Source organism: Roseibium sp. AWQ4_290, from assembly GCF_056160985.1.
The window spans coordinates 1-56,947 of record NZ_JBSWYG010000019.1; the positions used below are offsets into that span (position 1 = coordinate 1).

At 60.4% G+C, this 56,947-nt stretch carries 51 protein-coding genes and 1 tRNA gene (1 of these 52 cut by a window edge); 25 read left to right on the top strand and 27 right to left on the bottom strand.

Features of this window, described 5'->3' with window-relative positions; translation table 11 throughout:
* From ACXAH0_RS18480 to ACXAH0_RS18495, 4 genes are all read left to right on the top strand, one after another.
* Window positions 1–245: integrase core domain-containing protein (locus tag ACXAH0_RS18480; protein ID WP_475193968.1), on the top strand; the 245-nt coding region annotated here is incomplete at its 5' end.
* 95 nt (window positions 246–340) lie between these two features.
* On the top strand, window positions 341–1,354 hold the full coding sequence (locus ACXAH0_RS18485; protein WP_475193972.1) for an RHS repeat-associated core domain-containing protein: 1,014 nt from the start codon (window positions 341–343) through the stop codon (window positions 1,352–1,354).
* Window positions 1,355–1,364: 10 nt separating this feature from the next.
* Entirely contained in the window at window positions 1,365–1,763 is a 399-nt protein-coding gene (locus ACXAH0_RS18490) for a DUF4279 domain-containing protein (protein WP_475193976.1), read from the top strand.
* Between the two features lie 757 nt (window positions 1,764–2,520).
* Window positions 2,521–2,772 carry a hypothetical protein gene (locus ACXAH0_RS18495; RefSeq protein ID WP_475193980.1) on the top strand — a complete coding sequence of 84 codons (252 nt, stop codon included), beginning with the start codon at window positions 2,521–2,523 and terminating at the stop codon, window positions 2,770–2,772.
* Between the two features lie 112 nt (window positions 2,773–2,884).
* Here the strand turns inward: ACXAH0_RS18495 and ACXAH0_RS18500 are convergent.
* Window positions 2,885–2,961, bottom strand: a tRNA-Arg gene (locus ACXAH0_RS18500).
* Between the two features lie 561 nt (window positions 2,962–3,522).
* Between ACXAH0_RS18500 and ACXAH0_RS18505 the strand changes: the two genes are divergently transcribed.
* Both ACXAH0_RS18505 and ACXAH0_RS18510 read left to right on the top strand, forming a co-directional pair.
* A complete protein-coding gene (locus tag ACXAH0_RS18505; RefSeq protein WP_475193983.1) occupies window positions 3,523–4,317 on the top strand; it encodes a hypothetical protein in 795 nt (264 codons plus the stop codon).
* A gap of 82 nt (window positions 4,318–4,399) precedes the next feature.
* Window positions 4,400–5,815 (top strand): M48 family metalloprotease, encoded by a 1,416-nt coding sequence (locus tag ACXAH0_RS18510; RefSeq protein ID WP_475193985.1) that lies wholly within the window; start codon window positions 4,400–4,402, stop codon window positions 5,813–5,815.
* 297 nt (window positions 5,816–6,112) lie between these two features.
* Here the strand turns inward: ACXAH0_RS18510 and ACXAH0_RS18515 are convergent, their stop codons facing one another.
* The 6 genes from ACXAH0_RS18515 to ACXAH0_RS18540 all read right to left on the bottom strand — a co-directional run bounded on the left by ACXAH0_RS18515 (window position 6,113) and on the right by ACXAH0_RS18540 (window position 13,186).
* Window positions 6,113–6,976 (bottom strand): RNA polymerase factor sigma-32, encoded by an 864-nt coding sequence (locus ACXAH0_RS18515; protein ID WP_475175759.1) that lies wholly within the window; start codon window positions 6,974–6,976, stop codon window positions 6,113–6,115.
* Between the two features lie 271 nt (window positions 6,977–7,247).
* Window positions 7,248–7,838 (bottom strand): CarD family transcriptional regulator, encoded by a 591-nt coding sequence (locus tag ACXAH0_RS18520; RefSeq protein ID WP_475193988.1) that lies wholly within the window; start codon window positions 7,836–7,838, stop codon window positions 7,248–7,250.
* A gap of 455 nt (window positions 7,839–8,293) precedes the next feature.
* Window positions 8,294–8,626 carry a ferredoxin FdxA gene (gene fdxA, locus ACXAH0_RS18525; protein ID WP_475175767.1) on the bottom strand — a complete coding sequence of 111 codons (333 nt, stop codon included), beginning with the start codon at window positions 8,624–8,626 and terminating at the stop codon, window positions 8,294–8,296.
* A gap of 224 nt (window positions 8,627–8,850) precedes the next feature.
* Window positions 8,851–9,216 carry an RNA-binding S4 domain-containing protein gene (locus ACXAH0_RS18530; RefSeq protein WP_475194205.1) on the bottom strand — a complete coding sequence of 122 codons (366 nt, stop codon included), beginning with the start codon at window positions 9,214–9,216 and terminating at the stop codon, window positions 8,851–8,853.
* Window positions 9,217–9,251: 35 nt separating this feature from the next.
* Window positions 9,252–12,434, bottom strand: coding sequence for a helicase-related protein (locus ACXAH0_RS18535; protein ID WP_475193992.1), 3,183 nt, complete (start codon window positions 12,432–12,434; stop codon window positions 9,252–9,254).
* A 542-nt stretch (window positions 12,435–12,976) separates the two neighbouring features.
* On the bottom strand, window positions 12,977–13,186 hold the full coding sequence (locus tag ACXAH0_RS18540) for a hypothetical protein (protein WP_475175775.1): 210 nt from the start codon (window positions 13,184–13,186) through the stop codon (window positions 12,977–12,979).
* A gap of 143 nt (window positions 13,187–13,329) precedes the next feature.
* Between ACXAH0_RS18540 and pyc the strand changes: the two genes are divergently transcribed.
* Both pyc and ACXAH0_RS18550 read left to right on the top strand, forming a co-directional pair.
* The gene (gene pyc, locus ACXAH0_RS18545) at window positions 13,330–16,770 is read left to right on the top strand and encodes a pyruvate carboxylase (RefSeq protein ID WP_475193997.1); all 3,441 of its coding nucleotides are present in this window, start codon (window positions 13,330–13,332) and stop codon (window positions 16,768–16,770) included.
* 18 nt (window positions 16,771–16,788) lie between these two features.
* Entirely contained in the window at window positions 16,789–18,237 is a 1,449-nt protein-coding gene (locus ACXAH0_RS18550) for a DUF6880 family protein (RefSeq protein WP_475194002.1), read from the top strand.
* Window positions 18,238–18,262: 25 nt separating this feature from the next.
* Here ACXAH0_RS18550 and ACXAH0_RS18555 read toward each other — a convergent pair whose 3' ends face one another.
* Window positions 18,263–19,018 carry a glutamine amidotransferase gene (locus ACXAH0_RS18555; protein WP_475194005.1) on the bottom strand — a complete coding sequence of 252 codons (756 nt, stop codon included), beginning with the start codon at window positions 19,016–19,018 and terminating at the stop codon, window positions 18,263–18,265.
* Window positions 19,019–19,146: 128 nt separating this feature from the next.
* Window positions 19,147–19,623, bottom strand: a complete 477-nt coding sequence (locus ACXAH0_RS18560) for a tellurite resistance TerB family protein (protein WP_475194008.1) — start codon at window positions 19,621–19,623, stop codon at window positions 19,147–19,149.
* A gap of 359 nt (window positions 19,624–19,982) precedes the next feature.
* Between ACXAH0_RS18560 and ACXAH0_RS18565 the strand changes: the two genes are divergently transcribed.
* From ACXAH0_RS18565 to ACXAH0_RS18585, 5 genes are all read left to right on the top strand, one after another.
* Entirely contained in the window at window positions 19,983–21,245 is a 1,263-nt protein-coding gene (locus tag ACXAH0_RS18565) for an imelysin family protein (protein WP_475175797.1), read from the top strand.
* Window positions 21,246–21,331: 86 nt separating this feature from the next.
* Window positions 21,332–22,861, top strand: a complete 1,530-nt coding sequence (locus tag ACXAH0_RS18570) for a di-heme oxidoreductase family protein (protein ID WP_475194013.1) — start codon at window positions 21,332–21,334, stop codon at window positions 22,859–22,861.
* On the top strand, window positions 22,861–23,934 hold the full coding sequence (locus tag ACXAH0_RS18575) for an imelysin family protein (protein WP_475194019.1): 1,074 nt from the start codon (window positions 22,861–22,863) through the stop codon (window positions 23,932–23,934). Before ACXAH0_RS18570 ends, ACXAH0_RS18575 begins: the two co-directional genes overlap by 1 nt.
* A complete protein-coding gene (locus ACXAH0_RS18580; protein ID WP_475194024.1) occupies window positions 23,915–25,072 on the top strand; it encodes a DUF1513 domain-containing protein in 1,158 nt (385 codons plus the stop codon). The genes ACXAH0_RS18575 and ACXAH0_RS18580 overlap by 20 nt, the downstream gene beginning before the upstream one ends.
* 138 nt (window positions 25,073–25,210) lie before the next feature.
* On the top strand, window positions 25,211–28,111 hold the full coding sequence (locus ACXAH0_RS18585) for an AsmA family protein (RefSeq protein WP_475194029.1): 2,901 nt from the start codon (window positions 25,211–25,213) through the stop codon (window positions 28,109–28,111).
* 75 nt (window positions 28,112–28,186) lie between these two features.
* On the opposite strand, the gene ACXAH0_RS18590 is transcribed toward ACXAH0_RS18585, so the two are convergent.
* On the bottom strand, window positions 28,187–29,029 hold the full coding sequence (locus ACXAH0_RS18590; RefSeq protein WP_475194033.1) for a hypothetical protein: 843 nt from the start codon (window positions 29,027–29,029) through the stop codon (window positions 28,187–28,189).
* A gap of 158 nt (window positions 29,030–29,187) precedes the next feature.
* Here ACXAH0_RS18590 and ACXAH0_RS18595 point away from each other — a divergent pair, with 158 nt between their 5' ends.
* Window positions 29,188–29,991: a ChbG/HpnK family deacetylase gene (locus ACXAH0_RS18595; protein ID WP_475194036.1), complete on the top strand. Its 804-nt coding sequence runs from the start codon at window positions 29,188–29,190 to the stop codon at window positions 29,989–29,991.
* Window positions 29,992–30,031: 40 nt separating this feature from the next.
* Here the strand turns inward: ACXAH0_RS18595 and phnN are convergent, their stop codons facing one another.
* The 9 genes from phnN to phnG form a co-directional block, all read right to left on the bottom strand.
* Window positions 30,032–30,670 carry a phosphonate metabolism protein/1,5-bisphosphokinase (PRPP-forming) PhnN gene (phnN, locus tag ACXAH0_RS18600; RefSeq protein ID WP_475194041.1) on the bottom strand — a complete coding sequence of 213 codons (639 nt, stop codon included), beginning with the start codon at window positions 30,668–30,670 and terminating at the stop codon, window positions 30,032–30,034.
* Window positions 30,663–31,808 (bottom strand): alpha-D-ribose 1-methylphosphonate 5-triphosphate diphosphatase, encoded by a 1,146-nt coding sequence (locus ACXAH0_RS18605; RefSeq protein ID WP_475175826.1) that lies wholly within the window; start codon window positions 31,806–31,808, stop codon window positions 30,663–30,665. The genes phnN and ACXAH0_RS18605 overlap by 8 nt, the downstream gene beginning before the upstream one ends.
* Window positions 31,805–32,584 carry a DUF1045 domain-containing protein gene (locus tag ACXAH0_RS18610; RefSeq protein ID WP_475194047.1) on the bottom strand — a complete coding sequence of 260 codons (780 nt, stop codon included), beginning with the start codon at window positions 32,582–32,584 and terminating at the stop codon, window positions 31,805–31,807. Before ACXAH0_RS18610 ends, ACXAH0_RS18605 begins: the two co-directional genes overlap by 4 nt.
* A gap of 90 nt (window positions 32,585–32,674) precedes the next feature.
* Entirely contained in the window at window positions 32,675–33,379 is a 705-nt protein-coding gene (gene phnL / locus ACXAH0_RS18615; RefSeq protein ID WP_475194051.1) for a phosphonate C-P lyase system protein PhnL, read from the bottom strand.
* Window positions 33,380–33,392: 13 nt separating this feature from the next.
* Complete coding sequence (phnK, locus tag ACXAH0_RS18620) at window positions 33,393–34,181, bottom strand: phosphonate C-P lyase system protein PhnK (protein ID WP_475175836.1); 789 nt, start codon at window positions 34,179–34,181, stop codon at window positions 33,393–33,395.
* Window positions 34,178–35,107, bottom strand: coding sequence for an alpha-D-ribose 1-methylphosphonate 5-phosphate C-P-lyase PhnJ (locus ACXAH0_RS18625; RefSeq protein WP_475175841.1), 930 nt, complete (start codon window positions 35,105–35,107; stop codon window positions 34,178–34,180). The genes phnK and ACXAH0_RS18625 overlap by 4 nt, the downstream gene beginning before the upstream one ends.
* Window positions 35,104–36,225: a carbon-phosphorus lyase complex subunit gene (locus tag ACXAH0_RS18630; protein WP_475175845.1), complete on the bottom strand. Its 1,122-nt coding sequence runs from the start codon at window positions 36,223–36,225 to the stop codon at window positions 35,104–35,106. The genes ACXAH0_RS18625 and ACXAH0_RS18630 overlap by 4 nt, the downstream gene beginning before the upstream one ends.
* Window positions 36,226–36,229: 4 nt before the next feature.
* Window positions 36,230–36,871 carry a phosphonate C-P lyase system protein PhnH gene (gene phnH / locus ACXAH0_RS18635; RefSeq protein WP_475194057.1) on the bottom strand — a complete coding sequence of 214 codons (642 nt, stop codon included), beginning with the start codon at window positions 36,869–36,871 and terminating at the stop codon, window positions 36,230–36,232.
* A complete protein-coding gene (gene phnG / locus ACXAH0_RS18640) occupies window positions 36,871–37,284 on the bottom strand; it encodes a phosphonate C-P lyase system protein PhnG (protein ID WP_475176408.1) in 414 nt (137 codons plus the stop codon). The genes phnH and phnG overlap by 1 nt, the downstream gene beginning before the upstream one ends.
* A 242-nt stretch (window positions 37,285–37,526) precedes the next feature.
* Here phnG and phnF point away from each other — a divergent pair, with 242 nt between their 5' ends.
* The 10 genes from phnF (at window position 37,527) to ACXAH0_RS18690 (ending at window position 47,676) form a co-directional block, all read left to right on the top strand.
* Complete coding sequence (gene phnF, locus ACXAH0_RS18645) at window positions 37,527–38,267, top strand: phosphonate metabolism transcriptional regulator PhnF (protein ID WP_475175851.1); 741 nt, start codon at window positions 37,527–37,529, stop codon at window positions 38,265–38,267.
* Window positions 38,268–38,329: 62 nt separating this feature from the next.
* Window positions 38,330–38,923, top strand: a complete 594-nt coding sequence (locus ACXAH0_RS18650; protein WP_475194060.1) for a hypothetical protein — start codon at window positions 38,330–38,332, stop codon at window positions 38,921–38,923.
* A gap of 191 nt (window positions 38,924–39,114) precedes the next feature.
* Entirely contained in the window at window positions 39,115–40,143 is a 1,029-nt protein-coding gene (locus ACXAH0_RS18655) for a LacI family DNA-binding transcriptional regulator (RefSeq protein ID WP_475194065.1), read from the top strand.
* A 255-nt stretch (window positions 40,144–40,398) separates the two neighbouring features.
* Entirely contained in the window at window positions 40,399–41,718 is a 1,320-nt protein-coding gene (locus tag ACXAH0_RS18660; RefSeq protein ID WP_475194069.1) for an ABC transporter substrate-binding protein, read from the top strand.
* Between the two features lie 140 nt (window positions 41,719–41,858).
* Entirely contained in the window at window positions 41,859–42,806 is a 948-nt protein-coding gene (locus ACXAH0_RS18665; protein ID WP_475175864.1) for a carbohydrate ABC transporter permease, read from the top strand.
* Window positions 42,803–43,744: a carbohydrate ABC transporter permease gene (locus ACXAH0_RS18670; RefSeq protein ID WP_475194072.1), complete on the top strand. Its 942-nt coding sequence runs from the start codon at window positions 42,803–42,805 to the stop codon at window positions 43,742–43,744. The genes ACXAH0_RS18665 and ACXAH0_RS18670 overlap by 4 nt, the downstream gene beginning before the upstream one ends.
* Complete coding sequence (locus ACXAH0_RS18675; RefSeq protein ID WP_475194078.1) at window positions 43,741–43,929, top strand: hypothetical protein; 189 nt, start codon at window positions 43,741–43,743, stop codon at window positions 43,927–43,929. The genes ACXAH0_RS18670 and ACXAH0_RS18675 overlap by 4 nt, the downstream gene beginning before the upstream one ends.
* A gap of 12 nt (window positions 43,930–43,941) precedes the next feature.
* Window positions 43,942–45,039 (top strand): ABC transporter ATP-binding protein, encoded by a 1,098-nt coding sequence (locus ACXAH0_RS18680; RefSeq protein WP_475175874.1) that lies wholly within the window; start codon window positions 43,942–43,944, stop codon window positions 45,037–45,039.
* Window positions 45,032–46,027: an ABC transporter ATP-binding protein gene (locus ACXAH0_RS18685; protein WP_475175877.1), complete on the top strand. Its 996-nt coding sequence runs from the start codon at window positions 45,032–45,034 to the stop codon at window positions 46,025–46,027. The genes ACXAH0_RS18680 and ACXAH0_RS18685 overlap by 8 nt, the downstream gene beginning before the upstream one ends.
* Window positions 46,028–46,038: 11 nt before the next feature.
* Window positions 46,039–47,676 carry a dihydroxyacetone kinase subunit DhaK gene (locus tag ACXAH0_RS18690; protein ID WP_475175881.1) on the top strand — a complete coding sequence of 546 codons (1,638 nt, stop codon included), beginning with the start codon at window positions 46,039–46,041 and terminating at the stop codon, window positions 47,674–47,676.
* A gap of 57 nt (window positions 47,677–47,733) precedes the next feature.
* On the opposite strand, the gene ACXAH0_RS18695 is transcribed toward ACXAH0_RS18690, so the two are convergent.
* The 8 genes from ACXAH0_RS18695 to ACXAH0_RS18730 form a co-directional block, all read right to left on the bottom strand.
* Complete coding sequence (locus tag ACXAH0_RS18695) at window positions 47,734–48,210, bottom strand: Lrp/AsnC family transcriptional regulator (protein ID WP_475175884.1); 477 nt, start codon at window positions 48,208–48,210, stop codon at window positions 47,734–47,736.
* A gap of 76 nt (window positions 48,211–48,286) precedes the next feature.
* A complete protein-coding gene (locus tag ACXAH0_RS18700) occupies window positions 48,287–48,970 on the bottom strand; it encodes a cysteine hydrolase family protein (protein WP_475194084.1) in 684 nt (227 codons plus the stop codon).
* An 88-nt stretch (window positions 48,971–49,058) separates the two neighbouring features.
* Window positions 49,059–49,448 carry a VOC family protein gene (locus tag ACXAH0_RS18705; protein WP_475175889.1) on the bottom strand — a complete coding sequence of 130 codons (390 nt, stop codon included), beginning with the start codon at window positions 49,446–49,448 and terminating at the stop codon, window positions 49,059–49,061.
* 9 nt (window positions 49,449–49,457) lie between these two features.
* Window positions 49,458–50,441: an isopenicillin N synthase family dioxygenase gene (locus ACXAH0_RS18710; RefSeq protein ID WP_475194087.1), complete on the bottom strand. Its 984-nt coding sequence runs from the start codon at window positions 50,439–50,441 to the stop codon at window positions 49,458–49,460.
* Between the two features lie 37 nt (window positions 50,442–50,478).
* Window positions 50,479–51,369 (bottom strand): ABC transporter permease, encoded by an 891-nt coding sequence (locus ACXAH0_RS18715; RefSeq protein ID WP_475194090.1) that lies wholly within the window; start codon window positions 51,367–51,369, stop codon window positions 50,479–50,481.
* Complete coding sequence (locus tag ACXAH0_RS18720) at window positions 51,366–52,505, bottom strand: ABC transporter permease (RefSeq protein ID WP_475194095.1); 1,140 nt, start codon at window positions 52,503–52,505, stop codon at window positions 51,366–51,368. Before ACXAH0_RS18720 ends, ACXAH0_RS18715 begins: the two co-directional genes overlap by 4 nt.
* A complete protein-coding gene (locus tag ACXAH0_RS18725; protein WP_475194099.1) occupies window positions 52,498–54,003 on the bottom strand; it encodes an ABC transporter ATP-binding protein in 1,506 nt (501 codons plus the stop codon). The genes ACXAH0_RS18720 and ACXAH0_RS18725 overlap by 8 nt, the downstream gene beginning before the upstream one ends.
* A 15-nt stretch (window positions 54,004–54,018) precedes the next feature.
* Window positions 54,019–55,104, bottom strand: a complete 1,086-nt coding sequence (locus ACXAH0_RS18730) for a BMP family ABC transporter substrate-binding protein (protein ID WP_475194104.1) — start codon at window positions 55,102–55,104, stop codon at window positions 54,019–54,021.
* Window positions 55,105–56,101: 997 nt separating this feature from the next.
* Between ACXAH0_RS18730 and ACXAH0_RS18735 the strand changes: the two genes are divergently transcribed.
* A protein-coding gene (locus ACXAH0_RS18735) for an NAD(P)-binding domain-containing protein (protein ID WP_475194109.1) crosses the window boundary here: on the top strand, window positions 56,102–56,947 show its 5' portion. The gene runs 642 nt beyond the window's last position; 846 of the gene's 1,488 nt are visible here — the first part of the coding sequence; it begins with the start codon at window positions 56,102–56,104; its stop codon lies beyond the right edge, outside the window.

Consider the following 56,947-nt stretch of genomic DNA (forward strand, 5'->3'; position numbering starts at 1 on the left):
GGTGGCATCAGACCTTGAAGAACCGGATCCTGCTGGAAAACTACTTTCTACCAGGTGATCTCGAAGCGCAGATCGATGCGTTCATCGGCTACTACAACCATCACCGCTATCACGAGAGCCTGAAAAACCTCACCCCGGCCGATGTCTACACAGGTCGCGGACAGACCATCCTGCTCGAACGGGAAAAGACAAAAAGGAGGACCATGAGACAACGGCGCTTGCAGCACGATAAATCCGCTGCTTAACTGAAATCCAGGTGCGCCAGACCCTCCTTAAGTCAGGCAGCCATCTGTCTCAAAATACATGACGACGGACAGTTTATGGCCCGGATGGCAAGCGGTTGAAAAAGATCACGGGCGGCCAGACGACGCTGTATTTGGGCGATGATGAAGAGATCACGCCGGACGGTAAACACATCAAGCATCCGCTATCGGATGTGCGCAAGGCAGGCAACGAGATCAACTGGCTGCACCGGGATCACCTGAGCTCGGTGAAGCTGATGTCGAATGCGGCCGGAACTGTCATCTCTGAAAACTTCTACCGGCCTTACGGAGAGCGCTCCGACGTTCAGGTGGCCATTGGCACACCCCGGGAAAGCAAGGGCTGGATCGGGGAGCGGGACGATCCGGAGACCGGACTGACTTATCTCAACGCCCGCTACTATGATCCCGTCCTGGCGCGCTTCATCTCGCCGGACTGGTGCCACCCGAAGTCAAGTGGTGTTGGCACCAACCGGTATGCCTATGCCCTCAACAACCCGATCCTTCACAAGGACCCGAGCGGGAACAACGTAAACGATCAGATGAACGACAGGGCTGACAGGTACTCAATTGCCAGCAGCGGATCTGGTGCCATCGGTGCAATCGGGGGCGGAGGACGATATAGTGCAGGTGGGAGTAATAGTGGCGCTAGCGGCCCAGAAGTTGCTTGCGCAGATGGGTGTGTTGTAGAGGGGGCGGTAGTATTTGGCGCACTTGCCATTTTCACGTTCGTAATGGGAAAAAAAGCTCATGACGATGCGGAAAGACAAAATAGTAGTAATACTTACGATGGCGGGTTTGTTCTCAATAATAACGAAGAAGGTGATGATAGCTCTGCTGACAATGGAACTGGTAACGCCGAGCAGGATGAAACCACCCAAGCAGCGAAAGATGCTAAAAGAGTCGGCTCCAATAGGCGTGCTGACGAAATTGCGCAACAAGCTGGTTACAACGACGCCCACGATTTGAAAGATGCCTACGGCTTAGATTCAACATCTGATCTATTTGTAGATAAGGATGGAAATGTGTATGCCGGTCCCACAAAAGGCAGGACAGGACCGATGGAAGACTTGGAAATTAACATTGAGGAGTGAGTTCTGAGAAATGTGTTACGATGTTCGAATTCACTTGAGTATTGGATCTGTTGCGGCCATTTCAGCAGATAAAATGCAAGATTTGCTTGGTATCAAGGCAGATTCGATACTGCGTATCGGTTCGAGGCGGCTTGTTCCAAGCCCAATTCCAGTAAAGAATGCTTTCATACTAAAATCGTCCCCACCAAAGAAAGATGCAGCTTTGGAGGAGCATTGGGAATATATATCAATCAAAATTCTACCTAAGGAGGACTTACTTATGTCTTTGAAAGAAAAATTGAATTGCAAGATAACTGTGACTGTAGATCTTAAATCTGGAGTGCCTGCATTGAAATTTCCTCTGGAGATGATTGAATTCTGTACGAGAATTGGATCAATTATTGATGTGGATATTTATGATGGAGAATAGTTCTGTTTATTTTATTTTACTTTTAACCGAGTCGGCAGAATTGATCGCGCATTTTACGCTTTCTGGTAGTCGATGCGATTGCAGACAATTGTATTTACTGAAACAGCATTGAGTTTACAGTTGCAGCAGGTTGATGTGGTGTTGGGCGTTGCAGTCGTTTCCTCCATCTGTACCTGTTTTTAGCATTTGAAGGGCTTTGTCGGAGTTTCGCCGTTTATGTTGCGGCCGTGATGCGGTGGATAACCCCTCCAGACGTCATAGCTCAGTCTCAAAGTTAGGTGATCAGTTCTATAACTCAGTCAGGAGATTTTTCCTCCTCCACCCACATCTCCAGCGTCCGACGTTCCTCTCTGGCTTCTAGCAAAACAGCCGCAGGGCTGACAGCCGTTCGATCCAAACGATATCGAGCCCGAGATCGTCAAAATCCAAATGGAGCATCTTGCCAATATGCGCAGGCCGAAAAAATAGGTCAAAGACCCTTCACCGGACGCTTACAAAGCACACTTTGAAAGGATTACCTTGTCGTCCTCTCGTTTGACGGGTGCCTGCAGATTGCTTCACTGCAATTTATGGAGCCCGGATTGACAGCCGGTTTAACTAGAGGCGCACCCGGAGCGTTGCGGCTTGCCGTATGCGCGTTTTTTTGGTCGGGCGTGATGGGAGAGCTTTGCTCTGCCGGAGCTTCTAGCCGGTCTGTCAACCCGTCATCGCCTGGCCACCAATTGCCGTGGCCTTTCGTTGCTTGAAAGGAACCGACATGACCATCACACATCAAAGACCGTTCGAAGAAATCCTCAGCACCGCTGAAACAACCGCCATTGTGTTGGAAATGATTGGTTGTTTTTTTGAGAACACCGATAAGGAAAGATGGAGCGAAAACGCTATTGCCTTGAGCGAATTGGCATACCAACAAAGCCGAAGGCTTCGGGCAGTGCAGGGACACATTTCCGATTTGGAAGACAAGGCGTACGAATACGATCTTATGAATAAGGCTCAATCGAGCGTCTAGAGGTGAAGTTCACAAAAAAATACACCGTGCCGACACGGTGCCGATACGGCGGACTGAGGAGTTGCGACACGCACTCCTCTCTTTTTTACTTTCAATAAATTCAACTAGTTAATGGTGACCCCGACAGGATTCGAACCTGTGACCCTCAGATTAGGAATCTGATGCTCTATCCTGCTGAGCTACGGGGCCGATGGAGGTCGATTAGCATGATTTTTCAGACTTTGCGAGCCCCTGGATGCGGAGGAGGGGCAGGTTTCGACTAGGGTTGGGGGCAGGCCAGAAGGCAAGAACGACCGGTCAGCTGCCTTTGCGCAGGGGCTGGTCTTGGACTTGCCGCAATCGCTGCGTAGCTACGCGATTGGAGTGATCGGGGCTATAGTACTCCGCTCCCGCCGGTTGAGAGGTGGCCCCGGCGGTGCATCAGGGCTCGGCGGCCGTCCGGCGGCACCTTGGGCACGGGCAGGCCGGGAGAATCTGGCGCGGCCAGGGCAGGAACAGGCAACAAGATGTGAGGGTGCGCATTTGAGATGCGTGGGCAGGACAGAACCGGCGGGCCGAAATGGGTGGAGTTCCCCTTTTTGGAGATACGCCGTCTCAGATCCCGGCGGATTTGCCCCAGTCGGAGCGGACACCGGTAGAGCAGGCACGGGCAGTGCAAATTCCGGTGCATCCGGGGCGTCCGGTCTTGTCCGCAAGGCTGCGCGCTGCCCGGCCCGTGCCCGCCGGGGGCGGCTGGCGGGGGCTGTGCTGTTGAGCGCGGCCGCCGTGATGACGCCCCCCCAGACCCGGGTCCGGGCTGAGCCATCCGGCGCAGGCTCCTGTTTTTTGAGCTCTGGGCGTCCCGTCGCGGTGCAGCCGGGAACGGAGCCGGGGATTTTTAAGGACAAAACCGGCGGGCGCTATTTTGCCGCAGGCATCTGGCCTTTTGACGCAACCCTGCCGCAGGCTGGGGAGGGCGGCGCGTTTGAGGCCATTGCCTTGGACGAGGCGAATCGCTGGGGCGTGAGGCCAGCCTGGATCCTGCAGTCGGACGCAGAGGAGGGGCTGTCCCTTTATCAAGATGCTCTGTTGACGCAAGGCGTGGCGCTGTTCCAGCCAAGCGGTGCAACTTTTGCGTGTTCTGACCGGTTGCGCCGGGCGGAGGGCGAAGCGATCGGTGCAAAAGCAGGGCATTGGGGCCACCACTCCGGCTTCAAGGTCTATTCAACTGCTGCGCCCAAAGCGCTGGAAGGCAAGGCGGGGACTTATGTGGTTGCGCGTGGGCGCATTGTTTCGCTTGGAAAAACCGCCCGTACCCGCTATCTCAATTTTGGAAGGCACTGGAAAACCGATTTCACAGGGACGCTCAGCGTCTCTGCGGAAGACCGGTTCAATGCGGTCTTGTCCCGCTCCGGCCGGAGCCTGGAGGGTCTGAGCGGCGCTGTTGTCGAGATCCGGGGTATCCTAGAGGAAAGGGACGGCCCGTTGATCGCACTGAAAGATCCCGGACAACTGGTGGTACTAAAGGGCAGAAGGTCAGGACGTGGCGGCGAAGACAGCAAGTAAAGTCCGGCGCGCAGAGTGCGCGCGCCTGCCTGGTTCCCGGGCCCGGCGCTGGTTTAGCCGCTGGGGACAGTTTCTTTTTGCCTTGATCTTGTCAGGAGTTGCTGCCGCCTGCCAGCTGCTGGGCGACGGCCCGACCGCCAGCACCGTGTCGCCGGGCACGCTGCGTCCGGGGCTGACAAACGAGATCGGCGCACGCGAACACCCCCGCGTGGTGGCGACCTATGGCGGGGTCTACAAGGACCCGGGCGCGGAACGGGCAGTGGCCAGTGTGGTTGGCCGTCTGGTCGCCGCCTCCCAGGACCCGTCGCAGACCTATAAGATCACCATCCTCAATTCTCCGGCGATCAACGCCTTTGCGCTGCCCGGGGGCTATCTTTATGTGACCCGCGGGCTGCTGGCGCTTGCCAATGACACGTCGGAAGTGGCGGCGGTTCTGGCCCATGAAATGGCCCATGTGACCGCCAATCACGCGATCAAGCGCCAGCAGCGCGCCGAAGCGCGCCAACTCGCCAACAAGATCCTGACGGATGTGGTTCAGGATTCGGAAGAGGCGCGCAAGGCGCTGATTTCCTCGCAGCTGTCCTTTGCGCGCTTCAGCCAGGTGCAGGAACTGGAAGCCGATGCTATCGGGGTCAAGACCCTGGCCCGGGCCGGGTTCGACCCTTATGCGGCCTCACGGTTCCTGAAGACCATGGCCGCCTATGCGCGCTACCAGTCTGCGGACAAGTCAGCCTCCACGGCACCGGACTTCCTGTCCTCCCACCCGTCCACACCGGAGCGGCTGCAGATTGCGGTCCGAGCGGCCCGTCAGGTGGGGGCGCCGGGCATTGGCGAGCGCGACCGGGACAGCTATCTGACCCATATTGACGGTATGCTTTATGGCGATGACCCACTGGAAGGTTTCGTGCGCGGGCGGTCGTTCCTGCACAAAGCGCTCGGCATCGGCTTCACCGTGCCAAAGGGCTATATTCTGGAAAATTCCCCCGAAGCGGTTCTGGCCAGCAATGGTTCCGGCACGGCGATCCGGTTTGATGGCGCCGATGTCAGCGGCTATTCCGACCTTGCGGATTATATGAAGTCCGGCTGGATCAATGGCCTGTTGCCGGAAAGCGTGCGCCAGACGACCATTCACGGCCTGCCGGGGGTCACCGGGGCAGCCATCACTCAGGGCTGGTCCTTCCGCATCGCCGTTGTGCGGATCGGACGCACCGGCTACCGGTTTATTTTTGCCAGCCGTTCGCCGAGCCAGAGCTTTGACGACGACTTCCGGGCAACAGTGGACAGTTTCCGGCAATTGACGCCGACCGAGCGGGCAAGATTGGAATCCCTGCGTATCAAGGTCATCAAGACCAAGCCGGGCGACACGCCGCGTAAGCTGGCGGTGGGCATGAGCGGCATTGAGCCGTCCCGGCGGCTGCGGTTCTTCTCCATCCTGAACGATCTGGACGCGAACAAGACGATCCCGCCGGGCACGGCAGTCAAACTGGTGAAGGACTAGAGCATCGCACGATGCTTTTGCCTCCGGCTTCTTGTGGCGCGCCCCAGGTCGGGTCACCGGAGGCTGCGCTTGGAGGGACTTCGGACGTTGTCGCACGTCTGGCCCGATACCCCGTATCGACCTGCGACGCGCGCCTGGCTGAAGACCCTCCAAGCGCGCTCAAATAGGTTATCAACAATCGCGCTTGGTATAAGCCTCACCCGCACCTCCGGTCCTCCAAACGCGCTTAAGGCCCGGGCATCTTCGCCCGGGGCCTTTGTGTGGTTTGCGTGAGGATTCTTCAGAGCCTGTGATCCCTCAGATCCGGTAGGCCGTTTGATCCGGCTGGGCCGCCAGAAGGGCGGATTTCAGCTTTTCCATGGCGCGGCTTTCAATCTGCCGCACCCGCTCCTTGGAGATACCGAGCTTTTCGCCCAGGGATTCCAAGGTAGCGCCGTCTTCGGACAGGCGCCGTTCTTTGACAATGCGCAGCTCCCGCTCGCTCAAAACTTTTAAGGCCGTCCACAGCCATTTCCGGCGCCGCTCCGCGTCAATACTGCCGGTGACGACTTCATCCGGCAGGGGCGCATCGGACACGAGGAAATCCTGCCGGTCGGCGCTGGAGCCTTCGCTATCAGTCACCGGCGCGTTGAGTGACGTGTCCGGACCGGACAGGCGCGCATTCATCAGGGCCACATCGGACTGCTTGACGCCTATGGCATCGGCGATCTTCTGATGCAGCTCGCTGTCGGTCAGCGGTGTCTGGTTACTGGACAATTTGGCGCGCAGGCGGCGCAGGTTGAAAAAAAGTGCCTTCTGTGACGAAGACGTTCCGCCGCGCACAATTGACCAGTTGCGCAGGATGTAATCCTGAATGGAAGCGCGGATCCACCACGTCGCATAGGTGGAAAAGCGCACCTCCCGGGCCGGCTCAAACCGGGCAGCTGCTTCCAGCAGGCCCACATGGCCTTCCTGAATGAGGTCACCGAGGGACAGGCCGAAATTGCGGAAGCGGGAGGCAACGGCAATGACCAGTCGCATGTGCGACAGGGACAGTTTCTCCAGCGCCTTCTTATCCCGGTTGTCCCGCCATCGGATCGCAAGCGCCTGCTCCTCCTCACGCGTGAGGTAGGGTGCTTTCATTGCCGCCTGAACCAATTGCCGTTTTTCACTTGCCGACATGACTGACGCTCCGATGTGATATCGGGAAACTACGTATCGAAGTGCAGGTTAGATCACTTCACTGACGTCAGGGCGTTGTTTTTTTGCACTTCTTTGTGATTGACGCGCGAGGTCTGGCAAAACCGGGCGGAGCCCCTTGGCAGAAACAGCCATGCAAGGGACGCAGGGCAAACAAAATGGGCCCGTCTTGCGAACGGGCCCATGGACTATGCGAGGGGCGGTTCCGCCTCCAGGATGCGGGGCGCAGCAGGACGCTGCGGATGCCCCCGGATCAGGCGGCTTCTTCTTTGTCCTCGTCCTCTTCTGTTGCAGCTTCCGCTTCTGCGGCGGCCTTGGCCCGGCTCGGAGACTTGGCAAGGTTCTGCTCGATCTGCTTGACCGCTTCGGTTTCGGAACATTTGTTCACCGCAGCGATTTCGCGCGCCATCCGGTCGAGGGCCGCTTCATAAAGCTGACGCTCGGAATAGGACTGTTCCGGCTGGCTCTCAGAGCGATAGAGGTCGCGGACGACTTCAGAAATCGCAATCAGGTCACCGGAATTGATCTTTGCTTCATATTCCTGGGCCCGGCGGCTCCACATGGTGCGTTTCACCCGCGGACGGCCGCGAACGGTTTCCAATGCCTTCTTGACCGCAGCCGGGTCGCCGAGTTTGCGCATGCCGACGGAGGCGATTTTCGCCACAGGCACGCGGAGGGTCATCTTGTCCTGCTCAAAAACGATGACGAGCAACTCCAAAGAGTGACCCGCAACGTTCTGCTCTTCAATAGCGGTAATCTGGCCGACGCCATGGGCCGGATAAACGATGTACTCGCCGGTTTTAAAACCTTGACGCTGCGCGGTCTTTTTGGTGTTCGTTGCCATACTCGTATTCTCTCCTGCGCAGTTTGCCGGTCCATTCGGACCTGTCTTGGGCCTCAAGAGGCCGCCTTGTCTTATGCGACACGAAACCGCCCGGCGGTCCATGGAAGGAACGCCTGTTGATATGCGGCGTGTCGGGGCTGGTCAGTCGACGATTTCCACGATAGAACCTTGGTCATTCAAGTGAGGTGCCGGGAGTCGACGCATCCGGGCTCTCAAGAAACCGGAACACGTTGTGTAACTCCATTGCGGGGGTTGATCTCGTGGTTGGTGACTAATCTCTAATACGTAGCATAGTTTTGTGGAAAATTAAAGGGTTACCCTTTCGCGCTGCGCAAACACCACGAAACGGCCGCATGATCGCCTTTACAATTCTTTGATTCTTATGTCTGAATCCAAACGGCCACGGGCCGGGATCCGGCCGCGGCGCACTGTCGCATGTTCAGGGCTGTGCCGAATCAGGACGGTGGATTCGGCGAAAAGAACTGTTCGAACTTGTTTTTCTTGCCGTCGAATTCCTCTGCCTCGGGCATCGGATCTTTCTTCTCGGTGATGTTCGGCCACTTCTCGGAATATTCTGCGTTCACCTCGATCCACTTTTCAAGACCGGGTTCGGTGTCGGGAAGAATCGCTTCCGCCGGGCATTCGGGTTCACACACGCCGCAGTCAATGCATTCGTCCGGATTGATGACGAGGAAGTTCTCGCCCTCGTAGAAACAGTCCACCGGGCAGACTTCAACACAGTCGGTATATTTGCACTTGATGCAGTTGTCTGTGACGACGTAGGTCATCGGTATCCTCGCTGCGGGCCGGTGCGAACGCGTCCGGTTCTGACAATCCGAAGGCTCGTCCGGCAGGTCGTTGGTGTGCGGCGCCGTGCTGCGCTGCGCACTGAAAAATCTCTGATCGGTGTTGGGTATCGTTTTTGGCTGACACGCGCAAGCGCACAGGTTGACGGATTTTTGACCGAAAAGAGAAAGTTATTCTGTTTTCCGGCATCCGGCAGGATTTTGCCTCACGTGTCGTTACGGAAGGCGTCCATCTTGCGCCGCTCCCGCTTTGTGGGGCGGCCGGATCCTGCCTCCCGCTGGCCCGGCGCGGGCGGTGGCCGGGTCTCCCTGGGTGGCGGCGGCGGTGAGAGGTCCTCGTATAAGGTGCGCGCTTCTGCATAGGGGCCGCGCCGTGTGCCGAGGGCGGCGATTTTCAACACCAGAACCCGGCGCTCCAGGCCAATGGTCAGGACATCTCCCAACCGCACGATCTTGCTGGCCGAGGAGATCTTGTCCTTGTTGATGCGCACATGGCCCGAGGTTGCCAGTTTCTGGGCCAGGGAGCGGGACTTGGTGACCCTGGCGTACCAGAGCCACTTGTCGACCCGCAGCCCCGGGCCATCCTCTTGTGTGCGCTCTCCGGGGATTACGTCTTGTCCTTGTTGTCCATATCCGCCTTCAGGGCCATCAGCGCTGCAAAGGGCGAATTCGGATCGATGGGCTTGTCTTTCGGTGGCGTGTTGCGCCGGTTGCCGCCGTCAAAGGAACGGTTGCCGCCCTGCTGGCCGCTCCGGCTTCGGTTCTGTCCCCCCTTGCCGCCACCTTTGCCTTGGCGTTTTTCGCCTTCGCCGCGCGGGCCGCCCTTGTGGCCCTGGCCCTTGCGGTTGTCGCCGCGGCGCTGGTCCTGGCGGCCGCGCGGGCGCCGGTCGTGCCGGCCCGGACGCCAGATTTCAAGGGTAACGGTCTCAAGCTCGGGCGCGTCTGCGCTGTCTGCAGCGGCGTCCGCCGTGTCTGTGGGCTCGGCCGCACCGCCCTCCTGTGATGAGGTGTCCTGAGACGTCTGCGAAATGGCGGCAGCGGCAGTGTTCTCATCCGTGGCCGTGGCTGGATCGGTCGCCGGGGTTTCTGAAGCGGCAGCCTCTGCCGGGGGGGCGGTCTCGTTAGCGGCGGCGTCCGGTTCCTCAGCAAGCGTGTCTTCAGGCGCGGCTTCAGCCTGTGCGGCCGGGGCTGTTTCAGTCCCTGCTTCCGTCCCGGCGGGATCGGCCGCAGCGGCCTCAGGCGCAGCAGTGTCTGCCCCAGAGGCGTCTGCCAGCGCTGCAGTCTTGTCTGCAGCTTCGGGCTTGGCCGCGGCAGGGCGCTGGATTTCTTTGGTCTCCAGCCGGTAGCCGAGGGATTTCAGGACGGCAGAGAAGTCTTCTCCCGCGCAGCCCAGAAGCGAGGTCATGGCGACTGTGACGGTAAAGCCGCCGCCTTGTGCGATGGCGCCGTCCGGTGGGCTCACCTCCGCATCCAGTGGTTTCCAGGCAATCAGCGGCCGGATCAGATCCGCCAGACGTTCCAGAATGTCGACACGCACGGCTCTGGGGCCGCAGACCCGGAAGCCGACCACTTTGTAAAGGGACTTGTCGATGCTTTCATCGACGGGAATGGACGTGCGGCCGGAGGCGGACAGCTGCGGCAGTTCGGACATGCCGGCCATGTCAAGCGAGCCGTTTTTCAGCGCCCAGAGCTGGGCGAGAAGCTGGCTCGGGGCCGGTTTCAAGAGCGCGGGGACAAATACGGTATAGGCACCGAAGCGTACGCCGTGCTTGCGCAGGGAGGCGCGCATGTCCTGTTCCAGCTGGCGGATTTCATCGGCTGCTTCCTGGCGTTCCAGAATGCCGAGCCCTTCCACGATACGGAAGGCAATGCCCCGCGCCAGACCTTCCAGCCCTTCACCGGCCTTCAGATCCGCAAGCGGCTTTAAAAGGGTTTCGATCTGCGCTTTGACCCACAGGTCGATGCGGGCCTGCACCGTGTCGCGGGCCGGGCCGGTCAGATGCTCGTCCGCCAGAAGAAGCGCCGTCGGTGCCAGCACATCTTCTCCTGCCACCAGCTTGGCCACCGGTTCGCCGCGCCAGCGGATGGCGGCTTCCGAGGTCAGCACGAAATCGCTGTTCTCGGATTTGCCCAGCTTGTCGGCACGGGTCTCGATTTCCGTTGTCAGGGCTTTCTGGGCGGCAGCGCGCACGGTCTTGCCGTCCGGGCCTTCGGCCCCGGCATCAGGGGCAAACCGGAAGCCAAGCAGGTTCCCGATGTGCTGACCTTCCACGAGCACATCGCCACTCGATGTAATTTCTGCTTCCAGCATTGCGTTCTCTCTCAAACGTCGCATCAATACACTTGTCCGCCGGTCAACGAAACGCTGTGTCAAGCGTTCGTGCAGGGCGTCCGATAATCTGTCTTCAATGTCGCGGGTTTCCCCCTGCCAATGGGCCGGATCGGCCAGCCAGTCAGGGCGATTGGCGACGTATGTCCAGGTCCGGATATGGGCAATCCGGTTTGCGAGAGTGTCGATATCACCATCCGTGCGGTCTGCGAAGGCCAATTGACGGGTGAACCAGTCATCCGCGATACGATTGTCCTGCATCAGATGCGTGTAGATGGTGCTCAGCAACTCTGCGTGGTTTGCCGGAGCGATCTTCCGATAGTCCGGGACCTGACACACGTCCCATAACAATTCAATTGCATTTTCGCCCCTTGCCAGCCCGGATATTACGGAATCCCGTAACAGATGTTCAAGTGCTGTAATGTCGTCGCCGGTCGGGGCCCGCGCAAGGCCCTCCTCGCGCGGGACAACGTCCAGGCTGGCCCGCAGGCGTGCAGCAGAGGAGAAGTCTAGCGAACTGTTGCGCCATTGCAGCACTTTCAGACTGTCGAACCGGTGGCTTTCGATCTGTTCGACCAGTTCGTCAGCCAGCGGCTCGACCCGGCCGGTCACCCCGAATGTGCCGTCCTGGGTGTGGCGCCCGGCGCGTCCGGCGATCTGGCCCATTTCGGAAGGGGTCAGCTGGCGGTACTGGTAGCCGTCATATTTGCGGTTGCCTGCAAAGGCGATGTGATGGACATCCAGATTGAGCCCCATGCCAATGGCATCCGTCGCCACCAGGTGGTCCACATCCCCGTTTTGGAACAACTCCACCTGGGCGTTGCGGGTGCGCGGGCTCAAGGAGCCGAGAACAACGGCGGCGCCGCCGCGCTGGCGGCGCAAAAGCTCGGCAATCGAATAGACTTCTCCGGCGGAAAAGGCGACCACGGCCGAGCGGGACGGCATGCGCGACACCTTGCGCGCGCCTGCATATTCGAGAATGGACATGCGCGGTCGGGTGATGACATTGAGGCCCGGCAGCAGCTTTTCCAGAAGCGGGCGTGCGGTCGCGGCCCCCAGAAGCAGCGTTTCGGCGCGGCCGCGCAGGTTCAAGATGCGTTCGGTGAAGACATGGCCGCGGTCCAGGTTTCCGGCCAGCTGCACTTCGTCGATGGCCACGAACTCGGTGTTGAGATCCAGCGGCATGGCTTCGACGGTCGACACCCAGAAGCGGGGCGCCTTCGGCACGATCTTCTCTTCGCCGGTCACAAGAGCCACCGCCTCCGTGCCCGCACGCTCCACGATGCGGCCATAGACTTCTCTTGCGAGCAAACGCAAGGGCAGGCCGATCAGCCCGGAGGGCTGTGCAAGCATGCGCTCAATGGCCAGATGGGTCTTGCCGGTATTGGTCGGGCCGAGAACTGCAGTCACGGTGCGTGATCTGGCGGACGGCGGCAGCGGCAACGTTTGGGGACGAGGCATGGAACTGATTGGTTACGGTCGGCTTTCTTCGGGCGCAGCGCCTATATCTAGTGCGGCGTATCTAGCACAGGCCGCACCGGCGTGTCGCCCTTTCTTTTGGGCGAATTTTCGCCGGACAGATATGGGGTGTTTTTCTGTGGAGAACGAGTCTGGAACAAACCGAAACCGAATCGCGGACTCTTTGTGATTCAGGATTTGTTCCCTACGAAATATAGTGATTTGTCTGAACTGCGCTACGAAATCCTGAATCTCGTCAAGGATTTGAGTCGCTCGGCAGAAACAGCTGCGTCCGGAGGCAAAATCCTGTCAAGGGTTAATCTTGTGTGAAGCCGTGGTCCTGCCGGGTCCGCGCAGGTGTTTACGAACGGACACAGGGTGAACGAAACCCGGACGAATCGCTGATTTTTCTCTGTTTTGGGTTTGTTCCAACAAGATCTGGTAGGTGCGCTGTTTGAAAGACCTATGAAAATCGGGCGAAAAAATCATAATCTGTGTTGCAGGCCGTAAAATGCCCGTTTCCGTTTCAAAATGAAGCGGTCTGTTTACGTTTCTAAGGTCAGCGGGCTTTTCGTTCCTGCTTTGGGCGTTTCCTGTTTTATGCAAAAAGGCAAGCCCGGTTTTGCGGCCATGGGGGCCGGGCCGGGCGTTTCACGGTCGGCAGGGCATTGTGCGGGATCAAAAATGCTGCACTGCACCTTTTTTGGCGGCAGCGCTTCTTGCGCGGCACTGGGGATTTTCCCTTTTTCTTTCAATATGTTGTTCAGGTGTGTAGGTGGCGTTCTGGCCTGCCTTTTGGGGCGCTTGTCCGTCCAGCCCTTTTCAAGAGCTTGAGAGCACAGTAGAAATCTGGCCGGGTTCAAATGTGCTTAGGCGTAACTTTGGGAGGAGAAGGCGTTTGGCGATTACCAAGATTCTCGTTGCGAACCGGTCTGAAATTGCGATCCGGGTGTTCCGGGCAGCCAATGAACTGGGGCTCAAAACCGTCGCGATCTATGCAGAACAGGACAAGCTGGCCCTGCACCGGTTCAAGGCGGACGAAGCCTATCAGGTCGGCAAGGGCCTTGGCCCGATCGAGGCCTATCTGTCCATTGACGAGATTATCCGGGTTGCCAAACATGCTGGCGCCGATGCCATTCATCCCGGCTATGGCCTGTTGTCGGAAAGCCCCGAATTCGTTGATGCCTGCGAGCAGGCAGGTATCACCTTCATTGGTCCGAAATCGGAAACGATGCGCCGCCTCGGCAACAAGGTGGCAGCGCGTAATCTGGCCATTGAGGCCGGTGTGCCGGTCATGCCGGCAACGGACCCGCTGCCAGATGATCTGAGCGAGATCAAGCGCCAGGCGCTGGAGATCGGCTACCCGGTCATGCTGAAAGCCTCCTGGGGCGGCGGCGGGCGCGGCATGCGGGTCATTCCTGACGAAGCCACGCTGGAAAAGGAAGTTGTTGCCGCCAAGCGGGAGGCCAAGGCTGCTTTCGGCAAGGACGAGATCTATCTTGAAAAGCTGGTCCAGCGCGCCCGCCATGTGGAGGTGCAGATCCTGGGGGACGGTGACACCGTCGTGCATCTGTTCGAGCGTGACTGTTCCATTCAGCGTCGCCACCAGAAAGTGGTCGAGCGGGCGCCCGCTCCCTATCTGGATGCGGCAAAACGGGAAGAGCTGTGCGGCTATGGCCTGAAGATCGGCCGGGCGGTGAACTATCGCGGGGCCGGAACCGTTGAGTTCCTGATGGATGCGGACACCGGGTCCGTCTATTTCATCGAGGTCAATCCACGGGTGCAGGTGGAGCATACGGTCACCGAAGAGGTCACCGGGATCGATATTGTCCAGGCGCAGATCCATATTGCCGACGGGGCGAAGATCGGAACGGCGGAAAGTGGCGTGCCGCCGCAAGCGGACATCTGCCTGAACGGCCATGCCATGCAGTGCCGGATCACTACGGAAGATCCGGAACAGAATTTCATTCCGGACTATGGCCGCATTACCGCCTACCGGGGCGCGACCGGCTTCGGCATCCGCCTTGACGGCGGCACCGCCTATTCAGGGGCGGTGATCACCCGCTTTTACGATCCGCTGCTGGAAAAGGTCACTGCCTGGGCGCCGACGGCGGAAGATGCGCGCAAGCGCATGGACCGGGCCTTGCGTGAATTCCGGATCCGGGGGGTGGCCACCAATCTGGTGTTTTTGGAAAACATCATCGGTCACCCTGATTTCCGGGCCAACAATTACACCACCCGTTTCATTGACGAAACTCCGGCCCTGTTCGAGCAGACAAGGCGCCAGGACCGGGCGACCAAGCTTTTGACCTATATCGCCGATGTGTCGGTGAACGGCCATCCGGAAACCAAAAGCCGGATGCGTCCGCCCAAGGATGCGGCGGCGCCGGTTGTGCCGGATTTTGGCGACAACAGGCCGGCGGGCACCCGCCAGCTGCTGGACGATCTTGGCCCCAAGGGTTTTGCGGACTGGATGAAGGCGCAGCAGCGGGCCCTTGTCACCGACACGACGATGCGCGATGCGCACCAGTCGCTGCTGGCAACCCGTATGCGCACCCACGATATCGTGGCCATTGCCGAGGCCTATGCGGCCGGGCTGCCCCAGCTTTTTTCCCTGGAATGCTGGGGCGGGGCAACGTTTGATGTTGCCATGCGCTTCCTTACCGAAAGCCCCTGGGAGCGGCTGCATCAGATCCGCCAGAAAGCACCCAACATCCTGTTGCAGATGCTGCTGCGCGGGTCCAACGGGGTTGGATATACCAACTATCCGGATAATGTGGTCCGGTTCTTTGTCAAACAGGCCGCCGATAATGGCATTGACCTGTTCCGGGTGTTCGACTGCCTCAACTGGGTCGAGAATATGCGCGTTTCCATGGATGCGGTCCAGGAAGCGGGCAAACTGTGTGAAGGTGTGCTGTGCTACACCGGGGATTTGCTGGACAGCGCGCGGCCGAAATATGACCTGAAATATTATGTCGGCCTGGCCCGCGAGCTGGAGGCGGCCGGGGCGCATATTCTGGGCCTGAAGGACATGGCCGGCCTGTTGAAGCCGGAAGCGGCCAGGGTCCTGATCCGCACCTTGAAAGAGGAAACTGGCCTGCCGATCCATTTTCACACCCATGACACGTCCGGTATTTCGGCGGCAACGGTGCTGGCGGCTGTCGATGCCGGGGCTGACGCGGTGGACGCGGCCATGGATGCCCTTTCAGGGCTTACGTCCCAGCCCTGTCTCGGGTCGATCGTGGAAGCGCTCCGGGGCAGTGACCGGGACACGGGGCTGGAGGCGAAAACGATCCGTCAGATTTCCTTTTATTGGGAGGCGGTGCGCACCCAGTACCGGGCTTTTGAAAGCGATCTCAGGTTCGGGGCCTCGGAAGTCTACTTGCATGAAATGCCCGGCGGCCAGTTCACCAATTTGAAGGAGCAGGCCCGCTCGCTTGGCCTTGAGACCCGCTGGCACGAGGTGGCCCAGGCCTATGCGGATGCCAACCGGATGTTCGGGGATATCGTCAAGGTTACCCCGTCCTCCAAGGTGGTGGGCGATATGGCTCTCATGATGGTGAGCCAGGGGCTGACCTTGGAAGAGGTTGAAAGCCCGGACAAGGATGTGGCCTTTCCGGACAGCGTGGTGAAGATGCTCCACGGGGATCTGGGCCAGTCACCGGGAGGATGGCCGCAGGCACTGCAAAAGAAGGTTTTGAAAGGGGAAACGCCGATCACCGTGCGCCCGGGCTCGCTTCTGGAAGAGGCGGATCTGGAGGCGGAGCGCATAGACGCGTCGAGCGCCGCTGGCCGGGAGATCGATGATACGGATCTGGCCGCCTATCTGATGTATCCGAAGGTCTTCACCGATTTCGAAAAAGCCCAGCAGCAATATGGGCCGACCTCGGTTCTGCCGACCCCGGTCTATTTCTACGGCCTGGAACCGGGAGACGAGATTCTGGTGGATTTGGAGCCTGGCAAGACCCTGGTCGTGCGCTGCCAGGCGTTCGGGGAGACAGATGAAAAGGGAGAGAAGAAAGTCTTTTTCGAACTGAACGGCCAGCCGCGCATTGTCAAGGTGCCGGACCGGGCCCACGGAGCCACCGGGGCCGCCGCCATGCGCAAGGCGGAAGACGGCAATGCCGCCCATGTGGGGGCACCGATGCCGGGCGTCATCTCCACCGTCGCGGTTGCGGCCGGTCAGGAGGTCACGGCTGGCGACGTGCTGGTCTCGATCGAGGCCATGAAGATGGAAACTGCGCTTCATGCGGAGCGGGACGGCACGGTCAAGGAAGTGCTGGTGGCCCCGGGCACCCAGATCGATGCCAAAGATTTGCTTGTGGTGTTCGAAAGCTGAACGGGATTTTGTGGAAATATGGCTCGAAAAGCAGCTATCTCACTCGAAAGCTTAACAAAACTTGGTGCGAAGAAACTTGCTGAACTGGTTCTGAGCGAAAGCGGAAACAATGCTCCCTTCCGGAAGAAAGTGTCCGCAGCTCTTGCTGCGGACAAAGGACCGGAAGCTGTTGCAAAGATTGTTGACCGCCGATTGAGTGCGCTGGAAAAGGCACGCAGTTTTATCGACTGGGACAAAGCGCGCGGCTTTCGGGACGATCTTGCTGCAACAGTGGAGGTCGCGTACGGAGAGTTGGGCAACGCGGCTCCCATGATGGGGGTTGACCGCCTCTTGCGGTTCGTTGCGACCCATGAAGAGGTTTTTTGCCGCGTGGATGATTCCGGCGGCAAAATTCAGGATGTCTACGAACAGGCCATTGAAAACATAGGCACGTTAACAGGGAGGCTGACACCGCAGGAAATAACGCTCCTGCCGGACAAGATCATGGCAGCGCTTGGAACAAGCAGCCATGGTTATCTTCCCATGGTGGCTGAGATGGCCGTTGAGCATTTGCCTGAGGATGTCCTGGCTTCGTGGGAGCAGGTTCTGGCGAAGCTTCAGAAGAAACAGGAAGCCGCAGAGGGGACGTCCAAGGGCCGTTTCTATTTTTCAATTGCGTCGCAATACCGGGATATCCGGCAGATGATCGCGTTACAGCAAAGTGATCTGGATACCATGATCGCCCTTGAGGAGACCAAGTCCCCGAACACTCAAGACATCCTTGGAATTGCGCAGCATTTGCTGAATGCCAGCCGCGCAGAGGAAGCTCTCGAATGGGTGAGAAGGGAAAAAACGGGTGGACTAAAATACTCTTCCTTTGCAGATCTTGCTGATAACTTGCCTGCCCGCGAAACTGCCTCGTTCCGTAAAATGACGCTTGAAGCGGAGATCCTCAACGCGCTGGGGCAAGGGGACGCGGCCCAGTCGCTGCGCTGGTCGTATTTTGAGGAAACGCTGGAGGCTGACTGTTTGCGTGACTATGTGAACGCTCTGCCGGACTTTGATGAATTTGACGCGCTTGATCGCGCATTTGACTATGTTCTGGCCTCCGGGACCATTCACCGGGCGCTTCACTTTTGCCTGGAATGGCCGAAACTGGATCTTGCTGCCCGGCTGGTGATTGCCAATCGGGATGGCTGGGATGGCAGGCAGTACCAATTGTTGCCCTTTGCGGCAGAGGCGCTTGAAGAGGACTTCCCCCTGGCTGCCGCCCTTCTTTACCGTACGTTGATAAACGACGTTTTGGACAGCGGGCGGTCAAAAGCCTATGGCCATGCTGCAGGGTATCTCCTGAAGCTGGACGATCTGGCCGCACAGTCGGATCCGGAGGCTGCCGCCGTGAAAGGGGGGGAGACCCATGTCTCTTTCCGGGCTGGCTTGAAAAAGAAGCATGGCCGCAAGCATGGGTTTTGGTCGAAACTGGAATAGCAGTTCCTGAAGATACTTTTGGCTATTACTCCGCCGCCTTCAGCTGCGTGTGGCGGATGGGGGATGCGGCCGTTCCGATCCAAAGGTCCAAAAAGGCATCGAGCCACTTTTTGACGGCCGGGTCATAGACGAAACGGCCGGCGAAATGGTCCCGGCGGCGCTGGGCGCCTGGTAATTCCATGCGTGGGGCGGCTTTGGTGGTCCATTTGACCATCATCTTGTGGGTCAGCTCCGGGTGGAACTGGATGCCAAAGGCTGCCGGGCCGGCCCGGAGCGCCTGGTTGGGATAGGTTGGCCCGCCGGCCAGAAGCTCTGCCCCGGCTGGACAGTCAAATCCTTCCCGGTGCCATTGATAGACCTTCTGGGGCCAGTCCATCAGCGCTTTGCCGGCCTCTGTCGGCAGCAAGGGATAATACCCGATTTCCACCAGCTGGTCGCGATGACCGGCTACCGTGCCGCCCAAATGCTTGACCATCATCTGGGCCCCGAGGCAAATGCCGAGAAACGGTTTTTCTTCCCGAAGAGGCACCTTGATCCAGTCGATTTCCTTTTGAACAAAGCCATCCGGATCGTTGGCGCTCATCGGCCCGCCGAAAATCACCGCGCCCGCATGGTCTGCCATCGTGTCCGGCAGGGCATCGCCGAAACGGGGTTTGCGGATGTCCAGGGTAAAGCCGCGCTTGATCAGCTCCTGACCGACGCGGCCGGGAGACGAGGTCTCCTGATGGAGCACAATCAGGACTTTCGGGCGGGTATCAATTGAAACGGACTGCAATCTCATGGGGTAAATATGAGGGACGCGGTTTGAAAAAGCGAGCCCGGGCGCCCTGTCTTTTTTCGGAAACCAGTTCAAAAAGAGGATGTTGTCCGGACAGTGCGGACTTAAGAGCGGGACCGTCTCTTGAACTGTCAGTCGTGGTGGGGGTCGTCCGGTGCGGTCTGGGCCACCTTGTGGCGCAGCGTCATGCGGTCCCGGGTCGACACGCCCAAAAGCTCGGCCACCCGCCAGATGGTGTTGTCCTCGAATTCATGTACATGGCCGTCCGCATAGACGATCTGCCACATCATTTCGACAATGGCGAGCCGTTCGGTCTCATCGGTGGTGCGCTTCAGGACGGAGGTGAAGCCGTAAAGGTCAACCGCTTCCTCGTCCCGCTGTTTGGCCGCGGCAATCAGATCGGATGTTTCCGTCTCGGTGAGGCCGTAATGGCTTTTGAGGATTTCGCGGAGCTTGCTGCTTTCGCTTTCCTCTATCACGCCGTCAATATCGATCAGATGGAACAGGAGGGCGGCGGCGGCCAGGCGCGTGTCATCTTCGGCGAAGGTCTTGCCGCCGCTGTCTCCGAAGGTGATGTCCCTGACAAAGCTTTTCAACGCATTGAGCATGTCCCGGCCTTCCTGTTTCCCGATAGTCTGCCTGTCTTATACCAACTCAATTGATAGAGACCTATCAGATTGGTTTTGATCCCTTGAGATTGGTGTTCCAGTTACATGATTGTCAAAAACACATCAAAGCTTTGTTGACAGCCAGATAAACTTACATGGGAGCAGAATCCGGCATCTTTGCGTCATGTTCTTTGAATCGTTCTAAAGTATTGACAATTCTCAATTTATTTCTTGACTTTCAGTCTCATGAAATGGTTTCTCCAGTGCGTATATGGCGCTCCGAAAGCGGCCACCTTGTCCAAATTTCGCCTGCGGTCCCCCCCGTTTGGCCCAGGCACCTCAAGAGTTGGGATGGAACCATGACTTCCTTTAGAGCCGGTCTTTTGGCCGCAACCGCATTGATTGCAACGCCTGCTCTGGCCGCTGCCCCGGCCGATATCCTGTCGACCTATGGCGACGTGGCCCAGGCCGGGTATGAAGATTCCCTCGCCACAGCGAAGGACCTGAAAAAGGCTATCGACGCCCTGACCGCAGAGCCGAGCGAAGCCAATCTGGAGGCGGCCCGTGCAGCCTGGATTGCGGCCCGCAATCCTTATCAGCAGACTGAAGCCTATCGCTTCGGCAATGCCATTGTCGACGATTGGGAAGGCAAGGTGAATGCCTGGCCGCTGGATGAAGGTCTGATCGACTACGTTGATGCGTCCTATGGCGATGAATCGGAAGAAAACGATTTCTACGTGGCCAATGTGATCGCCAATCCAAGCCTGAAAGTGGGCGGCGAGACCATCGATGCCACCGAAATCACCGCCGATCTTCTGGCCAACACACTGCAGGAAGCCGGCGAAGTGGAAGCCAATGTGGCAACCGGCTATCACGCCATCGAGTTCCTGCTCTGGGGCCAGGACCTCAACGGCACCAATGCAGGGGCCGGCACCCGTCCGGCAACCGATTTCGACCCGGCAAACTGCACCGGCGGCAATTGTGAGCGCCGCATCCAGTACCTTCAGGCCGCAACCGATCTTCTGATTTCCGACCTTCAGGAAATGGCAAGCGCCTGGGCTCCGGGTGGCGCAGCCCGTGAAGAGCTGGCCGGCAAGGGCGAAACCGGCGGTCTGGCCACCATCCTGACCGGCATGGGCTCGCTCTCCTATGGCGAACTGGCCGGTGAGCGCATCAAGCTCGGACTGATGCTGCACGATCCGGAAGAAGAGCATGATTGCTTCTCCGACAATACGCACATGTCCCACTACAATGATGTTGTCGGCATCCGGAACGTCTATTTCGGACAATATAAGAGCCCGGTTGGCAATGACGTCGATGGCGCCTCGATTGCGGATCTCGTTGCCGCAAAGGACCCGGCTCTTGCCGAGGAAATGAAGACCAAGCTGGACGCCACCCTGGCAGCTTTTGAGGTCATGAAGGCCCGCGCCGAAGGCGGTGAAGCCTATGACCAGATGATTGGCGAAGGCAACGAAGAAGGCAATGCCGTGGTTCAGGCCGCCGTTGATGCGCTGGTCGACCAGACCGCATCCATCGAGCGCGTCGTCAAAGTTCTTGAGCTCGACGAGATCGCCTTTGAAGGTTCCGACAGCCTCGACAACCCGGGCGCTGTCTTCGAGTAAGCAAAATCCCCCGTCAGGCGGCCTCCGGTCTGCCTGACGGGTCCTCCGCGGTTTGGGGAGCGCGGAGAAAGATCAGGATGCGATTTATGTCACTGGGCCCCCGGCTGCGCCTGTTGTGCTGCGCCAGCCTGTTTTTGTTTTTTGGTGTCGCGGCCCCGTTTGCAGGGGACCTTGTCTCCCACAGGGATGATCTGTCGGACGAGGACAAGGCCAAGGTTCAGGCGGTTTTGAAGCCCGCCACGAATTTCAGCAAGCCGGAGCGGTTCGAGCCCATGCAGGGCGGCGCCGGCACGTCGAAAAAGCGCCTGAACCGGGATGCTTTTTCCCATTCCAATGACAATCTGACTTTCGAGGAAGAGCACGCCTTCAAGCTCGGCAACGGGCTGTTCAAGAAGCTTTGGGCGTCGTCTCCGTCTTCTACCCTGGCGTCGGACGGGCTGGGACCGCTCTTCAATGCCCGCTCCTGTCAGGGGTGCCATCTGAAGGACGGCCGGGGCCGTCCGCCCCTGCCGGGCGACGAGGCGGTCTCGCTGTTTCTACGCCTGTCGATCCCGCCGCAAACGCAGGCGCAGTGGGACGCCCTGGCGGCAAAAGACATTCTGCTTGTGCCCGAACCCACCTATGGTAGCCAGCTGCAGACCTTTGCCGTTCCGGGCCTCTCAGGAGAAGGCCGGTTCGACATTGAGCTTGAAGAGATCGAAGTCCCGCTGAAGGGCGAAGACAGTGCCGTCTTGAAAAAACCGGTTTACCGGCTGCGGGATCTTGGCTTCGGGGAGATGCATCCGGATACGTTGATGTCACCGCGTGTTGCCCCGCCGATGATCGGGCTTGGGCTGCTTCAGGCGGTTCATCCGGCGGACATTCGCGCGCTGGCCGATCCGCAGGATCTGGATGGCGACGGCATTTCCGGCAAAGTCAGCACCGTGCGCGATCCGGCAACCGGGAAGCTGACCCTTGGCCGGTTCGGCTGGAAAGCCTCCAACCCGACCATCCGCGCGCAGACCGCCGGGGCCTTTTCCGGCGACATCGGCATCAGTTCGCCGGACAAGCCGGACAATTACGGCGACTGCACCGAGGCGCAGGCTGCGTGCCGGACGCTACCCCATGGGGAACAGGCCCATCTGGGTGTCTCGGAGGCACCGGACCCGGTCATGGATCTGGTGACCTTCTATTCGGAGAACCTTGCCGTGCCGGTGCGGCGCAAGGCAGGCGACCCGCAGGTTCTGCGGGGCAAGAAGATCTTTTACGAGGCCGGATGCCCGGCCTGTCATCATCCCAAATTCGTGACCAGCCGGGAGGCGGCCAATCCGGCCCATCGGTTTCAGCTGATCTGGCCCTATTCGGACCTGCTGCTGCACGATATGGGCGAAGGGCTGGCCGATCAGCGCCCGGTGGGGGACGCGGGTGGCCGGGAATGGCGCACTCCGCCGCTCTGGGGCATTGGCCTTACCGAAATGGTGAATGGCCACACACGGTTCTTGCATGACGGAAGGGCACGCAGTCTACTGGAGGCTATTCTATGGCATGGGGGCGAGGCGCAAGAGGCCCGGGACACGGTTGCAGACCTGTCTCCGGAAGACCGCCAGTCCCTGATCCGATTTCTGGAGTCACTTTGATGCGTTTCTTTGTTTTGGCGGCTGTTGCCGCCAGTCTGGCTGTCCCCGCCGGGGCGGCGGATTTCAACCCGCCGCTCGAGAGCCTCATTACCGGCTTTGTCCGCCCGGCAGCCTCAGGCTTTGCGGAAACGGCGGCCTCCTTGCCTGCAGCGGTCACGGCCATCTGTCAGGATCACAACGCGGCGACGGCCACGGACCTGGCGCAGAGCTTTTCGGCCACGGTTGAGGATTTCTCCCGGCTTCATTTTTTGCGCTTCGGTCCGCTTTTGACAGATGACCGCATTAACCGGCTGGCCTTCATGCCCGATACACGCGGCACGGCGCAGCGGCAGATCCGGAAATTCTATGCAAGCGGGGAGGCCGAAGCCATTACAGCCGACACGCTGAAGGACAAAAGTGTTGCCCTCCAGGGGCTGACGGCATTCCAGCTTGTGGCCTTTTCCAAGACCGGTGCTCCTGTGCTTGGGGCGCAGGGCAAGCACAAGGACCAAACCTGTGCCTATGCCTTGGCGATTGCGGAAAATGTCGCCGGGATTGCGCAGGCTGTCTCGCTTGACTGGTCGGACCCGGATGGCTACAGCGCGCTGCTTTTGTCCGCCGGGCCGGACAATGAGAGGTTCAGAACGTCCAAGGAGGCGATCGAGTTTGTCTTCAACAGCCTCGTGACCGGCCTGATCATCGCCCGGGATCAGGACATTCTTCCCGCGCTTGGCACCTCCCGGGACAAAGCCAAGCCGCGCCGGTTTCCGTTTTCCCGCTCCGGAAACAGCATCCGCTTTCTCTCCGGCGAACTCAGCGGTATTCACGATGCGGTGTCGAGCCTTGAGTTGAAAGACATGACTCCCGATGAGTTCAAATGGATCTTCGGCACCCTGTCCTTTGAACTTGGCAATGCGCAGACGCTGCTTGGCAAGCTGCAGCCTCCCCTGCGCAAGACGTTTCTGGAAGGCGAGGCCTATGAGCAGGTGTCGGTGCTGGCAATCACCCTCCAGTCGGTCCGGGACACGTTGGCGCTGGAACTGGCGGGCGCGCTGGATCTTGCAGGAGGCTTCAATGCCCTTGACGGTGACTAAACGGCTTGGCTTTTCCCGGCGCAGCTTCCTGTCGGCCCTGGGCGGGCTGGCCGCATCTGCGGCCTTTTCCGGCTCCGCGCTGTCAGAAAGCCTGCTGGACAAAAGCGCGGGGGATGACGCGCTTTTGTTCGCCAGCGCCTATAAACAGTCCGATGGCACCTATGGCATCGGCCTTTTGAATGACTATGGCGAAGTGCTGGCCAGGATCAGCCTGCCCGGGCGGGGCCATGGGGTCGCGGTCTCTCCGGACCGCAAGCGCCTGGTGGCCTTTGCCCGGAGGCCGGGCACGTTTGCGCTTGTGATCAGGCCCTCAGAGAACACGTCACCGGATGTGATCGCCGCTGCCGGCGGGCGCCATTTTTACGGGCATGGCTGTTTTTCGGCGGACGGGCGGCTGCTTTATTCGGCCGAAAACGACTTTGAGGCCGCCAGAGGGGTTCTGGGGGTCTATGATGTCAGTGGCCGGACTGCCAAACGGATCGGTGAACTGGACACATTCGGCATCGGCCCCCACGATCTGGCGCTGGCACCGGACGGGCGGACCCTCGTGGTCGCCAATGGGGGCATTGAAACCCATCCGGACAGGGCGCGGGAAAAACTCAATCTCGGCACCATGCGCCCGTCGGTTGTTTTCATTGACGCGCAGACCGGGGACCTTCTGGCCGAGCACCGGCTGGACCCGTCCCTGCATCAGCTGTCTTTGCGGCACATGGCGCTGGACGGGGCCGGGCGCGTCTGGGTCGGGGGGCAGTTTGAAGGTTCGGAATCACAGACGCCGCCTCTGGTTGCCGTGGTGTCCCGGGACGAGGGCGTGCAGCTGACCGGCATCCCGGACGCGATAGCGGCAACGCTTCAGAATTACATCGGCTCGGTTACCGCCAGTGCAGATGGCGAAGTGGTTGCCACTTCCGCCCCGCGCGGTGGCAAGACCCTGTTCTGGCATGCGCAAACCGGGGCGTTTCTCGGGGCCCAGTCGATTGCCGATTGCTGCGGTGTGGCACCGGCTGCGCAAGGCTACTTCCTGATTTCCGATGGAAACGGGGGCTTGTCGCTGGTGAGTGAGCCGGAGACACCGGCCGACATCCTGTCCCGCCCGGCCGGATTCGCCTGGGACAATCACATGGTGCGCATCGGATAAGTGACCGCATGCCGCGAGTGGACGTAGCGCTCTCTTGCGGTTTTTGAAAATTTCGCGCTTTTGCCAAAAACAAAGGGCAGTGTGCTCCAGCACCCGTTTGGGCTACATTGTGGCCGATTCGTTAAGGGAGACGCTCAGATGAGACGGCTTTTGGCCGGACTTGGTGGTCTGGTGATTGTATTGGTGACGATCGTTCTGGTCGTTCCCTTTTTCCTGCCCAAGGACGAAATCAAGCGCCAGGTGGTCGCGGAAGTCGACAAGCGGCTGGGCTGGCGGGTTCGTCTGGACGGGCCGGTATCGCTGTCCCTGTTCCCCAGTTTCACGCTGGACGCCCGGGATATCGGAGTGTCCGGTGAAGCAGGCGCGGACGGGATCGAGTTTGCCAAAGCGGAGCGGATGGAATTCGGACTGGCCTGGAGCGGACTGATTTCCGGGAATATCCGCGTCACCGGCATCCGGCTGGACGCGCCTGACATTCATCTGGAAGTGAGCCCAAGCGGGGCAACCAGCTGGGAACCCAGGCGCGAACTGGGGCTTGAAGAGGGATCTGACGCTGCCTTGCCCGCAGAGGAGGACGGAACTTCCCCGCAAACCGCTGATCAAACCCCCTCCGGTACGCCCGCCGCCAGCAGCAGTTATCTGAAAAGCATCGGCGTTGACCGGCTGGACATCAGCGGCGGTACGCTCACCTACAAGGCCCCCGGCCAGGAGGCTCCCCTTGTCATCAGCAATCTGGACCTGAGCCTGACGGCGCCTGATCTCAGCGGCGAAGTGGATCTGACCTCAAGCTTTAGCTTGCAGGAGGTTCCGGTTGACGTAGAGGGCCAGCTTTCCAACCCGCTGGGGCTTGCGGCCGGCGATCAGGTGCCGGTCAGTCTGACCGTATCGAGCGGGGACAACACGGCAACCGTACGCGGGGAAGCCGGGTTGCATCCGGCCCGGGCCGCGCTGGATATTACCGCCACGGGTCCGTCGCTGAAGGCGCTGGCGGCGCTGGCCGGTCAGGATCTGGCCGCAGACCCGGGGGCCTATTCCCTGGATGCCAAGCTCTCGGGAACGGAAGCGGTTCTGTCTCTGGCGGATCTTCATGTGCTGCTCGGCAAGCTTTCCCTAGGCGGGGCGGCGGATGCAGATCTCTCCGGTCTGGTGCCGGAAGTGTCCGGCCGTCTGGTTCTGAAAGACGGGTCCATCAAGGATCTGTTGCTTCTGGCCGGCAAAGACCTGCCCGCAAGCGGCACGCTGGGGGCGGATCTGGCCTTTGAAACCGCTGGTCTGACAGGGACGGAGTTGCTGGCCGGGCTCGATATGAACGGGTCTCTTGCCATTTCGCAAGGCCGGGTCGGCGGGTTGGGACTGGCTTCGGCGGTCGGTGATCCAGCTGCGGACGAGCTGACGGATCTGGCTTTGGATGTGGCGCTCAAAGGGTTGGACCAGCCCGTCTCTTTAAGCGGTGCCCTGGCCTGGCGCGGCGAAGCGTTCAGCGTGAAAGGCGAGGTCAGTTCCGCCAAATTGCTTGGCGGCGAGGCCGCGCCAGTCTCTGTTTCCCTTAAAAGCAACCGGTTTGGCGCCGGGTTCAACGGGCAGGTGGCCCTGCCCGGGCAGATCGATGGGGCCGTGAGCGTGGAAACGGCGGATCTGCGCGGGCTGATGGCCTGGATGGGCCAGCCTTTGGGTGCAGGCGGCGGCTTGAAGGCCTTCAAGGCCTCCGGCATTTTCGAGGTCCAGCCGGATGCGATTTCCTTTGAGGAAACCCGGTTCATGCTCGACAGCACCAGCGGTGAGGCCAATGGCCGGATTGCCTTTGGCGGCAAGCCGAAAGTGACCGCCCGGCTGGCCCTGCGCGAATTGGTGCTGGATCCGTATCTTGGCGGCGGCGGCAACCAGGGCGGAAGCGGGTCTTCCGGGGGCTCTGCGGCGTCCGGGTCTGGCGGCGGAGCCGGGAGCGCGTCTGCAAGCGGGGCTGCGCAAGGAACAAGCGGCTGGAGCACGGCGCCGATCGACTTCAAGGGCCTACAGGCCGTTGATGCGGATTTCAAAGTCACGGCCCGGGAAATCCGTCTGGACAAGATCAAGACCGGCGAAAGCGCGCTCTCCGTGGCCATTCAGGACGGCGTTCTGACCGCCAATCTTGACAAGCTTTCCCTATATGACGGTGCGGGCACGGGCGCTGTTACCCTCAACGGCGCGTCCGCGGTGCCGGAACTGTCTGCGGCTTTCAACCTGTCCGGCTTGAACAGTTATCCGCTTTTGCGTGACGCGGCCGGGTTTGACTGGATCGAGGGCAAGGCGCAGATTGACCTGGATGTGACGTCCAGGGGGGGCTCGGAACAGGCGCTCGTTCAGGGTCTGAACGGCACGGCGGGCTTCCAGTTTACCGACGGCGCGGTCAAGGGCGTCAACATTCCCAAAATGGTGCGCGGGCTGTCGGTGGAAACCCTGCTGGGCTGGCAGGAAAACGCAGCTGAAAAGACTGATTTCAATTCTCTGTCCGCTTCATTCCACATCGAAAACGGCCTGGCCACCAGTGAGGATCTGGCAATGGCCGGGCCCTTGCTGCGCATGAGTGGCAAGGGCACGACGGATCTGCCGCAGCAGAGCCTCAACTGGCGGGTAGAGCCGGTGATTGTCCCAACCCTGGAAGGCCAGCCGCCCATGCCCCGGCGCAAGGGGGAAGACAAGAAAATGGCCGGGCTCGGCGTGCCAATCGTGATTGAGGGTCCCTGGGCGGACCCGAAAATCTATCCGGACATTGCCGGCATCCTGAAAGACCCGAAAAAAGCCTATGAAACCTTGAGATCCTCCGGTGGCGAGCTGATGTCCATCCTGCAGGGCGGCAAGGATGTCCCGCAAGGGCTGGTGGATACGGCCAATGAGGCCCTTCAGCGCGCAACGGGCGGCAGCACCCAGATCGATGTGCAGAAGGTCATTGACGGGGAGGTCGACGACGAAGAGGTGCTGCAGGCGGTGGAAGAAGGCTTCGGCCTGCCCGCCGGTCTGCTGGGTTCGGTCTTTGGCAAGAAAAAGAAGACAGAGGAATAGGGGGCGGCGAGGGACCCTGCCTCCCGGTCTCTGTCCTCTGCGTTCTCCCGACGGCCGCGGGAATTACGCTACGTATTAGTACCAGAACCCGTCCCGCCGCCAGATTGTGAAGAGTTTGCGGACGGGTGGGGCCGGGGTTCCAGATGAAATGGTGAATTGCCGCCCGCCGTTCTGGGCCTTGCCGCCGGTCTGGCGCAAGACGACATATTGATTGCATTGAGGGCCAAGAGCTTCCCCGCTGGAACTTTGGCACATGTCGATCATGACGGCTTTGTCGTCAATTTTGTACCAGATCCAGTCCACAAGGGCGACGTGGCCGTCCCAGATCATGAAGTCCAGGGGCTTTACTTCTGAAACGTCATCTATGTTGATCTTGCAGATCCTGGTCGGATACAGCTCGGGAACCGCTTTCTCGTATTTGGCCTGTTCGCCGACCCAAATCATGAAGTTCTGCACGAAGCCGATGCAGTCCATCCCGAAGAAGCGGTCCTTGACCATTTCCTGCAATGCTGCCCGGTCCGACATCTTGTCAAAATAGAGCCGTTTGATTTTTCCGGTCCTGCGTACATCCTTGGTGCCGTCCTTGTTGGCCCGGCCACACACTTCCACTGTCCACTTGTCCAGAAGCTCCTTGTTGGTCAGCATGAAGTTCCAGATCGCAACAAACGTCTTGTCATTGCCTTGTCCCTTCAGGGCCTTATCGAGTTCACTGCCGCCCACATGCTGGTTTAGCGTGATGCCGTGTTTGTTCTTGATCCAGCGGAAATTCTTGAAAAAGCTGTGCACGCTGTCATTGCCGCCATTGGAGCGTGTCTGGCAAAGGTACTGGTTGAGCGCCACGGGGCCAGCTCCGGTCTGCAGCCCCGGATTGATTAGGTGGTCCACATATTCATAGGGCAGGAAAAAGGCTTCGGCCAAAGGTGTCCTCCATCACTGTCGGAAGACCGTAACAAGCAGCCGCAAGGTCCGCTTGAGTGGATCTACTCAAATTTCGTCAGCGCCTGCACCGTGATTGGTTTCGGGGGAGACGGGGCGGGGCTAGGATTTGGTTTGGAAGGCAGAAAGGACGGAAAGACATGGCACAGAAGACCAGACTTTTGGTGCGGGCGGACGATGCCGGCTCCTGCTGGGCGTGCAATCTCGGCTGCCTGACAGCGTCAACGGAGGGAATTGCGCGCAGCGTGGAAGTGATGATGCCCTGTGGCTGGGTCACCCACGCGGCAGAGCTGTTTGCCAGGCAGCCGGACATTGATATCGGCATTCATTTGACCCTGACGAGCGAATGGGACGCGATCAAATGGCGGCCGTTGACGGCTTCCAAAAGCCTGGTGGATGAGACCGGTCACTTCCCTCCCTTGCTCACCCCGAGAGCGGGGGACGGGCGCCGCAGCCTGCAAGACTGTGACTGGCGCCTGGAAGAGAGTGCCGCCGAACTGGATGCCCAGATCCAGCTGGGGCTGCGGCTGTTTCCGCAAGCCTCCCATGTCAGTGCTCATATGGCGGCGGGGTTTTCCAGTTTCGATCAACGGGTGGGGCAAGCCGTTGCGGATCTCTGCAAGCGCTATGGTTTGATGGAGGATCCGTTTGCTCACGGCCTGCCGCGCTTTTCCGGATATCCGAAACATCCCTGCACAGTGCAGGCACGGGTGACTGCTTTTACCGAGGGGCTGGCGCATTTGGAGCCCGGACAAACCTATATTTTCATTGATCACCCTGCAGCAGACAGTCCGGACCTGACAGACATGGGCCATGAAGGTTATGAGGATGTACGCGACGACCGGGTGTCCTGTCTGGCTACCTTGACCGACCCGGTCGTGCTGCAGGCAATTGAAGACCGCCAGATCGAACTGATCAGCTACAGGGACCTTCAGGCTGTTTAGACCGGTTGGAACTTCTGCTTGTCACCGCTTTGAGACCGGCTTATTCCCCGCCATCCGGGGAGCCGGTGTCATAGCCAAGGGCGGCCATCATGGTGGCCACGCCTTTCGCCACTGTGCCGGTGTTTTCAATCCGGATGAGGCCGGGAAAAGGGTCTGGTTCCAGATCGGCGCGTTTCAGCCGCTGCTCAATTTCCTCGCGGCTTTCGCGGCCGCGCGCGGCGAGCCGGTCCGCCAGAACCGCAATTGGCGCGGTGATCAGCAGTACCAGCGCGGTCCGGTATTTGTCCGAGGCTTGTTTCAGGACCCGGCGCGAGCCATTGGCAATCACCGTATCGCCTGCGGAGATCCGGGCGTCATAGCTTTTGGGAATGACATAGCCGAGCCCATGGGCTTCCCAGGCAAGGGCGGCGCGGCCGCTGGCCACGAGCATGTCGAACTCCGCCCGGGTCAAGGTGGCATGGTCCTCGGCGGCAGGGTCGCAGGGCCGGGTGATGGCCCGGCGGGCAAAATGCACATCCTCGCGTCCGCCGAGCTGATCCTTCAGGGCGGACATCAGCGTGTCCTTGCCCGCGCCGCTGGGGCCGACCACCAGCACCATTCTGCCGGGCCCCAGTTTGCCAGCATCCAGTTTGCCAGTCCCCAGTTTGCCAGTACCGGAGGGGCCTGCTGCCTCAGGCAACGCGGCGGCCTTCCCGCCAGACCCCGCGCACGATCGGCACATTGCCCACCAGCTTCACCTGGATCAGGTCGGCACGCAGGCCCGGGCTGAGAACGCCCCGGTCGGTCAGGCCGATGGCTTTGGCCGGAGTGGCGGTGACCATGGCAACCGCATCCGGCAGGCTGATGGCGTCAATTTCCTCCGCCAGCTGGAAGGCCGCCTGGATCAGCGACACCGGCACATAGTCTGAGGACAGCACATCCAGATGGCCCGCTTCGGCCAACTCTCTGGCCGAGACATTGCCGGAATGGGAGCCGCCGCGCACCACATTGGGTGCGCCCATCAAAACCGCCATCCCGGCCTCATGGGAGGCCTTGGCCGCCTCCACTGTGGTCGGGAATTCGGCGATTTTTGTCTTCAGGGCTAAGGCCTCATCCACATGGTCCGTTGTGGCATCGTCATGGCTGGCAATTGCGATGCCGCGTTCCTGGGCAATGGCGGACAGTTTCTTGCGGTTGTCCGGGGCAAGGCCGTTGGCCCGCTTCTGGCGCTGCTTGATGAAGGCGTTGATCTCGTCGTCGGAAAAGCCCTTCTTGCCCTGATAGTAGGTCTTGTAGGCGTCCAGAGAGACGAACTGGCGCTGGCCGGGCGTGTGGTCCATCAGGGAGATCAGCCGGATGCTGTCATCGTCCTCAAACACCTTGAAGGCGTCGAGCACATCAGGGGCCGAAACTTCGCAGCGCAGGTGGATGAAATGGTCGGCGCGCAGCCGGTGTTCGCGCTGGCCGGTCTCGATGGCATCGGCCAGGGCGCGCATGTCGGCATAGCCAAGATCCGCATCCTCATCCATGCCCACACGCAGGGCATCGAAGACGGTGGTGATACCGGCGCAGGCGATCTGGGCATCATGGGCCTGAACGGCGGAGACCGTGTTCCAGCGCACTTTCGGGCGCGGCGCATAGTGGGTTTCCAGGTGGTCCGTGTGCAATTCCACCAGTCCGGGCAGCAGATAGTCGCCCTCGCAGTCATGACCGGGGGCGTCCGAAGGAGTGTCAATGGCGGCGATGGTGCCGGTTCCGTCCACGCTCAAGGATCCGTCAATCACCTCGTCGGCCAGAACAAGCCTGGCGTTTTTGAAGAGGGGCTGTGGCTGGCTCATGGGATCTCCTTGCGGGTCAGGTGGGCCGCTTGTGCATCTGCGGCGGGGGTGGCGCCGGTCAGCTCAAACAGGGTGTGAAGGGTGAAGGGCGCGCCGCGCTCCGGTTCCCTATAAAGGGCGAAGGTGGTGCAGGCGCGGGGGGTGCCGGTGACGGCGGCAAAATAGGGCCGGGCGGCGGCCGCAAAGGCCTCGGCCTCCGCCGGATCGTCCAGCTTGTTCGACAAGGTCATGTGAAAGCGGAACTCATCGAAAATATAGGGATAGCCCCAGTCCGTCAGATAGGTGTCCTGCATCTGAGACAGGCCGCTCTTGCGCCTGCGTTCCAGATCTGCTGCGTCCAGTGGCGCGCGGAACGCTTCGAAAGCCTTGACACAGAGAGCGGCGAAGGCGGCCAGTTCCGGCTCCGGCTGGTCCGGGGTCAGGGCCACGAACTTGCCGAGCCGGTTGACCGACAGGCCGTCAATCCGGAAAGGGGCGGTTTCGGCAGCAAATGCCCGGCAGGCTGTGATCAGGTCCGCTTCGCTCTTGCCGTCCCGCAAATGGAACGGGGCCTTCAAGGTGCCGTGGAAGCCGTAGCGGCGGGGGCTGTCTGTCAGGGCCGCAAGCCGGGAGGCGGTCAGGCCGTCGATCCCGGGTTGGGGCACGGGCGCGCCGGTGAACGGGTCCCGCCCCAGCCAGCTGGCGCCCAGCTTCATGAGGGGATCATCCGCAGGGGCGGCGAAATAAAGGGCATAGCGCATGTCGGAACCAGCAAGCTCGGTGCGAAGGAAAGCCATCAGGCTTTAAAGGCGGGCGGTGACTGTTCTGTGACAGTTTCCGTCCGCCTGCAAGTGTTTGCGAGAAGAGAGCAAACCGTGTGTCGTCCCTCAGGCGGCGGTTTCCGCTGCGAAGGCGGAGACGTCAATGATCCGGTCGGCAATTTCCTCGCGCACATCCTGGTCATGCAGAATGCCGACCATGGCAACGCCCTGTTCTTTCTTTTCTTCCACCAGCCGCACCACCACGGCCCGGTTGGCCGCATCGAGGGAGGCCGTCGGCTCGTCCAGAAGCAGGATGGGATAGTAAGCGATGAAGCCCCGGGCAATGTTCACCCGCTGCTGCTCTCCGCCGGAGAAGGTGGCGGGGGGCAGGGTCCACAGCCGCTCGGGAACATTCAGCCGGGCCAGCAGCGCGCGGGCCGTTTCCAGGGCCTCGGCCTCGCTTGCCCCTTGTGAGATCAGGGGCTCGGCGACAATGTCCTCGGCGGAAACGCGCGGAATGGTGCGCAGGAACTGGCTGACATAGCCGATGGTGTCCTCGCGCAGCTTCAGAATCTCGCGGGGTTCGGCGTCGGCCATGTTGAGGATGGTGTCGCCGCAGGTGACCAGGATCTGGCCCTGGTCGCAGCGGTAATTGCCGTAAATCATCTTCAAGATGGAGCTTTTTCCGGCGCCGGAGGGGCCGCCAAGTACGACACATTCCCCGGCATTGACGGAAAACTCCACCTTGTTGACCACGGGAATGACCGCGCCGCCCTGAAGATGCATGGTGAAGGTCTTGCCGACATTGTTGAGATAAAGACGGACAGGCATTTGATAACCTTCCTCAAACCTGAAGAATGGAAGAGACGAGGAGCTGGGTATAGGGTTCGCGCGGGTCGTCCAGCACCTGATCGGTCAGCCCGGCCTCGATCACGTTGCCGTGGCGCATGACCATGATCCGGTGGGAGAGGAGACGGGCGACCGCCAGATCGTGGGTGACGATCACCACCGACAGGCCGAGATCGGCCACCAGCCGGCGCAGCAGGTCCAGAAGCCGGGCCTGAACGGAGACATCCAGCCCGCCGGTCGGCTCGTCCATGAAGACAAGGCGCGGGCGGGTCACCAGGTTCCGGGCGATCTGCAGGCGCTGGCGCATGCCGCCGGAAAAGGAGCGGGGGTCATCATCGATCCGGTCGCTCTCGATTTCCACCCGGCCAAGCCAGTCATCGGCCGTCGCGCGGATCTTGCCGTAGTGGCGGTCGCCAATGGCCATCAGCCGCTCGCCCACATTGGCCCCGGCCGACACGTTCATGCGCAGGCCGTCGGCAGCGTTCTGGTGAACAAAGCCCCAATCCGTGCGCATCAGCAGACGGCGCTCGGCCTCGCTCAGCTCATAGAGATTGCGCATGGTGCCGTCGCGCAAGCGGTATTCAATGGCGCCGGCCGTCGGCGCAAGGCGGGTGGACAGGCAGTTGAGCAAGGTGGTCTTGCCCGAGCCGCTCTCGCCGACAATGGCCAGCACTTCGCCGGGCCACAGGTCGAAGGAGACCTCCCGGCACCCGATCCGGTCACCATAATAGCGGGTGACCTTGTGTACCTGCAGCAGCGGGTCTTCGGCTTGAAACAGGCTCATATACGATCCTCCTGCGGCGCCGCTCCGGCGATCTGGGTCGCAGCCGGGTCGGCGGCCATGGGACCGCGATGGCCGGCAGCACGCCGCTCTTCGCAATGGTTACTGTCGGAACAGACGAACATGCGTCCGCCCCGGTCATCGAGAATGACCTCGTCCAGATAGACATTCCGGGCGCCGCACAGGCCGCAGGGCTTGTCGAATGTCTGGACCTCGAACGGATAGTCCTCAAAGTCGAGGCTCTTCACCTTGGTGTAGGGCGGGATCGCATAGATGCGTTTTTCCCGGCCCGCGCCGTAAAGCTGCAGCGCGGCCATCTCATCGATCTTCGGATTGTCGAATTTCGGTGTGGGCGAGGGGTCCATCACATAGCGGTCATTCACCTTCACCGGATAGTCATAGGTGGTGGCGATGTGGCCGTTCTTGGCAATGTCTTCATAAAGCTTCACATGCATCAAGCCGTAGTCAGCCAGGGCATGCATCTTGCGGGTTTCGCTTTCCCGGGGCTCCAGAAAGCGCAGCGGCTCGGGGATCGGCACCTGAAAGACAAGGATCTGGTCTTCGGTGAGATCTTTTTCCGGAATGCGGTGGCGGGTCTGGATCACCGTGGCTTCCGAGGTCTCATAGGTGGTCCTGATGCCGGCAGTCTTTTCAAAGAAACCGCGCAAGGACACTGCGTTGGTGGTGTCGTCCGAGCCCTGGTCGATCATCTTCAGGCAGTCGGATTTGCCCAGGATCGCGGCGGTCACTTGCACCCCGCCGGTGCCCCAGCCATAGGGCATCGGCATTTCCCGGCTGGCAAAGGGCACCTGATAGCCGGGGATTGCGATCCCCTTCAGGATTGCTCTTCGGATCATGCGTTTGGTCTGTTCATCGAGATAGGCGAAATTATATTCGCCCTGATCAAAGATCTGAGCCGTGTCGTTCATTCTGCGGCCTCCTGGCTGGTATCGTCTTCACTCTCTTGGCGGCGTTTTTCAAACCATTCGGCGCGCATTTGCCGGACGAGGCCGAGTTCGGCCTGGAAGTCCACATAATGGGGCAGCTTCAGGTGTTCGACGAAGCCGGTCGCCTGGATGTTGTCGGAATGGGAGAGGACAAATTCAACGTCCTGGGCGGGTGCGGACGGTTCTTCGCCCAGTTCCTGCCAGCGCATCGACCGGTCGACCATGGCCATGGACATGGCCTTGCGTTCCACCTGACCGAAGACGAGGCCATAGCCCCGTGTGAAAGCGGGGGCGGCCTGGGCCGAGCCCTGGAACTGGTTGACCATCTGGCACTCGGTCACCTTGATGGTGCCAAGGGTGACGGCAAAGCCAAGCTCTTCGGCAAAGAACTCCACTTCCACCTCGCCATAGCGGATTTCCCCGGCAAATGGGTGGGTGCGGCCATAGCCGCGCTGGGTGGAATAGGCGAGGGCCAAGAGAAAGCCTTCATCGCCCCGGGCGAGGTTCTGCAGCCTCAGGTCCCGGTCCGCGGGAAAGGCGAGGGGCTCACGGGTGAGGTCGCCGACCGGTGCGCTTTCATCGCTCACGGGGTCGGTTTCCATCAAGCCCTCATCGCCAAGCAGATCGGAGACGCGCGGCATGGCCGTGTCCGTCTGTTCTGTTGTCTCCACAGGCCGCTCTGCGCCGTCATCTTCGGCCGCAAGGGCAAAATCCAGCAGCCTGTGGCTGTAGTCAAAGGTCGGGCCGAGCACCTGTCCGCCGGGCAGGTCCTTGTAGGTGGCCGACACCCGCCGTTCGATCAGCATCTTGGCCGTGTCGACCGGCTGGCTGTAGCCGAACCGGGGCAGGGTGGTGCGGTAAGCCCGCATCAGGAAAGCGGCCTCGATCAGGTCACCCCGGGCCTGTTTGATCGCCAGTGCGGCCAGGGTCTCGTCATAAAGCGAGCCTTCCCCCATGACCCGGGCGACGGAATGGGAAAGCTGCTGTGCAATCTGCTCGAGCGTGAGTGCGGGAATGGACGTGTCGCCCCGGCGGCGCTTGTCGAGCAGCTTGTGGGCGTTGCGGATGGCTGTTTCGCCCCCCTTGACGGCAACATACATGGGTTCAGGCCTCCAGAGGTGTGGTGCGGGTGGAACGGGGCAGGGCCGCTATTTCGCCGGTGCCTGCAAAAATCAGGTCAACGCCCCTTGGGAACTGGCGGGTGTTGGCTGCCACCTGATCCCAGAACACCGGTGGTACCGGGCCGCTTCCAAAGGGGGCGGGAGTTTTCAGGCCGGGGCCGTCCAGGGTGACGGCGGGCGCCGCGTTGAGGTCCTGACCGGTCAGGATCAGTGTGGTTGAGCGGTCCGGATATTCCGGCGACCCCTGATTGAAGCTGGCCAGGGGCACCATCGCTGCCGGGTGGCTGAACAGGGCAAAGGCGGCCTCGACCGGTTCGCTGACAATCGGGGCGCCCGTGTGAAAGCGCAAAAACGCCTTCACCGGTTCCGACTGCATCAGGGGCCGATCCAGCCAGAGCGGCGTGTCATAGTCGCACAAGGTCAGCACGATGGCGGCGGCTGTGGCCGTCAGCGGGGCCGGCGGGGTCAGCGCGCAGGTGTTCAGCGGCTGGGTGGCGCCGGGCCGTGCCATGGCACTCATGACCGCGCGGAAACAGCTTTGCGCGTCATGTACCGGATCGGCAAAGCCGGGGGCGAGGGCCGGAGTTGCTCCCGCGTTTGGAGCGGATGTTTGTGACAGGCTCATCAATTGTCTCCCCGGACCATGGTGAAGAAGTTGACCTTGGTGGCTTCGGTTTCCTGGCGCACCGTCTCTTTCGCGTCCGCCTCGGTGACGGCCAGCGGTGCGATCACCAATTCTTCAACGGTGCGGCGGGTGTCCTCGTGCTGCCACAGGGCGTCGATGATCGCGGACTGAACCGCCTTTTCCTTGTTGCGCCCGAGACTGTAGGCGCTGCCGGTCTCGCCGCTCTCAAGGCGCACCACGCAGCGGGTCACGGTAACTTCGCCCAGGTTGAACGGGCTGCCGGTGCCGCCCATGCGGCCGCGCACCATGACAAGACCGGTCTCGGGTGGGCGCACCATTTCAAAGGCGGGTGGGGCGAGGGTATCAAACCGTTCGGCAAGGGCGGCCGGCGGGGCAGCTGCAAGCGTTGCCATGATCTTTTGGCGCTCTGAATGCGCAGGGCTGGCGGAGCCGGAAGATGCGGGCGCATCCGCCGTGCTGTTGGGGGGAGATCCTGTGGGAGAGAACGTGTCGGTCATGTGTCGCGCCTTTGTGCTGGCGGTCAGGAGAGGGGGTGTGCGGGAGCTTGCAGAGACATCTCATAACGACATAATGTCTATTTGTCTATACAAATAATCCTGTTGACTCTTTGGTAGCGAAATTTGATGACGGAGGCATGACGACCACCACTATTCTCGACCGCAGCGCAGGCATTGCCGTCTGGCGCCAGATCATGGAAACGCTGAAGGCTGAAATTGTCAGCGGCGGTTTCGAGACCGGCAGCCGTCTGCCGCCGGAATCCGAGCTGGCCCTGCGCTTCGGTGTGAACCGGCACACGGTCCGGCGGGCGATTGCCGCGCTTACGGCGGAAGGCATCTTGCGGGCAGACCAGGGCCGGGGCACTTTTGTGGCCTCCGCCCCGCTCAGCTATCCGATTGGCCCGCGCACGCGCTTTTCCGAGATTGTCTCCGGCCAGGACCGGGCGCCGAGCGGCCGGCTGATCGGCTCGGCCCTGGAAGAGGCGGATGCGCTTCTGGCCCATCACCTGGACGTGCCACTGGGCACCATACTGATCCGCGTCAGAACGCTGCGGGTGGCCGACAGCGTGCCGATGATCGTGGGCAGCAGCTGGTTCGAGCAGGCGCGGGTGCCCAATTTCGTAAATGACTATGCCCAGAGCGGCTCGATTACGGCCGCCTTGAAGGCAGCGGGTATTGACGACTACCAGCGCAAGGAAACCCGCATCACCGCCGAACTGGTCGAGGCTCAGGACGCACAGCAGCTGGGTATCCCCTTGGGCCAGCCGGTTCTGGTGCTGGAAAGCATCAACCTGGACATGTCCGGCCGCCCGCTCCAGTTCACCCGTGGCTGTGCCGCCGCCGACCGGATCCAGCTGGTGGTGAACGGATTGGTTTAGAGCCTCGGGCAGACTTATCGCACGATGTTCTCGAACCGCCTTTTCGTCAGGGACCCGTGCCCATGAACCTGCCTGAGCACATCACCCACTATTACTCCCGCTCGGACCGGCCTTTCCAGAACCTTTCAGATCTGGGGCCGGAGGCTCTGGACGGGGTTCTTGACCGGCTGCGGCAGCGAAAGCTGCAAAATCCCGCCTTCCGCCGGGTGTTCGGCAGCGCCTATATGGCGTTCCGCGCCCGCACGGAAGAGAAGCTGCGGACCCTTTTCAAGGCGCGGGGCGGGCGGCCGGAGCGGGCATCGCCGTATTATTTCATTCTTGGCACCTGTCCCTGGTTTGCAGGACTTTATCCGGATACGGGCTGCGTCACGCTCGACTGGCGGTCCCTGCCTGAAGGGTGTGTCAGTGTCACCTATCCGGACAGTTTCATCTCCATGGGCTTCGGCCCGGATTTTGGACTGCCGCCCCAGCAGGTTCAGCCCTATCACGGCAAGGTGTTCCTCTTGGAAGAGTTGCCCGAACTGGTTTCCCGCTACGGCCTGCCGGATGGCCGGGCAGACGAGGATTATCAAGGCTACGAGGCACGGCCCTTTGAAAAATACATTGAAGTCCAGCTGTGGGTCGATGGTCCGGTTGCGGACTATCTTTGCAGATGAGGTGGAGGTTTGTTCGCCCAGAGGGGGCGGTAAGTGGGAGGATAATCTGCCGAACCAGAGTTTTCACCCTGGTCTTCTTCACCATAACCCCATGAATTTCCTTAAAAATCACGGGGTAACGGGCTGCTTTCGTTTATTTTGATTGACGTGTGTCAGCTGGCCGCTTCAGATTGGCGGGCGGCGGGAGATGAATGGTGAAACCGACAGTCCATGACATTGCACGTGAGGCGGGCGTGAGCCTGTCCACCGTCGACAGGGTGTTGAACGGGCGGGCGGATGTGCGGCCGAAAAATGCCGAGCGGGTCAAGGAAGCGGTCCGCAAGCTCGGGTATGTGCGTGACACGAATGCCGCCAATCTGGCCAAAAAGCGCCGCTATAACTTTGTTTTCGTGTTGCCGGACGGGCCAAACCATTTTGTCGAATCCGTTGCCGCTGCGGTCCGCGAAGCGGCCGGGGCCCAGGTGACCGACCGGGCCGATGTGGCCTTGCTTGAGGTCAATGCTGCCGATCCCCATGCCATCGTCAAACGGCTGAAATCGCTGGATCTGACCCGGCTCGACGGGGTGGCGCTCATGGTGCCGGAAACGCCCCAGGTGCGTGATGCCATTGCCCATCTGAAAAGCGCGGGGGTCTATGTGGTGGCGCTGGTCTCCGACCTGCCAAATTCCCGGTGCGATCACTTTGTCGGCATTGACAATTTTTCAGCCGGCCAGACGGCGGGCGCGCTGCTGGGCCGGTTTCTGCGGCGGGAGACCGGTTGCATTCTGGTTGCCACCAATTCCATGGTGGCACGGGACAGTATCGAGCGGCGCTTTGGTCTGGATGAGGTCCTGTCCCGGGACTTTCCCGCTCTGAAAGCCCTGCCGACCATCGAATTCCATGATGACCCGCAGCGCATCGGCTTGACGCTGAAGCGGGCGCTGGACACCCATGGAGACCTAAAGGCGGTCTATTCCATGGGCTCGGGCAATGCGGCCATGCTGGATGCTTTGCGGACCCACGGTGCCGGGCGGGATCTCGTGGTCCTTGCCCATGACCTGACTTCTGTTACCCGACAGGGCCTGATCGACGGGGAGCTGGATGCCGTCATCGTTCAGAATGTCGGCCATCTGGCGCGCAGTGCCCTCCGGGTGCTGAGGGCCAAATGCGATGATGCTGATATCTATGCGGCGCAGGAGCAGATCCGCATCGAGATCGTCTTGCGTGAAAATCTTTATTGATCTCTGCTGGCCTCAGGGTGCCTTGTCTTCCAATGCATTGATGTGCCGTCCGGCCTGGTGACTCTGCGGCTGGATTCTTTTGTTTTGACGCAGCGTCTGTAACGGTCTGAATTCGTTTTTGCCGAAAGAAGAAAGACGTATGTCAGTTTTTTGATTGACTTGATATACGTATGTCAAATAGGCTGATCCTGCACTTGGAGGAGTGCTGCCGCCCGGCTAGCCCCGGCGCGCGACCTTTTCGGGAGGAAATCAGCGATGAAAACTGCGACACGACTCGCGGCGTCCGCTCTTGTGGCGGCGACCGGGCTCGGCTTGTCTCAAGCCAAGGCCGATGAACTCACCCTGTGTTGGGCGGCCTGGGACCCGGCCAATGCGCTTGTGGAATTGTCCAAGGAATTTGAGGCCCAGTCCGGGCATACGATGAAATTCGAATTCGTGCCCTGGCCGAATTTCGCCGACAGGATGCTGAATGAACTCAATTCCGGCGGCAAATTGTGTGATCTGCTGATCGGCGACAGCCAGTGGATCGGCGGCGGTGCGGAAAATGGCCATTACGTCAAGCTGAACGACTTTTTCGAGAAAGAAGAGATCAGCATGGACGATTTTGCACCCGCAACCGTCTATGCCTATTCCACCTGGCCCAAGGGCACACCAAACTACTATGCGCTGCCGGCCATGGGCGATGCCAATGGCTGGTTCTACCGCAAGGACTGGTTTGAAAAGCCGGAGATCCAGCAAGCCTTCAAGTCTGAACATGGCCGCGATCTGACCCCGCCGAAAACCCAGATGGAGCTGCTGGAAGTCGCCAGATTCTTCCAGGGCCGGGAAATTGACGGCCAGAAACGCTATGGCGTTGCGATCTTCACCGAGCGCGGCTCGGAAGGCATCACCATGGGCGCGACCAGCGCCATGTATCCGTTCGGCTTCAAATATGAGAACACGCCGGGCAAATACGACATGGAAGGTGCTGTCAATTCGCCTGAGGCGGTCGCCGGGCTGGAATTCTACAAGGAGCTCTACAAGACCTCGACCCCTCCGGGCTACACTGACAGTTACATGGAACAGTCGCTGGATGCGTTCAAATCCGGCCAGGTGGCCATGGCCATGAACTGGTTCGCCTTCTTCCCCGGTCTTTATGCGGATCCGGATGTGGGCGGTGACAAGATCGGGTTCTTCGTCAATCCGGGTCAGCTGAAAGAGGCTTCAACCCTTGGCGGACAGGGAATTTCCGTGGTGGCCTGTTCCGACAAGAAGGACGCCGCCCTGGAATATATCAAATGGTTCGCCCAGCCCGATGTCCAGAAGAAGTGGTGGGATCTCGGCGGCTATTCCTGCCATGTCAGCGTCCTCAATGATCCGAACTTTGCCGATAGCGCGCCCTTTGCGGCCGATTTTCTGCTGGCCATGGATGGGGTGATGGATTTCTGGCAAGAGCCTGCTTACGCGGAGCTGCTGCTGGCGATGCAAAAACGCCTGCATGACTATGTGGTGGCCGATCAGGGCACGGCTCAGGAAGCGCTCGACAAGCTGATCGAAGATTGGACTGAAGTCTTCGAGGACGAAGGCAAGCTTTAAAGGCGGCGCCGCTCAGGTGGCCGGTCCCTGTGGCCGGAGGCCTGAGAGCACCAGTTTCCGGCGGGCGGGACCGGGGGCATCCCGTCCCTCCTGTCCGCCGGATGACCTGGATCTTCTACCCGTGAACAAGTGGGCACCCCATGTCAGAGACTTCGATTGACCGCGTGGCCAAAGCGACGCCGACTTTAGTTGCGGCCAAATTGCGCGGGCTGAGCGATCGGGCCATTGCCTGGCTGTTTGTTCTGCCGACCATCTTTCTGCTGCTCGCCGTCAATATTTTCCCGCTGATCTGGACCATCAATCTGAGTTTCACCAATTTTCGCGCCAACCGGCCCAACCGGGAGGTCGATTATATCGGCCTGCGCAACTATGAGCGCATCCTGACCGATGAAGACATCTGGCTGACCATGCAGGCGACGGCTCATTTCCTGTTCTGGACGATTGTCCTGCAGGTCCTGATCGGATTCACCCTGGCCTGGCTGATCAACCGGAAATTCAAGGGCAATGACCTCTGGACCACCTTGATTGTGCTGCCGATGATGCTGTCCCCGGCGGTGGTGGGTAATTTCTGGACCTTTCTCTACCAGCCGCAGATCGGCCTGTTCAATTACGGGATTTCCTTCCTGACCGGGATCGATCCGTCGTCCTTTCAGATGATTGGTGACGTGAGCCTTGCTCCCTGGTCCATCGTGATTGTGGACACCTGGATGTGGACGCCCTTTGTGATGCTGATCTGCCTCGCCGGGCTGCGCTCCATCCCCGACTATATTTACGAAGCGGCGGAGATCGACCGGGCCAGCCAATGGCGGCAGTTCTGGACAATCACGCTTCCCATGGTGCTGCCCTTCCTGATGCTGGCGGTGCTGTTCCGGGGCATTGAGAATTTCAAGATGTTCGATCTGGTGGTGCAGCTGACCGGCGGCGGCCCCGGCTCGGTGACCGAACTCACCTCCATCAATCTGAAACGCGAAGCCTTTGAGAAATGGCGCACGGGCTATGCGTCTGCCTACGCGATCATCCTGTTCGTGACCGTTTTCGGCCTGGCATCGATCTATGTGAAAGCCTTGAACAAGGTGAAGGAAAGATGAGCAGCTATTCCATTACCGAACCCTCGGCGCCGCAAAAATGGCTGGCCGGGGTCTTGGTAGCCCTTTATGCGGCAATCACCCTGCTGCCTCTGCTCTGGATCCTCACGACCGGGTTCAAGTCGCCGGTGGATGCAATCGCCTATCCGCCCAAAGTGCAGTTTGAACCGTCGCTGGAAGGCTATGTGAACCTGTTCACGACCCGCACCAGGGTTTCGCCGGAGCAGCTTGAGGCGTTGCCGCCGCCTGCCACCTGGTATGAGGCCATCGTGCGCAACCGGGACATGGTGATTGCCGGGCCGTCCCGCTATGGCGAGCGGTTTTTGAATTCGGTCATCATCGGCTTTGGCTCCACCTTCCTGTCCGTGTTCCTGGGCACGCTGGCCGCTTATGCCTTTTCCCGGTTCAAGGTGCCCCTCAAGGACGATCTTCTGTTCTTCATCCTCTCGACCCGGATGATGCCGCCGATTGCAGTGGCCATTCCGATCTTCCTGATGTTCCGCACGCTGGGCCTGTCCGACACCCATCTGGGCATGATCCTGCTCTATACGGCGGTCAATATCTCGCTGGCGGTCTGGCTGCTGAAAGGCTTCATGGACGAGATCCCGCGCGAATATGAAGAGGCGGCGCTGATTGACGGCTACACCCGCTTTCAGGCCTTCAGCAAGGTGGTGCTGCCCCAGGCGGCAACGGGCATTGCCTCGACCGCCATCTTCTGCCTGATCTTTTCCTGGAATGAATATGCCTTTGCCGTGCTCCTGACCTCCGGCACAGCCCAGACCGCGCCGCCCTTCATTCCGACCATCATCGGTGTTGGCGGCCAGGACTGGCCGGCGGTGGCCGCCGGGGCGACCCTGTTCCTGGTGCCGGTCATGGTCTTCACGATCCTGCTGCGCAAACACCTGCTGCGCGGCATCACCTTTGGAGCGGTGCGCAAATGAGCCAGTTCTTAAACGGATTGATGCGCTTGCGGCGCGGGCCCTGGGAAATGCTGGCCTCCATCCTGATTGCCCTCGGAGTGATCATGCTGATGCAGCCGGTTGCGCTGTGGGCCTACACCTATTCGTTCATTGTGACGCTGACGGGCACGGTGATGTTCATCGTTGTCAGCCATTTCCGGGAGTGAGAGGCAGGCCCCATGGCTGAGATCGTGATCAACAATCTCTGCAAGGAGTTCGGCGACTTCACCGCCGTCCAGTCGTCCTCATTCAAGATCGAGGATGGCGAGTTCTTCATGCTGCTGGGCCCGTCGGGCTGCGGCAAGACCACCACCTTGCGCATGATTGCCGGACTGGAGCTGCCCACATCGGGCGAGATCTATATCGACAATGAGGAAGTAGGCCAGAGGCCCGCGCGCCAGCGCGACATTGCCTTTGTCTTTCAGATGTTCGCGCTCTATCCGCATATGAATGTCCGGCGCAATATCAGCTATCCGCTGGTCAGCCAGGGCATGGGAAAAGCCCGGGTCCGGGAGAAGGTGGCCGAGGTTGCCCGCATTCTGGGGATTGAGGACATTTTGGACCGGCCGGTGAGCGGCCTGTCCGGCGGCGACCGGCAGCGGGTGGCGCTGGGGCGGGCCATTGTGCGCGAGCCGAAAGCTTTCATGATGGACGAGCCGCTCGGGGCGCTGGATGCTGAATTCCGCGAGCGCATGGCCGAGGAGTTGCGTGCCCTGCACGACAGGATGGGCGCAACGACGGTCTATGTGACCCATGACCAGCTGGAAGCCATGCAGATGGGCGACAAGATTGTCGTCATGAACCACGGCGTCATTGAGCAGTTCGGCACGCCGCAGGATATCTACGACAAGCCCGCGACCATGTTCGTGGCCGATTTCATCGGTTCGCCCGCCATGAATTTTCTGCGCTTTCATGGAGAGGTGCATCCGGGCATGTCCAGCGTGAAACTGCATCATGTGGATCTTGCGGTGCCGATGGTCCGAGAACCCTTTGAAGGCGATCTTGTCTATGGCATCCGCCCGGAACAGATCGCCCTGCGCGATGATGGCGACACAAGAGGAGAGGTGGTCGCGGCCGAATATCTCGGCACGACCCAGATTGTCACGCTGAAGACGGCGGGCGGGGAGCTGAAAGCCCGGATTGCCTCCAGCCAGCCGGCCCGGCCCGGCGAGACGGTCGGGCTGGCCTTTAACGGGGCGAGGGCCACCTTGTTTGACAATCAGACCGGCCGGGCGTTGCGCTCTGCGCTCAATGAGGGAGTGCTGTCCCATGTCTGAAGTGCGTCTGAGCAATCTGTCCAAGACTTTCGGTGAGACAGTGGCCGTGGACGCTGTTTCCATGACCATACCCAACGGGGCCTTTGTAACCCTGCTGGGGCCGACCGGGGCGGGCAAGACCACGATCCTGCGCTTGATTTCCGGCCTGGAAGAGCCGGATGAAGGCGACGTGGTCATTGCCGGACGGTCCGTTGCCGGGGAAACCCCGGCCCAGCGCAATGTGGCCATGGTGTTCCAGCAATATTCGCTCTATCCTCATATGAGCGTCCGGGACAATTTGGCCTTTCCTCTGCGCTCGCCGCTCCTGAAAACCGCTGAGGCGGAAATCGAGCGCAAGGTGGGGGACGTTGCCGAGGTTCTCAGGATCTCCCACAAGCTCAACAACCGGGCGACCGCTCTGTCCGGCGGGGAAATGCAGCGTGTGTCCATTGGACGGGCGCTGGTCCGCGACCCGAATATCTATTTGATGGACGAGCCGCTCAGCTCCCTGGACGCAAAGCTGCGCTCGGATCTGCGGATCGAGTTGAAGCGCATTCAGGCCAATCTGGGCGCAACGCTGCTTTATGTCACCCATGATCAGATCGAGGCGATGACCATGTCCACTCATGTGGGGGTACTGGATCAGGGCAAGCTGGTGCAGTTCGGCACGCCGCGCGAGATTTACGAGAACCCGGTCAATCTTTATGTGGCAGGCCGGCTGGGGCAGCCGAGAATCAATATTCTGCCGGCAGATCTGTTTGCAGGGGCCCCTTCAGGGGCGTCCCGGATCGGCTTGCGGCCTGAACATATCAAGACCGGGGACGGCAAGCCGTCGACCGTGCGGCGGGTTGAGCATCTGGGGGATCAGACCCGTCTGCATCTGACCCTTGAGGGCCACGAGGTCGTCACCCTGTCGGATCCGCATATGGATCTTGAGCCCGGCGACATGATCGCCATTCAACCGCACAATCCGCTTTTCTTCGACGCCAGCGGCGTTCGCCTGACCTGAGGAGAGGGAACATGAAGCAGTTCATCAACTCAAAGGACAAACTCGTCACTGAAGCCATTGACGGGGCCTTGCGCACGGCCGGGGGGCGTCTGGCGCGGCTGGACGGGTATCCGCATATCAAGGTGGTGGTTCGCAACGACTGGGACAAGTCGAAAGTGGCGCTGGTGTCCGGTGGCGGCTCGGGGCATGAGCCGAGCCATGCCGGATTTGTCGGTCAAGGCATGCTGACGGCGGCAGTGTGCGGAGAAGTCTTTGCCTCACCTTCGGTTGATGCCGTGCTGGCGGGCATTTTAGCGGTCACGGGCAAGGCTGGATGTCTGGTCATTGTCAAGAACTACACCGGCGACCGGCTGAATTTCGGCCTTGCGGTGGAGCGGGCCCGGGCCTTCGGCCTGAAGGTGAATATGGTGATCGTGGATGATGATGTGGCCCTTCCGGATCTGCCCCAGGCCCGCGGCGTTGCCGGAACCCTGTTTGTGCATAAAATGACCGGGGCGCTGGCGGATCAGGGTGCGGATCTCGACACGGTAACGGAGGCGGCGCAGCGGGTGATTGCCGGGGCCGTTTCCATCGGCATGTCCCTGGACACCTGCACCATTCCAGGTTCGCCCAAGGAAGAGCGCATCGAGCCGGGCATGGCGGAACTCGGCCTTGGCATTCATGGGGAAGCAGGTGTTGAACAGGTTGCCTTTTCCAATGCCAGAACCGCGATGGGCATGGTGGTCGACCGGTTGGAGGGAGCCCTTGCACCCGGCCCGCATGTGGCGCTTTTGAACAATCTCGGCGGGACAACGCCGCTGGAGATGTCGGTTCTGGCCGAAGAGCTGACCCAGTCGCGGATCGGTGGCCAGATCCGCTGGCTGGTCGGCCCAGCCCCCTTGATGACCTCGCTGGACATGCACGGCTTTTCCGTCTCCCTGCTGCCGGTCAGCAAGGCGGAGGAAGCGCTGCTTCAGGCGCCCGTCGCCCCCTGGGCCTGGCCCGGCTGCCTTGCCCTGGGGCCCGTTGCCGTTCTCCCCTTGCCGGATGGCTTGTCGCCGATCCAGCCGCTACCGTCCAAAAACGTGGGCACGGGGGCTTTTATTGAGCGGTGCTGCAACATTCTGATTGCGGCGGAGGACGATCTGAACGCTCTTGACGCCAAATCGGGGGATGGGGATACGGGCAGCACGCTTGCGACAGCCGCCCGCGCCCTGATCGAGGCCCGGGACCGGTTGCCGCTTGCCGATCTGACCCAGCTTTACAGGGCCATCGGCTTGGAGCTGAGCCAGACAATGGGTGGTTCCTCCGGTGTTCTGCTGGCGATCTTCTTTGCGGCGGCGGGAGATGCCTCCTCCAGCGGGCGTGATGCCATTGGGGCCCTGAAGGCGGGGCTTGACCGGGTGATGCAGGTTGGCGGGGCCGCGCCCGGCGACCGGACGATGATCGACGCTCTGATGCCCGCGCTGAACGTCCTCGACAAGGGGGTTGAGGCGGCGGCAAGGGAAGCCCGGCAGGGGGCGGACGCGACGTCCCGTATTACACGGGCCCGGGCCGGCCGGGCGAGTTACGTATCGGAAGCAAATCTTTCAGGCCACAATGATCCGGGGGCGGAGGCTGTGGCGCGGTTGTTTGAGCAACTCGCCGCCGCGCCTGCCTTGGCTGGCTGATATCCCGGAGGAGAGAGGGGGGGCCAGCCCGATTTGCGGAAAAATGCCTGGCCCGGCTCAGGCGCTGCCCGTGCGGGCGAAGGGAATGGGCCGCTGTTCCTCGATGGCTTCCATGGCGAAATAGGAGGTCACGTTTTCCAGCTCGACTTCGGAAATCAGGCGCTGGTAGATCGCGTCGTAGCTTGCCATGTCGCTGGTCACCACCTTGATGAGATAGTCATAGTCACCGCCGATCCGGTAGAAATCGACCACATCGCGGATCGAAGAGACATGGTCACGGAAGGTGGCCAGCCAGCTGGCCGAATGGTGCCGGGTGCGGATCATCATGATCACTACCAGCCCGGCGCCGAGCTTTTCCCGGTTCAGCAGCACGGTGTGTTTGCGGATCGCCTTGGCCGCCTCCAGCGCCTTCAGGCGCCGCCAGCAGGCATTTTGCGACAGGCCGACCTTGTCGGCCAGCTCCCGCTGGGACTGGCCCGCATCCCGTTGCAGCTCATCAAGAATACGGCAATCAATTTGATCCAGTTTTACCATCTCATTCCGGTCTTTTGATCGCTGAATTACGGATTTGAGCTGAAAGGGATGGCTTTTTGGGGGAGGCTTGTCAATGTCAGCTGTTGCGCCAAACCTCAAGAATATTCTCAGAAGACATGACCAGACCTGTGTGGAGCGACACCATTTTGAGCGCAGCGTCTTCCATCTCCGCGTTCGACCCGCGCACCAGATCGGCTGCCACACAGACCCGGTAGCCAAGGTTCGAGGCATCAAAGGTTGCGTTCAGAACGCAGCAATCGGTCATGCCGCCATTCAGGACGACGCGTTTGATGCCCATGGAGCGCAGCAGGAAATCCAGATCCGTCGGATAGAACGGAGACAGGCGCCGTTTGGTCTCAACAATCAGGTCCGTCTCCAGAACCTCTGTCGCAAATTCTGTCCATTTTGATCCCTGGATGGCATGTTGATCGATCCCCGGGATGGGGGCGGCATAAAGGGAAACAAGCGAGCGCCACGCCGCCGGGTGCTGGCCTTTCAAATCGTCTTCGCCGGTCTTGCGCAGGATCGAGCGCACATGGATCACAGGGATGCCGAGCGCTCGGGCGTCGCGGTGAAACTGATTGACGGGTTCAATGATTTCCCGTCCCCGGGGTGCAGGGCAGGGGCACATGGGGTCTTCCGACAAATGCCCCTGATGCATGTCGATGGAGATGATGGCCGTGTCCCCAAGGCTGACCCATTGGCGGAACGGATCGTCAGGGATCTCTTTTTCCGTGCCATACACAAGAGCCTTGATCACTCGGATTGTCCTCTGTCTGCTGGTTGGGGATGCCGGGGCCGCCAGGCCCCTGCCTCTTCATGTTCGGGTCCTTCAGGACCCGGCCGGATCACGGGGTGGGGCAGGCCAGGCGGATCGCATTGCCATCCGGGTCCCGCAGCACGGCCATGTACCAGTGGTAATAGGTCATGAACGGGTCCTTCACAACGGTCGCGCCCCGCTCATTCGCTCTGGCCAGGCAGGTTTCCAGATCCTCTTTGGAGGCAAACTTCAAGGTGAGGGCTGTCTGATCACCATCGCCGGGTTTGCGCTCTTCAAGGCCCAGCATCTCATAGGCCGCCAGGGCGCTGAAGCCGATCATGACATCGCCGGACATATAGCCCCGGAAGACCTCCGAGCGCAGGCTTTCAACTTCTTCCAGATCAAAGAGATCCCGGTAGAATTCCGAGAGTTCGATAAAGGTCTCGGAAAACAGGCTGACTTGCATGAGGAGATTCATGGGTCCGCCCTATGCCGCCGTGCCGAAGGTTTTTTCAAACTGGGCGCGCAGATGTTCGCCAGCGGTCATTTCCGGGTACTTCGCGGCCCCGTCCTTTTCCAGGATCGTGGGAGCGCAGGCCACCTTGTAGAAATATTCCGGATCGCAGAAGGTCGGGCAGGAATAGCGTGTCTTGTCGCTGGTATTATTCAGCACCCGGTGCATGGTCGCCTTGTAAAGATCATTGGTGATCACCGGGAACATTTCGCCCAGATTGATAATGTAGGTGCCCTTGACCGGCGGTGCCGAAATCCACTGGCCGTCCGCATTGCGCACTTCAAGGCCGCCGACATCATCCTGCAGCAGCAGGGTCAGCAGACCCCAGTCGGAATGGGCGCCTGCGTCAAGCTGGTTCGGCGCGGCATCCTTGGGCATGGGCGGATATTTCAGGATGCGGCAGTAATGCAGCGGTTCTTCCAGGCTCTCATCGAAATAGTCTTCCGGCAAGTCCAGGGACAAGGCAACGATCCGGGCCAGATGCCGGCCAAGTCCAAGCACCTTCTGGGTATAAGCTTCATATTCCTGTTTGAACTCAGGGAAGCTTTCCGGCCACTGGTTACGGCCTGTTCCGGGAACTTTCAGCTGGGTGTAGCGGTGGGTTTCATCGGCATCGACGCTGGACATGAACCCTTCTTTGAGATCCGGCGGGGAGCCTTCATCCAGGGTCTGGGCCGCCATCGGCTCATAGCCTCGGGTGGAATCCTCATTCTTGGAATCCAGCTTCATCTTCTCGTCAAGCGGCAGGTCGAAAAATCGTGCGGCCAGAGCCAGCTGGGCGTCCATGTCTTCCTGGGAAATGCCATGGTTCTTGACGTAGAAAAATCCGGTGTCGACACAGGCCTTGTGAATTTCCCAGGCCACTTTCTTGCGCTTGTCCAAATCGTCAGAAAAGCTGTCCGTGAGGTCGATGACCGGAATTTCGGTCGCGGCATGGGGCGGTTCGTAGACAATCATGTGCTGTACTCCCTGGTGTGAGGCTTTGGAAAGGGCATCAGGTGCGGTCTTCCCGGATGTGGTGAAGTCCAAGGGCTGCGGGTTGTGCGCCACTCTCGGATTTGCGGGTCGCGGTCCAGATCATGACTGCCAGAGTCGCGACATAGGGCGTCATCTGCAGGAAGTAGCGCGGAACATCTGCGCCGGTTGCTGCAATGCGCGGGATCAGCGCTTCGATACAGCCGAACAGAACGGCCCCCAGCAGGGCCCGCCAGGGGTGCCAGCGCGCGAAAATGACCAGGGCGATGGCAATCCAGCCCCGCCCGCCGACCACAGAGCCCGTCCAGATCTTGGAAACGGCGACTGTGAGATAGCCTCCGGCAAGGCCGATCAGCGCGGAGCCCAGCACCAGTGCCAGAATGCGGGTGGTTGTCACGTCAATGCCGGCAGCATCAGCGGCGGCCGGGTTCTCGCCAACGGCGCGCAGGGACAGTCCGAAACGTGTCCGGTTCAGGAGATAGGCACAGCCCATGCACAAGAAAGGGGTCGCCCAGACAAGAATGTCCTGTCCCAGAAACACCGGTTTCAGGCCATGGACCGCCTTGTTGGTCCAGCCCGCATCAGAGGCAATGTAGCGTGTCAGCGCGTCGGCGAAGAACACCAGGGCGAGTCCAGCAATCACATGGTTGATCCGCAGGCTTGCGGTGAGGAAGGCAAAAAACAACCCCATGGCACTGCCCGCCAGAACCGCACCGCCAAGGGCCGTGACCGGCGCAGCGCCGTTGATCATCAGGCCGATCCCGGCAAGGGCCCCCGCCAGCATGAAGCCTTCTGCGCCAAGATTGAGGATCCCGGCCCGTTCGCTGACGATCAGCCCGAGCGCGGCCAGGGCAAATGGCACGGCAAAGGCGGGCACGTTGAGCAGCCAGTTCAGCAGAAACTCGGTCATGCGGGGGCCCTCCAGTGCATGCGGTAGGTGAGGAAGAATTCAGAGGCGGCCACGCAGAGGATGAAGAGTGCCTGGACGAGCTGCACAAGAGCGGAGGGCACCTGAAAGAAAACCTGCAGGCTTTGGCCAACCAGAAACAGAACCGCCATGAAAAAAGCGACTGCGACGACCCCGATGGGATGATTGCGGCCGAGAAAGGCAATCAGAACGCCGGAAAAAAGATAACCGGAGAAAAAATCCTGGGTCATGCGGAATTCCACACCGGCCACGATGGAAAAGCCGGTCAGTCCGCCAATGGCACCGGACGCCAGCATGGCCGCGAAGGTGAGCCCGGCGACGGGCACGCCGACGGCCCGGGCCATGTCCGTGTTCGAGCTCGTCAGATCAAGCAGATAGCCAACGCGGCTGCGAGAGAGGATCCACCAGAGCCCCAGCGCCAGAAGGGCGGCCAGCGGCAGGGTCCAGGTCAGATTGAGCCAGCCCAGCAGGGGCAGCCGCTCAAAGGCGTCATATTGCGCTGAATGGGGAAAGCTGCTGACCGGGTCTTTCCAGGGGCCGTAGAGCAGGTGCAGAAGCAGGTTGAAGGCCACATAGTTCAGCAGCAAGGTGGTAATGACCTCGCTGACACCAAGGCGGTGTTTGAGAAGGGCCGGGCCGGTGATCCAGAAGATGCCACCGGCCATGGCCGCCAGGGCCATCAGCAGCAGGCGCAGGGGCTCCGGTCCGATATCATACAGGGCCACCGCTGTTGCAAAGATGGCTCCCAGGATCATTTGCCCTTCCAGGCCGATGTTCCAGAAATTTGCCCGGAAGGCGACCGCCGTCGCCAGGCCTGCAATGGCCAGCGGCGCGGCTTGGGCCAGGACCGAGCCGAGTGCACGGGGGCTGGAAAAGGCGACCGTTGTGATTTCCCGGATCAGGTCCGGAGGAGACACGCCCGCTGAAGCCAGCAGCCCAACCGAGAGCGCAGAGGCCGCCAGCAGACTGAGGCCATAGCACACCACCCGATGGCTTTCGGCAACGGTCTGCCGTACTTCCAGGAGCGGGACAAGCCGAAGCCGGCGTTTGCGCGGCGCGGCACCGGTGTGCTGGTCTGGGTTGGCGGCGGGGTGCGCATTTGCTGTCTGGTCAGTCATGCCGGAGTCCGTCACGGGAAATCATGGCCTGTCCCACCTCGTTCCGGTCGGCCGGGGCGTCAAATTCGGCGACCATGCGCCCGGCAGAGAGGACGCCGATGCGGTCGGACAAAAGAAAGATCTCATCAAGATCCTCACTGATCAGGATCACGGCGGCGCCCCGGTTGCGGGCTGCCCGCAGGCGGTCATGAACGGCCGCGCCCGCCCGGATATCGAGCCCGCGGGAGGGGCTGTGTGCCAGCACCACGTCCGGCTCCCTCTCAAATTCCCGGGCGATGACAAGCTTTTGCGCATTGCCGCCGGACAGAAGCCCGGCCCGCATGCCCATGCCGCGGACGCCCTGGACATCAAAGGCCACAATGGCGTTCTGGGCGTGTTTGCGCGCCAGTGAGCGGTTGAACCAGGCCCAGCTGCCGTAGCGGCCTGCAAGAACCCCATTGACCGCATAATTGTCCGCAACGCTGCGGCGCCCGGCGAGGCCGTGGCGGTAGCGGTCCACGGGAATGGCGGCCAGGCCGGTCTTCCGGCGGGGCCCCGGTCCAAGCGGGGCAATGTCGCCATGGCCTTCAAATTCGATGCTGCCGCCGTTTACCTCTGCCAGTCCCATGATGGCGTCTGCCAGTTCGTTCTGGCCGTTGCCGGAAACGCCTGCCACACCATAAATTTCGCCGCAGCGCACCCGGAACCCGGCGCCGTCGAGGCCCCTGGTGCCGCCCTTGCCCGCAACACGCACCTCGGACAGGCGGACGCGGGTGGCGCCGGTGGCGGGGGACGGAGCTGGTGTTTCGATCACCTGTTCGCCGACAATCAGCGTGGTGAGTTTGACCGGGTCCATGGCTGCGGGCTCTGTTTCGGCAACCTTGCGCCCGCCCCGCATTACCGTAATCCGGTCGCTGTGCTGGAGAGCTTCATGCAGTTTGTGGGTGACCAGGATCACAGCGCTCCCGGCATCGGCCAGACCGCGTATCAGGCCCATCAGGACTTTGGCCTCCCGGTCGCTGAGCACAGCGGTGGGCTCGTCCAGAATGAGGAAGCGGGCTCCGGTCACCAGCACTTTCAGGATCTCCAGACGCTGCTGCTCGGCCACGCTTAGGGTGTCCGTCCGTTGTTTCAGATTGAGTTCGAAGCCCATTTCACGCGCCAGGGTTTCCGCTTTGTCTGCGGTCTCCTGTTCGGAACGGCGGGGATTGAACAGCACAAGGTTTTCCAGAACCGAGAAGGCGGGCACCAGCTTGAAGTGCTGGTGCACCATGCCGATGCCCTGTGCCGCCGCGTCCCGGGGATCGGACAGGGAAATGGCGTTGCCGTCCATTTCCACGCTGCCATGGTCGGGAGCGTAAAGGCCGCAGGCAATGTTCATCAATGTGGACTTGCCTGCGCCGTTTTCTCCCAGAAGGGCGTGGACTTCGCCGGATCGCACCGTGAAATCCACCTGGTCAAGTGCCTTGAAGCTTCCGAAGCTCTTCGAAACAGCGTTCAGTCTCAGTGCGTTGGCCATGAGCGGGTGACCAGTTTACTGCCCGGACACGCCGTCGACGTACCAGTCCATGTTCCAAAGGTCGCCGTCTGATAGCACCTCGCCGTCCTTGACCCTTTGTGTTCCGTCCCGGTCGGACAGGGGACCTGCGAAGATCTGCTTGCCCGCGATGATCGCGTCACGTTCTGCCATCACCTTTGCTTTCAGCTCGTCGGACACGGCCTCACCGCAGCAGGCGATATCGATCAGGCCGTCCTTGATGGACAGGAAAGCGCCATATTCAGCCGGTTCGAACGTGCCAGCGGAGATCTTTTCAATTTCCGGCTTCAAGAACCGGTCCCAGGTCCAGATGGAGGAACATTGGGTCGCGGCGCTGAATTCGGACAGGTCGCGGTGGTGGCCGGTTCCATAGATATTATGCTCACCGGCAACAACCTGAACGGTGGGGGTGTCCACATGCTGGCCGATGACGTCAACACCCTGCTCAATCAGGGCTTCCGCCGCTGCACGCTCCTTGACCGGATCTGCCCAGGCGCCTGTGAAGACAACGGAGAGGTTCGCGTCCGGGTTCACCTGCCGGGCGCCGAGCAGGTAGGCATTGACGGTCCAGTTGACGAGACCAAACGGATTGGCGGCAACAAATCCAATCTTGTTGGATTTGGTCAGGCCGCCGGCGACCATGCCGCACAGGTATTGGCTTTCATAGTTGCGGCCATAAATGCTTTTCAGATTGGGGCCGTTGGTTGTGCCGGCCGGATTGATGAAAACCGTGTCCGGATATTGTTCGGACAGTTCCTTGAATGTGTCGGAATAGCCGAATGCAGAACCCAAAATGATGTTGGCGCCGCGTTCAATGAACAGTTCGGCCGCCGGACGTATGGCGGTTGCCGATTCAGCGATATTTTCCGCCTGGGGAATGCGCACACCCAGCTCGGCTTCAAGCGTCTTGCGGGACTCGTCAATCGACTGGGACCAGCCGCCGTCATTGGCATCGCCAAAGAGAATAACAGCGGGCTTCGGGTTGCCCTCAGCTGCGAAGTCTGCAGATGCGCCGACTGTAAATTGGGCAAGTCCGAGTGCACCAATTCCAGCAAAGAGAGCGGCCTTCCGAAGTCTTTCCATTTTGGGTCTCCTGTCTAAGATTATTTTAATCTGCCCACACTTCATCGAATTCGTGCGGTTGACGCGCGCAAATCGAAAAATCACCTTAAAAGCGATTTGATAGGGTTCGGATATTTCGAATTTTCGGAACGAGATCTTTATCGTACGAAGGAAAAAATTAGACCGTCAAGTAAAAATTCTGATTCAGATCAAATAGGGGGAATTTGTCTATTAAGTATGCTTCTGCTGTTCAGAAAATAATCATTAAGATTGAATGTTGATCTTTTTTTGAGTTGTGGTTTTGCTTTATGCGTGACGGTGGGCCGATCGACCGTGTTCCATGAAAGCTTTCCAAAAACTGACTGGTCCGACGAACCGCGATTGAACGTAGGGGCTTGCAGCGTCTCAGCTCAAATGTTTTTGGTGGAGGCAGTTGATTTTTGATCTTTATTTATTTATTTGATTCTATCAAATGACCTCAATTTTAGAAATTTTTGCTAAATTAATGTGATGAATTCGACAATTTGAATTGTCACCATAGTCGTTATGGATGGGTTTGGCTTTTGTTTGAAACGTGGCAGGGAGGCGGGCAGCTCCGGAAGACGTGAGCCCTCTGACCGGCGCGCGCCTCGGGGCAGGGGTTTCGTGCTAAGATGGAATGGCGATGCCTATCCGCAGGGCCCGTTCCAAGGTCCGGACCAGGTGCCGAAGCGCAGCAGGACCTACAGGCATAGGATGGCCGGTGCGCCGGACGTTTTCGTGCCGGTGTGGCACTTACACACTCATTTCAGATGCTTATACCAACGGTCTATCCGGGGAGTGTTCTGTTCCCCCAGCCACTGTCCCGTTTCGCGCTGCCTTGCATTGAGGAAAGCTGTTCAGCACCTGCTTTTAAGGGCGCCGCGAGCCCGCCATTTGTCCAGCCGTCACACAGAGGTGCTGCCCTCGGACAGGACATGGGAAGATGGCCCCCCCCACTCCGGCAGGACCGCTGACGCGGAGAAAGAAGGATTGTATCATGTCTGACTCGAGTTCCCCTTTTCCGCTGGACGGCGCCGGTCTTGCGGTGCTGGAAGAACGGTTGTGGGAGAGCCTGACCTATCTTTGCTGGCCGGGAAAATCCTGGGTGCCGCAAAGAGAAGTTGGCGGGGAAGCCGTGAGCGATGTCGTCATTATCGGGGGGGGCATGTGCGGTCTGCTCGCCTGGATGGCCCTGCGCACGGGTGGCATTGACAACATCCGGGTGCTGGACCGCAGCCCAGAAGGTCTGGAAGGGCCCTGGCTGACTTACGCCAGAATGGAAACCTTGCGCTCCCCCAAGACCCTGACCGGCCCGGCCTATGGCCATGGGCTCCTGACCTTCCAGGCCTGGTTCAGGGCCCAGTTCGGGGCAGCAGCCTGGGACGAGCTCGATAAGATCCCCCGGCCCATGTGGATGGACTATCTCAAGTGGTACCGGGCGGTCTTCAACATTCCGGTTGAAAATGGTGTCGCCCTGGATCTCATCGAGCCGGAGGGCGATCTGCTGCGCCTGCATGTGAGTGGGGCGGGACAAAAGACAATCCTGACCCGCAAACTTGTGATGGCCACTGGGCGGGATGGCACGGGCATCCCGAACATTCCCGGTTTCATGGAAGGGGTTTCCCGCACCTATTGGGCCCATAGTGCCGATCCGATCGACTTTGCCGCGCTGAAGGACAAGAAGGTGGCGGTGATCGGGGTTGGCGCCTCGGCGGTCGACAATGCAGCCGAAGCGCTGGAACATGGCGCGGCCGAAGTGCGCCACCTGATCCGGCGCAAGGACATGCCGACCATCAACAAGATGATGGGCATCGGGAGCTATGGCTTTACCGCAGGCTACGGC

What these genes read in the sequence shown, in the direction of transcription:
- ACXAH0_RS18725 (WP_475194099.1), bottom strand. Translation starts at nt 54,003, where the DNA reads ATGGCCAACGCACTGAGACTGAACGCTGTTTCGAAGAGCTTCGGAAGC.
- ACXAH0_RS18520 (WP_475193988.1), bottom strand. Translation starts at nt 7,838, where the DNA reads ATGGCAACGAACACCAAAAAGACCGCGCAGCGTCAAGGTTTTAAAACC.
- ACXAH0_RS18690 (WP_475175881.1), top strand. Translation starts at nt 46,039, where the DNA reads ATGAAGCAGTTCATCAACTCAAAGGACAAACTCGTCACTGAAGCCATT.
- ACXAH0_RS18575 (WP_475194019.1), top strand. Translation starts at nt 22,861, where the DNA reads ATGCGTTTCTTTGTTTTGGCGGCTGTTGCCGCCAGTCTGGCTGTCCCC.
- phnK (WP_475175836.1), bottom strand. Translation starts at nt 34,181, where the DNA reads ATGAGCCTGTTTCAAGCCGAAGACCCGCTGCTGCAGGTACACAAGGTC.
- ACXAH0_RS18715 (WP_475194090.1), bottom strand. Translation starts at nt 51,369, where the DNA reads ATGACCGAGTTTCTGCTGAACTGGCTGCTCAACGTGCCCGCCTTTGCC.
- ACXAH0_RS18610 (WP_475194047.1), bottom strand. Translation starts at nt 32,584, where the DNA reads ATGGCTTTCCTTCGCACCGAGCTTGCTGGTTCCGACATGCGCTATGCC.
- ACXAH0_RS18695 (WP_475175884.1), bottom strand. Translation starts at nt 48,210, where the DNA reads ATGGTAAAACTGGATCAAATTGATTGCCGTATTCTTGATGAGCTGCAA.
- ACXAH0_RS18730 (WP_475194104.1), bottom strand. Translation starts at nt 55,104, where the DNA reads ATGGAAAGACTTCGGAAGGCCGCTCTCTTTGCTGGAATTGGTGCACTC.
- ACXAH0_RS18595 (WP_475194036.1), top strand. Translation starts at nt 29,188, where the DNA reads ATGGCACAGAAGACCAGACTTTTGGTGCGGGCGGACGATGCCGGCTCC.
- phnF (WP_475175851.1), top strand. Translation starts at nt 37,527, where the DNA reads ATGACGACCACCACTATTCTCGACCGCAGCGCAGGCATTGCCGTCTGG.
- phnL (WP_475194051.1), bottom strand. Translation starts at nt 33,379, where the DNA reads ATGCCTGTCCGTCTTTATCTCAACAATGTCGGCAAGACCTTCACCATG.
- ACXAH0_RS18630 (WP_475175845.1), bottom strand. Translation starts at nt 36,225, where the DNA reads ATGTATGTTGCCGTCAAGGGGGGCGAAACAGCCATCCGCAACGCCCAC.
- ACXAH0_RS18665 (WP_475175864.1), top strand. Translation starts at nt 41,859, where the DNA reads ATGTCAGAGACTTCGATTGACCGCGTGGCCAAAGCGACGCCGACTTTA.
- ACXAH0_RS18555 (WP_475194005.1), bottom strand. Translation starts at nt 19,018, where the DNA reads ATGAGATTGCAGTCCGTTTCAATTGATACCCGCCCGAAAGTCCTGATT.
- ACXAH0_RS18550 (WP_475194002.1), top strand. Translation starts at nt 16,789, where the DNA reads ATGGCTCGAAAAGCAGCTATCTCACTCGAAAGCTTAACAAAACTTGGT.
- fdxA (WP_475175767.1), bottom strand. Translation starts at nt 8,626, where the DNA reads ATGACCTACGTCGTCACAGACAACTGCATCAAGTGCAAATATACCGAC.
- ACXAH0_RS18675 (WP_475194078.1), top strand. Translation starts at nt 43,741, where the DNA reads ATGAGCCAGTTCTTAAACGGATTGATGCGCTTGCGGCGCGGGCCCTGG.
- ACXAH0_RS18650 (WP_475194060.1), top strand. Translation starts at nt 38,330, where the DNA reads ATGAACCTGCCTGAGCACATCACCCACTATTACTCCCGCTCGGACCGG.
- ACXAH0_RS18585 (WP_475194029.1), top strand. Translation starts at nt 25,211, where the DNA reads ATGAGACGGCTTTTGGCCGGACTTGGTGGTCTGGTGATTGTATTGGTG.
- ACXAH0_RS18680 (WP_475175874.1), top strand. Translation starts at nt 43,942, where the DNA reads ATGGCTGAGATCGTGATCAACAATCTCTGCAAGGAGTTCGGCGACTTC.
- ACXAH0_RS18670 (WP_475194072.1), top strand. Translation starts at nt 42,803, where the DNA reads ATGAGCAGCTATTCCATTACCGAACCCTCGGCGCCGCAAAAATGGCTG.
- ACXAH0_RS18705 (WP_475175889.1), bottom strand. Translation starts at nt 49,448, where the DNA reads ATGAATCTCCTCATGCAAGTCAGCCTGTTTTCCGAGACCTTTATCGAA.
- ACXAH0_RS18655 (WP_475194065.1), top strand. Translation starts at nt 39,115, where the DNA reads ATGGTGAAACCGACAGTCCATGACATTGCACGTGAGGCGGGCGTGAGC.
- ACXAH0_RS18720 (WP_475194095.1), bottom strand. Translation starts at nt 52,505, where the DNA reads ATGACTGACCAGACAGCAAATGCGCACCCCGCCGCCAACCCAGACCAG.
- ACXAH0_RS18605 (WP_475175826.1), bottom strand. Translation starts at nt 31,808, where the DNA reads ATGAGCCAGCCACAGCCCCTCTTCAAAAACGCCAGGCTTGTTCTGGCC.
- ACXAH0_RS18580 (WP_475194024.1), top strand. Translation starts at nt 23,915, where the DNA reads ATGCCCTTGACGGTGACTAAACGGCTTGGCTTTTCCCGGCGCAGCTTC.
- ACXAH0_RS18660 (WP_475194069.1), top strand. Translation starts at nt 40,399, where the DNA reads ATGAAAACTGCGACACGACTCGCGGCGTCCGCTCTTGTGGCGGCGACC.
- ACXAH0_RS18535 (WP_475193992.1), bottom strand. Translation starts at nt 12,434, where the DNA reads ATGCCTCGTCCCCAAACGTTGCCGCTGCCGCCGTCCGCCAGATCACGC.
- ACXAH0_RS18570 (WP_475194013.1), top strand. Translation starts at nt 21,332, where the DNA reads ATGTCACTGGGCCCCCGGCTGCGCCTGTTGTGCTGCGCCAGCCTGTTT.
- ACXAH0_RS18565 (WP_475175797.1), top strand. Translation starts at nt 19,983, where the DNA reads ATGACTTCCTTTAGAGCCGGTCTTTTGGCCGCAACCGCATTGATTGCA.
- ACXAH0_RS18490 (WP_475193976.1), top strand. Translation starts at nt 1,365, where the DNA reads ATGTGTTACGATGTTCGAATTCACTTGAGTATTGGATCTGTTGCGGCC.
- phnH (WP_475194057.1), bottom strand. Translation starts at nt 36,871, where the DNA reads ATGAGCCTGTCACAAACATCCGCTCCAAACGCGGGAGCAACTCCGGCC.
- ACXAH0_RS18495 (WP_475193980.1), top strand. Translation starts at nt 2,521, where the DNA reads ATGACCATCACACATCAAAGACCGTTCGAAGAAATCCTCAGCACCGCT.
- ACXAH0_RS18515 (WP_475175759.1), bottom strand. Translation starts at nt 6,976, where the DNA reads ATGTCGGCAAGTGAAAAACGGCAATTGGTTCAGGCGGCAATGAAAGCA.
- ACXAH0_RS18710 (WP_475194087.1), bottom strand. Translation starts at nt 50,441, where the DNA reads ATGATTGTCTACGAACCGCCCCATGCCGCGACCGAAATTCCGGTCATC.
- ACXAH0_RS18560 (WP_475194008.1), bottom strand. Translation starts at nt 19,623, where the DNA reads ATGCTCAATGCGTTGAAAAGCTTTGTCAGGGACATCACCTTCGGAGAC.
- ACXAH0_RS18685 (WP_475175877.1), top strand. Translation starts at nt 45,032, where the DNA reads ATGTCTGAAGTGCGTCTGAGCAATCTGTCCAAGACTTTCGGTGAGACA.
- phnG (WP_475176408.1), bottom strand. Translation starts at nt 37,284, where the DNA reads ATGGCAACGCTTGCAGCTGCCCCGCCGGCCGCCCTTGCCGAACGGTTT.
- ACXAH0_RS18625 (WP_475175841.1), bottom strand. Translation starts at nt 35,107, where the DNA reads ATGAACGACACGGCTCAGATCTTTGATCAGGGCGAATATAATTTCGCC.